At 46.3% G+C, this 53,034-nt stretch carries 40 protein-coding genes and 4 pseudogenes; 22 read left to right on the forward strand and 22 right to left on the reverse strand.

Features of this window, described 5'->3' with window-relative positions:
* Positions 1–84 precede the first annotated feature (84 nt).
* The 10 genes and pseudogenes from BUC01_RS20595 to BUC01_RS20635 all read left to right on the forward strand — a co-directional run.
* Positions 85–3,075: pseudogene (locus tag BUC01_RS20595) on the forward strand (SusC/RagA family TonB-linked outer membrane protein); the annotation flags it as partial.
* A 20-nt stretch (positions 3,076–3,095) separates the two neighbouring features.
* Positions 3,096–4,727 (forward strand): RagB/SusD family nutrient uptake outer membrane protein, encoded by a 1,632-nt coding sequence (locus tag BUC01_RS20600; RefSeq protein WP_073314713.1) that lies wholly within the window; start codon positions 3,096–3,098, stop codon positions 4,725–4,727.
* A gap of 175 nt (positions 4,728–4,902) precedes the next feature.
* Positions 4,903–5,931, forward strand: a pseudogene (locus BUC01_RS25950) (C10 family peptidase); the annotation flags it as partial.
* 1,116 nt (positions 5,932–7,047) lie between these two features.
* On the forward strand, positions 7,048–7,428 hold the full coding sequence (locus tag BUC01_RS26130; protein WP_262484425.1) for a T9SS type A sorting domain-containing protein: 381 nt from the start codon (positions 7,048–7,050) through the stop codon (positions 7,426–7,428).
* Between the two features lie 237 nt (positions 7,429–7,665).
* Positions 7,666–9,501 carry a thiol protease/hemagglutinin PrtT gene (locus BUC01_RS20610; RefSeq protein ID WP_025832998.1) on the forward strand — a complete coding sequence of 612 codons (1,836 nt, stop codon included), beginning with the start codon at positions 7,666–7,668 and terminating at the stop codon, positions 9,499–9,501.
* Positions 9,498–10,040 carry a hypothetical protein gene (locus BUC01_RS20615; protein WP_025832997.1) on the forward strand — a complete coding sequence of 181 codons (543 nt, stop codon included), beginning with the start codon at positions 9,498–9,500 and terminating at the stop codon, positions 10,038–10,040. The genes BUC01_RS20610 and BUC01_RS20615 overlap by 4 nt, the downstream gene beginning before the upstream one ends.
* 49 nt (positions 10,041–10,089) lie before the next feature.
* A complete protein-coding gene (gene hflX / locus BUC01_RS20620) occupies positions 10,090–11,349 on the forward strand; it encodes a GTPase HflX (RefSeq protein WP_025832996.1) in 1,260 nt (419 codons plus the stop codon).
* A 117-nt stretch (positions 11,350–11,466) separates the two neighbouring features.
* Entirely contained in the window at positions 11,467–13,464 is a 1,998-nt protein-coding gene (locus tag BUC01_RS20625) for a DUF4954 family protein (protein ID WP_025832995.1), read from the forward strand.
* Positions 13,465–13,533: 69 nt separating this feature from the next.
* Positions 13,534–15,174, forward strand: a complete 1,641-nt coding sequence (locus tag BUC01_RS20630) for a fumarate hydratase (RefSeq protein ID WP_025832994.1) — start codon at positions 13,534–13,536, stop codon at positions 15,172–15,174.
* Positions 15,175–15,417: 243 nt separating this feature from the next.
* Positions 15,418–16,581, forward strand: coding sequence for an acyltransferase (locus tag BUC01_RS20635; RefSeq protein WP_073314731.1), 1,164 nt, complete (start codon positions 15,418–15,420; stop codon positions 16,579–16,581).
* Positions 16,582–16,620: 39 nt separating this feature from the next.
* On the opposite strand, the gene pelA is transcribed toward BUC01_RS20635, so the two are convergent.
* The 8 genes from pelA to BUC01_RS20675 all read right to left on the reverse strand — a co-directional run bounded on the left by pelA (position 16,621) and on the right by BUC01_RS20675 (position 27,170).
* The gene (gene pelA / locus BUC01_RS20640) at positions 16,621–17,715 is read right to left on the reverse strand and encodes a pectate lyase (RefSeq protein ID WP_025832993.1); all 1,095 of its coding nucleotides are present in this window, start codon (positions 17,713–17,715) and stop codon (positions 16,621–16,623) included.
* A 73-nt stretch (positions 17,716–17,788) separates the two neighbouring features.
* Positions 17,789–19,114, reverse strand: coding sequence for a TolC family protein (locus BUC01_RS20645; RefSeq protein ID WP_025832992.1), 1,326 nt, complete (start codon positions 19,112–19,114; stop codon positions 17,789–17,791).
* A complete protein-coding gene (locus BUC01_RS20650) occupies positions 19,111–22,143 on the reverse strand; it encodes an efflux RND transporter permease subunit (protein ID WP_073314715.1) in 3,033 nt (1,010 codons plus the stop codon). Before BUC01_RS20650 ends, BUC01_RS20645 begins: the two co-directional genes overlap by 4 nt.
* Before the next feature lie 12 nt (positions 22,144–22,155).
* Positions 22,156–23,238, reverse strand: coding sequence for an efflux RND transporter periplasmic adaptor subunit (locus tag BUC01_RS20655; protein ID WP_025832991.1), 1,083 nt, complete (start codon positions 23,236–23,238; stop codon positions 22,156–22,158).
* Positions 23,239–23,361: 123 nt separating this feature from the next.
* Positions 23,362–24,294: a ribosome small subunit-dependent GTPase A gene (gene rsgA / locus BUC01_RS20660; RefSeq protein ID WP_025832990.1), complete on the reverse strand. Its 933-nt coding sequence runs from the start codon at positions 24,292–24,294 to the stop codon at positions 23,362–23,364.
* A 103-nt stretch (positions 24,295–24,397) separates the two neighbouring features.
* A complete protein-coding gene (frr, locus tag BUC01_RS20665) occupies positions 24,398–24,958 on the reverse strand; it encodes a ribosome recycling factor (protein WP_025832989.1) in 561 nt (186 codons plus the stop codon).
* Between the two features lie 133 nt (positions 24,959–25,091).
* On the reverse strand, positions 25,092–25,802 hold the full coding sequence (gene pyrH, locus BUC01_RS20670) for a UMP kinase (RefSeq protein WP_025832988.1): 711 nt from the start codon (positions 25,800–25,802) through the stop codon (positions 25,092–25,094).
* Between the two features lie 51 nt (positions 25,803–25,853).
* Complete coding sequence (locus tag BUC01_RS20675; RefSeq protein ID WP_073314717.1) at positions 25,854–27,170, reverse strand: MATE family efflux transporter; 1,317 nt, start codon at positions 27,168–27,170, stop codon at positions 25,854–25,856.
* A 151-nt stretch (positions 27,171–27,321) separates the two neighbouring features.
* On the opposite strand from BUC01_RS20675, the gene BUC01_RS20680 reads away from it, so the two are divergent.
* Entirely contained in the window at positions 27,322–28,002 is a 681-nt protein-coding gene (locus BUC01_RS20680) for a tetratricopeptide repeat protein (protein ID WP_025832987.1), read from the forward strand.
* 90 nt (positions 28,003–28,092) lie between these two features.
* Positions 28,093–28,671, forward strand: coding sequence for a hypothetical protein (locus BUC01_RS20685; protein WP_025832986.1), 579 nt, complete (start codon positions 28,093–28,095; stop codon positions 28,669–28,671).
* Between the two features lie 124 nt (positions 28,672–28,795).
* Here the strand turns inward: BUC01_RS20685 and BUC01_RS20690 are convergent.
* Positions 28,796–28,945, reverse strand: a pseudogene (locus BUC01_RS20690) (DNA-binding protein); the annotation flags it as partial.
* A gap of 243 nt (positions 28,946–29,188) precedes the next feature.
* Here BUC01_RS20690 and BUC01_RS20695 point away from each other — a divergent pair.
* Positions 29,189–29,383, forward strand: a pseudogene (locus BUC01_RS20695) (DUF3874 domain-containing protein); the annotation flags it as partial.
* A 72-nt stretch (positions 29,384–29,455) separates the two neighbouring features.
* On the opposite strand, the gene BUC01_RS20700 reads toward BUC01_RS20695, so the two are convergent.
* The 3 genes from BUC01_RS20700 to BUC01_RS20710 all read right to left on the reverse strand — a co-directional run bounded on the left by BUC01_RS20700 (position 29,456) and on the right by BUC01_RS20710 (position 31,061).
* Positions 29,456–30,271, reverse strand: a complete 816-nt coding sequence (locus BUC01_RS20700) for a biotin--[acetyl-CoA-carboxylase] ligase (protein WP_394363934.1) — start codon at positions 30,269–30,271, stop codon at positions 29,456–29,458.
* A complete protein-coding gene (locus tag BUC01_RS20705) occupies positions 30,255–30,611 on the reverse strand; it encodes an MmcQ/YjbR family DNA-binding protein (protein ID WP_025832979.1) in 357 nt (118 codons plus the stop codon). Before BUC01_RS20705 ends, BUC01_RS20700 begins: the two co-directional genes overlap by 17 nt.
* Positions 30,612–30,695: 84 nt before the next feature.
* On the reverse strand, positions 30,696–31,061 hold the full coding sequence (locus BUC01_RS20710) for a YraN family protein (RefSeq protein WP_025832977.1): 366 nt from the start codon (positions 31,059–31,061) through the stop codon (positions 30,696–30,698).
* Between the two features lie 93 nt (positions 31,062–31,154).
* Here BUC01_RS20710 and BUC01_RS20715 point away from each other — a divergent pair, with 93 nt between their 5' ends.
* The 3 genes from BUC01_RS20715 (at position 31,155) to BUC01_RS20725 (ending at position 32,134) form a co-directional block, all read left to right on the forward strand.
* A complete protein-coding gene (locus BUC01_RS20715; protein WP_007212260.1) occupies positions 31,155–31,388 on the forward strand; it encodes a hypothetical protein in 234 nt (77 codons plus the stop codon).
* 42 nt (positions 31,389–31,430) lie between these two features.
* Positions 31,431–31,865, forward strand: coding sequence for a nucleoside deaminase (locus tag BUC01_RS20720; protein WP_025832971.1), 435 nt, complete (start codon positions 31,431–31,433; stop codon positions 31,863–31,865).
* A gap of 89 nt (positions 31,866–31,954) precedes the next feature.
* Positions 31,955–32,134 carry a hypothetical protein gene (locus BUC01_RS20725; protein WP_025832969.1) on the forward strand — a complete coding sequence of 60 codons (180 nt, stop codon included), beginning with the start codon at positions 31,955–31,957 and terminating at the stop codon, positions 32,132–32,134.
* An 8-nt stretch (positions 32,135–32,142) separates the two neighbouring features.
* Here BUC01_RS20725 and BUC01_RS20730 read toward each other — a convergent pair whose 3' ends face one another.
* The 3 genes from BUC01_RS20730 to BUC01_RS20740 all read right to left on the reverse strand — a co-directional run bounded on the left by BUC01_RS20730 (position 32,143) and on the right by BUC01_RS20740 (position 33,921).
* Positions 32,143–32,457, reverse strand: a complete 315-nt coding sequence (locus tag BUC01_RS20730; RefSeq protein WP_025832967.1) for a DUF4834 family protein — start codon at positions 32,455–32,457, stop codon at positions 32,143–32,145.
* A 68-nt stretch (positions 32,458–32,525) separates the two neighbouring features.
* Positions 32,526–33,224 (reverse strand): CDP-diacylglycerol--serine O-phosphatidyltransferase, encoded by a 699-nt coding sequence (gene pssA, locus BUC01_RS20735; RefSeq protein ID WP_025832965.1) that lies wholly within the window; start codon positions 33,222–33,224, stop codon positions 32,526–32,528.
* 7 nt (positions 33,225–33,231) lie between these two features.
* Positions 33,232–33,921 (reverse strand): phosphatidylserine decarboxylase family protein, encoded by a 690-nt coding sequence (locus tag BUC01_RS20740; protein WP_073314719.1) that lies wholly within the window; start codon positions 33,919–33,921, stop codon positions 33,232–33,234.
* Between the two features lie 172 nt (positions 33,922–34,093).
* Between BUC01_RS20740 and dnaE the strand changes: the two genes are divergently transcribed.
* The 6 genes from dnaE (at position 34,094) to BUC01_RS20775 (ending at position 44,641) form a co-directional block, all read left to right on the forward strand.
* Positions 34,094–37,888: a DNA polymerase III subunit alpha gene (dnaE, locus tag BUC01_RS20750; protein WP_073314722.1), complete on the forward strand. Its 3,795-nt coding sequence runs from the start codon at positions 34,094–34,096 to the stop codon at positions 37,886–37,888.
* An 87-nt stretch (positions 37,889–37,975) separates the two neighbouring features.
* Positions 37,976–38,293: a thioredoxin gene (gene trxA / locus BUC01_RS20755; protein ID WP_025832963.1), complete on the forward strand. Its 318-nt coding sequence runs from the start codon at positions 37,976–37,978 to the stop codon at positions 38,291–38,293.
* A 47-nt stretch (positions 38,294–38,340) separates the two neighbouring features.
* Entirely contained in the window at positions 38,341–38,676 is a 336-nt protein-coding gene (locus tag BUC01_RS20760) for a hypothetical protein (RefSeq protein ID WP_009131849.1), read from the forward strand.
* Positions 38,677–38,893: 217 nt separating this feature from the next.
* Positions 38,894–40,114 carry an efflux RND transporter periplasmic adaptor subunit gene (locus tag BUC01_RS20765; protein ID WP_073314724.1) on the forward strand — a complete coding sequence of 407 codons (1,221 nt, stop codon included), beginning with the start codon at positions 38,894–38,896 and terminating at the stop codon, positions 40,112–40,114.
* Positions 40,115–40,138: 24 nt separating this feature from the next.
* Complete coding sequence (locus BUC01_RS20770) at positions 40,139–43,264, forward strand: efflux RND transporter permease subunit (protein ID WP_073314727.1); 3,126 nt, start codon at positions 40,139–40,141, stop codon at positions 43,262–43,264.
* A gap of 3 nt (positions 43,265–43,267) precedes the next feature.
* Positions 43,268–44,641 carry an efflux transporter outer membrane subunit gene (locus tag BUC01_RS20775; protein WP_025832962.1) on the forward strand — a complete coding sequence of 458 codons (1,374 nt, stop codon included), beginning with the start codon at positions 43,268–43,270 and terminating at the stop codon, positions 44,639–44,641.
* A gap of 117 nt (positions 44,642–44,758) precedes the next feature.
* Here the strand turns inward: BUC01_RS20775 and BUC01_RS20780 are convergent, their stop codons facing one another.
* From BUC01_RS20780 to BUC01_RS20810, 7 genes are all read right to left on the reverse strand, one after another.
* A complete protein-coding gene (locus BUC01_RS20780) occupies positions 44,759–44,974 on the reverse strand; it encodes an immunity 17 family protein (protein WP_025832961.1) in 216 nt (71 codons plus the stop codon).
* 6 nt (positions 44,975–44,980) lie between these two features.
* A complete protein-coding gene (tsaE, locus tag BUC01_RS20785) occupies positions 44,981–45,406 on the reverse strand; it encodes a tRNA (adenosine(37)-N6)-threonylcarbamoyltransferase complex ATPase subunit type 1 TsaE (RefSeq protein ID WP_025832960.1) in 426 nt (141 codons plus the stop codon).
* Positions 45,407–45,504: 98 nt separating this feature from the next.
* Positions 45,505–47,064 carry a T9SS response regulator signal transducer PorX gene (gene porX, locus BUC01_RS20790; protein WP_073314729.1) on the reverse strand — a complete coding sequence of 520 codons (1,560 nt, stop codon included), beginning with the start codon at positions 47,062–47,064 and terminating at the stop codon, positions 45,505–45,507.
* A gap of 11 nt (positions 47,065–47,075) precedes the next feature.
* Positions 47,076–50,189, reverse strand: a complete 3,114-nt coding sequence (gene porW / locus BUC01_RS20795; RefSeq protein WP_394363935.1) for a type IX secretion system periplasmic lipoprotein PorW/SprE — start codon at positions 50,187–50,189, stop codon at positions 47,076–47,078.
* A 16-nt stretch (positions 50,190–50,205) separates the two neighbouring features.
* Entirely contained in the window at positions 50,206–51,033 is an 828-nt protein-coding gene (locus tag BUC01_RS20800) for a metal ABC transporter permease (protein ID WP_025832959.1), read from the reverse strand.
* A gap of 88 nt (positions 51,034–51,121) precedes the next feature.
* Positions 51,122–51,550, reverse strand: coding sequence for a hypothetical protein (locus BUC01_RS20805; protein ID WP_025832958.1), 429 nt, complete (start codon positions 51,548–51,550; stop codon positions 51,122–51,124).
* A 3-nt stretch (positions 51,551–51,553) separates the two neighbouring features.
* On the reverse strand, positions 51,554–52,813 hold the full coding sequence (locus BUC01_RS20810) for a 3-phosphoshikimate 1-carboxyvinyltransferase (RefSeq protein WP_025832956.1): 1,260 nt from the start codon (positions 52,811–52,813) through the stop codon (positions 51,554–51,556).
* Positions 52,814–53,034 lie beyond the last annotated feature (221 nt).

Here is a 53,034-nt window from a genome sequence, read left to right on the forward strand (position 1 = left end):
AGAATATTACATTTTTCCAATTATTTAATTCAAAGTTCCATGAAATAATTAAATCACTTAATATCAACAAAATAAAAGCGGCTTAGTTCTGCGAAGACTTTGCAGGTTTCGTACATTGGAATGCAGACGCAAGAAGTGGCTATTAAACCTACTGTAAAAGTTATCATGAAGTCTGATGCTGAGATGCTTGACGAAGTAATGGTGGTTGCTTATGGAACTGCGAAGAAGTCCCAGTTTACTGGTTCGGCTTCCACTATCAAGGCTGATAAAATTGCGGAGCGTCAGGTTTCCAATATATCTAATGCACTGTCGGGTCAGGTAGCTGGTGTGCAGACAACGAGTGGTAATGGACAACCGGGTACCGGGTCTACCGTACGTATTCGTGGTGTCGGTTCTCTGTCGGCAAGTAATAATCCGTTGTATGTAGTAGATGGTGTTCCTTACGATGGTGACATTTCAGCTATCAACTCACAGGATATTGAGAGTTTGACGGTATTGAAGGATGCTGCTTCTAACGCTTTGTATGGTGCACGTGGTGCTAATGGTGTAATTCTGGTTACTACGAAAAAAGGAGCTACAGGAAAAGCTACTGTGAATTTGGATGCCAAGTGGGGTACTAACCGTCGCGGTGTATCTAATTACGATGTGATGACTTCTTCCCAGGAATATGTTGAGAACTACTATACAGCAATGCTGAACGGTTATGCAGGTGGAGATCCCAACAGAGTTCTGTCTAATGGAATGACCGGTAACCAATACATCAATTCATTGTTGTTTAGTAAAGATGGTTTAGGATACCCTGTCTATACAGTTCCCAATGGTGAAGGTTATATTGGCGTGGATGGCAAACTCAATCCGAATGCAAAACTCGGCAGAGTGTATGGAGACTATTACATTACTCCTGATGACTGGGAAAAAGAGTTGCTTGATAATGGTAACTTACGTCAGGAATACAATGTGAACATCAGCGGCTCTACTGAGAAAATGAACTATTATATGTCAGCCGGTTATCTGGATGACAGCGGTCTTATTCCGGGCTCATCATTTGCCCGTCTCTCATTCCGTCTGAAAGCTGATTACCAAGTGAAGGAGTGGTTGAAAGTAGGTGCTAATGTTGCTTACTCTAATATCGTGAGCCGTTATCCTGATGAGCAAACGACTTCGGGAAGTTCTACGAACTTATTTTATATAACTAATAATATCGCACCTATCTATCCTTTGTATATACGTAATGCAGACGGCAGTATCAAAAAAGACTCTCGTGGCTTCACTATGTATGATTATGGTAATGGTATGTATACAGATGGTACTACACCTCTGAACCGCCCGTTCCTTTCTCAATCTAATCCGGCATCTGCTTTGCAGTTGGACAAGAATGAATATAACATGGATATTCTGAGTGGACGTGCTTTTGTAGAAGTATCTATTCTCGAAGGGCTGAAAGCGACTGCCAACTGGGGTATGGATTTGGACAATACACGCTACACTGAGTTGATTAATCCCTATTACGGACAGTATGCAGGTAACACCGGTGGTGTAGTAGGTGTTTCTCACAGTCGTGTATTCAGTATCAACCAACAGTACTTATTGACCTATAAGAAAAACTTCGGTGAGCATAACATTGATTTACTGGCAGGTTTTGAATCTTATGATTATAAGAACCAGTCTCTGTCTGGCAGCAAGCAAAAAGTCTACAATCCTACTATTGTAGAGTTGAATAATGCCATCAATACTCCGAGCACAAACTCCAGCACGGCCAACTATGCTACGGAAGGTTTCTTGTTCCGTGCCCAATATGACTATCTGGAAAGATACTTTGCCAGTGCTTCTTTCCGTCGTGATGCTTCCTCGCGTTTCCATCCGGACAACCGTTGGGGTAACTTCTGGTCTGTTGGTTTAGGCTGGTTGATGAATAAAGAGTCTTTCCTGGCTGATGCGTCTTGGATTGATATGCTGAAATTCAAAATAAGCTATGGTGCGCAAGGTAACGATAACATTGGTAATTACTATGCTTATCTGGATCAATACACTGTTTCTAACAGTAATAACGATTTCGCGTTGGCACTTTCTTATAAAGGAAACAAGGATATCACTTGGGAAACTTCCCATAGTTTCAATACCGGTTTTGACTTTGAATTCTTCAAGGGCCGTTTGAGTGGTACGGTTGAATATTTCAGCCGTAAGACTACCGATATGCTTTACAATAAGCCGATGAACGCATCTGCCGGTTACGCAAGCATTCCGATGAACGTTGGTTCTATGACCAATAAAGGTGTGGAATTGGATTTGAACGGAATCTTGCTCGAAACGAACGACTTGACTTGGCGCATGAACTTCAACCTGACTCACTTTAAGAATACAATCAATGAATTGGATCCTTCTTTGAATGGTGAAATGATCAATGGAAGTTATATCTACCGTGAAGGTGAATCCCGATATCAGTTCTATCTGCGCAAATATGCGGGAGTAGATCCGGAAACAGGAGTAGCCATGTACTACAAGGATGTTACGGATGCGAATGGCAACGTAACAGGACAGGAGACAACTACGGATGCTCCGAATGCTACCCGTTATGCGACAGGAGATATTCTGCCGAAAGTATATGGTGGTTTTGGTACAAGCCTGAATGCTTATGGATTTGATTTCTCAATCTCCTTTGCTTATCAGCTGGGTGGACGTATGTATGACAACGGTTATGCATCTTTGATGAACTCAGGAACCGATCCGGGACAGAACTGGCATAAGGATATCCTGAAAGCCTGGACTGCTGATAATACAGGTTCTAACATTCCTCGTTTGAGCGCAACCGACCAGTATGCCAACTATTTGTCTGACCGTTTCCTGACCAAGTCTGACTATTTGAGCATTAACAGCATCACCTTGGGATATACATTGCCGAAGAGCTGGACACGCACAATGAACATTGGTTCACTGCGTGTTTATATGTCAGCCGATAACGTGGCTTTGTTCAGCAAGCGTAAAGGTTTCGACCCGCGTCAGAGCTATACGACTGCCAGCGCAGACGTATATTCTCCTATCCGTGCTATCTCGGGAGGTTTATCACTTTCATTTTAATCTAAAACAAATATAGAATTATGAAGATTAACAAATATATATTACTGCTTTCTGCAACAATGGTGGTGGTTTCTTGTGATCTCGACAAGTATCCTGAAGGAAGCACCGTGACGCAAGACCAGAAAAATGAGGTGGTCGAATTGTTGCCTGACCGTATTTCTTCGGAATTGAACGGTTTGAAGACCGGCCTCTATTCTCATACAAACCTGTTGACGGACTTTAATAACCATATGGACTATGGTTTTCCGGCAGCTTGTATGATTTATGAAACGGCCGGACAGGACTTGCTGACTTTGAATGACCAGACCGGTTATAATAAGTTCATCAGTTCTCAGCGTTTGCTGGATAGAAATATCACTTCTACATTCAATTCTTTCTTGTGGAAGTTATATTATAAGCATATGAAAACTGCCAATGATATTCTTAAGGCTATTCCGGCAGAAGCGACAGATGCTTCATTGAAGAAATATCGTGGTCAGGCATTGGCTTCGCGGGCTTTCGACTATTTGCAGCTTATTCAGACCTATCAGTTGACATACATTGGTCACGAAACTGCTAACGGTGTGCCTTTGGTGCTGGAAACTACTACTGATACAGAGTTGATGAATAATCCGCGCGCAAGTGTACAGCAAGTGTATACTCGTATTATGGAAGATTTGGATGAGGCCATCACTCTGTTGACTGGTGTGTCTGCACGTGCTGATAAAGCTGAAATATCAGTAGAAGTGGCTTATGGTCTACGTGCCCGTGCCAATCTGTTGATGGGTAAATGGGCTGCTGCGGCTTCTGATGCAGCTAAAGCTTATGGCTCTTCGGCTCCTTATTCTGTTGCGGAAGTTAGTCAACCGACTTTCTACAATGCTACGGACAATGCATGGATTTGGGGTATCGTGGTGACTACGGAAGATTATCTGGCAAAAACCGGTATTGTAAACTGGCCTTCCAATCTCTGTTCACTGACGGGTATGGGATATACAACTGCTGCCAGTGCTACTGACGTGGCTTACCGTCTCATCAACAAAAACTTGTGGGCTGATATTCCTGAAACTGATGTACGTAAAGGCTGGTGGGTAGACGAAGATCTGCACTCGCCTGTTCTGGATAACGGACTTGGTGAGGACTATGCTTACTATTGGGCAAACGGTATGTTTAATGGTGGAACTTTCCCCAGCAAATTCTCTCCTTACACCAATGTGAAGTTTGGTCCTGACAATGGCACTTTTGCTGATACGGACAATGCACAAGACTGGCCGTTGATGCGTGTTGAAGAGATGAAGCTGATTGAAGCGGAGGCTCTTGGACGGGATAATCTGGCTACAGGCAAACAAAAGTTGGAAGAGTTCGTGAAGCAATATCGTGATCCGTCTTACACTTGTACGGCAGGTTCTTTAGAAGCATTTATTGATGAGATTTGGTTCCAGCGCCGTGTTGAACTGTGGGGTGAAGGTTTTGCGTTGTTCGATATCTTGCGTTTGAAGAAACCTATTATTCGCCAGGGTGCCAACTATCCAATCAACAGTACATTTGCTGAGATTGCTCCTGAGGCTCCTATCATGATTTATCGTATTCCTGAAGTTGAAACATCAGTGAACAGTGCTATTACGGAAGCTGACAATAATCCGGCTGCAATGGCTCCGACTCCGGTGAACTAATTAAGGGTATTATCAAATAGAAAAAGAAAATAGGGTGTATTCGAATCTACGGATACACCCTTACTTTTTATCGATATGCAAAATAGTAGAGGGAAATATTTGTAAGGTAATATATTTCCCTAACTTTGCATTTTCCTTGTTTAGCTATTATTTAATTATTCTAATAATGATGCCTATGAAGAAATTACTACTCCTGTCTTTTGTCCTTTTATGTAGTTTAACAGCATGGACTGCTCAACGTTCTCCGGAAGAGGCTCTTTCTATAGCCCGGACTTTTTTTATGCAGACATCCGGAACTGTGACTCGTAATGCCGGTGATATTCAATTGGCGGCAATTTCTAATGATTTGCTAAAATCTGCATCTACCCGTAGTGTGGAGGGAACAGCTTTCTATGTCTATAACTATGCGCAGTCTGCTTATGTCATAGTGTCCGGTGATGATCGTATGAAACCTGTACTGGGTTATTCGGATAGTGGAAGTTTTATTACTGAAAACTTGCCGGTAAATATACTTGGATGGTTGGAACTATATAATACCGCCTATACAGAATTAGGTGATAGAGAAAAAGCGGTTGTTGAGCCTAAGTTGCTTACTAAAACAGATTTTCCGGCATCTGCATCTCCTTTGTTGGGGAATATTTGCTGGGATCAGAGTACACCGTACAACAATACCTGTCCTGTCTATCAAGGAGAACGCTGCGTGACGGGGTGTGTGGCTACAGCAATGGCTATGATTTTGAAATATCACGAATATCCTGTAAAAGGGAAAAGCACTCATTCTTATAGGACTTCCAGTGGAATTGTGTGTTCTTTTGATTATGGGAATACTATTTTTGACTGGGATGACATGTTGCCACAATATGAAGGTAATTATACCACGGCATAGGCTAATGCCGTTGCACAGCTAATGTCTGCCTGTGGTATTGCTGTTGATATGGAATATTCACCCTACTCTTCGGGAGCTTATTCACATCAGGTAGGTCAGGCTTTGATTGACTACTTTGGATATGATGAAAATTTGGGATTGATATATCGTCAGTTTTTCACTTCTGCTGAATGGATGAATCTTATTAAGTCGGAAATTAGCGAAAAACGCCCTATCTACTATTTCGGGTCATCGGATGATGGAGGTCATGCGTTTGTTTTTGACGGTTATGATGAACAGGATATGGTTCATGTCAATTGGGGATGGAGTGGTATGAATAATGGATACTTTGAGGTTGCTTCCTTAAATCCAGATTCTCCCGGTATTGGCGGTGGAAGTAATCTTGGCGGAGGCTTTACGAGAGGTCAGGGAATGTATCTGGGGATACAGCCGCCTACTACCTCTTCGAACTTTACTTCTCATTTTTATATGCAGAAGTTAGAGATAAATAAAAAAGAGGTCACTAAAGGCGAGAAATTTGATTTTACGGTGACCGGGATGTTTAATATGAGTATGAAGTTTCGAAATGGACAGTTGGGACTAATTGCGGAAAAAGATGGTGAACAGTCTGCACTGTGGAAAATATCTTTGAGTGATGTTGATACTAATTATGGAACCAGAAGTCAAACATTCTCGAACCTTACAATTCCTACAGATTTGGCTGATGGAACTTATTCCTTATATGTAGCTACAAAAGATGGACGTGAAACAGCCTGGAGCCGTATACGTGGCTATTTGGGCTCTGAAGTACTTTTCATCCTTGTCGTAAATGGTAATAAATGTACTTTGACACCATTCGGCGGTAATCTTAGTCTTAAAGAAGATATAGAGGTAAGTGTGAAATTAGTACATAGTTTATATAGCGGTCTCAAAGGAGATTTCAAAATCTTGGTTTCTAACCAAAGTGTGTCGGATGAGTATTATGGTTTAGTGGGTGTTGCACTTTTTGATAAAAACACGGACTTTGTAGCGATAGTCGGAGATGTACAGGTCGAAATAGAGCCGGGCACGGTTGATAGAGAACTGGCTGTATCCGGAAACTTGGCTGTTACTAAGAACTCTGTGACTACCAATATTCCTGCTGGAGAGTATTATATTAGCCCCTGCATAGATTGGGGAGGCGGTACGTATGCCATCGGTGAGTCAACTCCGGTCACCATAAAGGAAGCGTATGGAGCTGCCGATTTAAAAGTCAGCCAACCACGTCTGGAGAAGGAACAACTTCAAGTAGGCGAGAGTCTGAACTTTCTGGCTGACCTTTCATTGTCCGGTGATGGAAATGTATATGCCGGAACATTGACAGCAGCTGTTTTCGAGAATGCCCAGGGTTATGCTTACAGTGTACACTATCAAAATGTATTTGTGGAGGAGACAGATCAGCCGGTAAATCTTGTAATGGAAATACCGCTGAGTGTGGGCGAAGGAAGACATGCAGTTCGTTTGTATAAACCTGGTACTAATGGAGACCTTGTAACAATTAGCACTCTCTATTTTTCTGTAGGACCGACTACCGGTATCAAGGATGAGGTAGCCGATAAAGGTGAGGCAGTTGTTTGTCAGCAGCCGGTAGAAGATATTCTTACTATCTATGCTTCCAATTCGGTTCGAATGATCTCTGTCTATAATCTGTTTGGGCAGCAGATGATACAGCAGAAAGAGTTCGGGGATAAGAAAGAGTATTCTGTTCCGGTAAGCGGATTGGCAGCGGGTTATTATATTGTAGTATTGCAGTCGACTGATGGTAAGGTGTACCGAAGCAAATTTATGAAGCGATAGACTATATATATATTTATGATAAAACAAGGCTGTCCTATGACTTAGGATGGCCTTGCTTTTTATATTTTGATGGATGTTTTTCGGCCTGAAATATTCATTTGTGACAGGAAGATTAAAAAAAGTATTCAAACTTATCAGACAAACCATATATTTCAGTAATTTTGTCTTTCTAATAAGCAACAATATAGAGACTTATATCATTCGTTGAGGCGCTATTAAAAATTAACCCCAAATTATATGAGGTGTACACTACTCTTTCTATTTATTCTTCTTGCAAGTCGGCTTCTTGCTGATAATGTAACAGTAGAGCAGGCTCATGCTTTAGCTGCCGATTTCTTTAAAGCAAATGTTCAAACCCGTAGTGCTACTGCGTCTCCGAGTGTGCAATTGGTTTGGGATGGGGAAGAAGCGAGCACACGCAGTGCAGGGACAGTTCCGGCTTTTTATGTTTTTAATAGTACCGACCGGAAAGGTTTTGTTATTATAGCCGGAGATGATTTGGCTATGCCGGTATTGGGGTATTCTTTCACAGATCGTTTTGTGGTAGATGGAATGCCCTCTAATTTGAAAAATTGGATGAATGGATTGAGAGAGCAGATTAATGATGCTAGGGAGATGAGGGTGGATGCCTCTGGCATTGTATCTGAAGCATGGAGAGAAGTAATGGATATGAGTACGGGGGATGTAGTGAAGCAATATGAAACGGCTAAATGGGATCAGTTAAGCCCTTATAATAAGTTTTGTCCGATGATAAATAATGTCCGCACTGTGACCGGATGTGTGGCGACGGCTATGGCTATACTAATGCGTTATCACCAATGGCCGGATGCAGGTACGGGTACTCTTCCGGCTTATACCTATACGGCAAATATAAACGGGAAAGAAATTTCTCAAAATGTAGCGGAGAAGACATTGGGTAATAGTTATGTTTGGAATAATATGCCGCTTGAATATGATTGGAAGTCTTCTGAAACAACCGAAAATGAGGTTGCAGCTTTGATGTATGACTGTGGTGTGATGGCTCAATCCCAGTTTAATATTGCCTCTGCCGGTGGTACTGGGGCAGCAACATTAACCGCAGTGCAGGGATTGGCAAAATGCATGAAATATAATAAAGGAATGTTGTGTCTTCGTCGTGATTGGTATTCAGACGCGGAATGGTTGCAAATGCTGAAAGATGAAATTATGACAGTAGGCCCTGTACTTTATGGTGGGGCTACTCTTACTAATGAGGGGCATCAGTTTATATTGGATGCATATACGACGAAGGATTATTTCAGAGTAAATTGGGGATGGAGTGGTAATAGCAATGGCTTTTTTCTGATTTCAGCTTTGAATCCGGATGAGCAGGGAACTGGTGGTAGCACCGGTGGTGGCTTTATCACAAGCCAAGACGCTGTCTTTGGTCTTAAAAAGGCAGAAAGTGATTCAGAATATCAGTCGTTGTTGAGCTTGTTTGCTGTAACCAGTTCTTATTCAGGACTGGAGACTATGGAAACCCAGTTCAATATAAATACTCTCTTCAATGTGAAAGTTGGTGCCATAGGTAATTTCGGACTGGCGGCTTTTAATGGAAATGTCTGTCTTGCTTTGGTAAATAAGGATTTGAATTTGCGAGAAATAATCTCTGAAACATATGCGATTTCGGATTTGCAGGTATATAGTGGCAGAGCATTTCTTTTTTCCTGTAAGATTTCAGTAACGCCACAACCCGGTGATCGTATTGTGGCAGTCTATAAAGGAACAAATGATGCTGATTGGAAAGTTGTTCGCGGTGGTGCTGACACAACGACTGAAATTGTTGTTAAGGCTGACCCTACTCCAATTATAGAAACAAAACAAGAAATGCAGTTTACCGTTTTCTGTGATAAACAGCAGGAAACCGTGACTGTCTATTTACCGGAGAATACTTCTAAACTAACTCTATATGATGTTAACGGACGTTTGCTAAGGCAGATATCTTCTGAAGGAAAAGAGACTATAACCTTCTCTTGCCGTGAATATCCTACGGGAGTATATATCTTGCAGGCTGTGACGGACAAGGGAACTCAACAATGTAAGTTTTTAAAATGAAAAAGAGAATTAATATTGCAATAGCGGCTTTACTTGTGCTATTGGCAGGTTGTCGCTCTGCGAAAAAGGAAACAACGGTCACATCTGATATGCAAAAGATAGAAATGAATTCTGCGGTGGTTACCCCACATTTGACAGGTGGAAATCCGGTTTCCACTTCGCCGGTGGTCTATATTTATAAAACGAAGGCTGATTATTCGCATCAGGTTCCGGTCATGATGGATGACTCCCGCACGCGCATACTGTCTTATCCTGCTCCCGGGGATTTGAAAGCAGGAGATCGTTTACGTCTGCCTACCCCTCTAACAAATGGCTACCTCTTGGATAATAGAGGAATAGGTCCTAATGTTGCTTTCCTTACCTATACTTATGAAGAGTATAGTAAACTTTCGGCAGCCCCTTCTATGGAAGATTTAATGGCGAACATTGCCGAGAAATATCCGTTATTAGAGATACGTGCGTGCGGCAGGCGGGCTGACTATAAGGATATCGTTTCTGAATTAAATGAAAAGATTTCTGAAGGATTTCTGCAAAAATAATTATATTTGTCGCCGCTAATAATACATATATATAATTAAGGCATAGTAAATGAAAGAATTTGTAATCTCCGAAGTACAGGCAGAAACGGCGGTATTGGTTGGTCTCATCACAAAAACACAGGATGAGCGCAAGACGAACGAATACCTCGATGAACTGGCATTCTTGGCTGAGACAGCCGGGGCGGAAGTGGTGAAACGTTTTACCCAGAAGCTGGATCAGGCACATTCTGTGACCTACGTCGGCAAAGGTAAACTGGAAGAAATTAAAGAATATATCCGGAACGAAGAAGAAGCTGAACGGGAAATCGGTATGGTGATTTTCGACGATGAGCTTTCTGCGAAACAGATACGTAACATTGAAGCGGAGTTGAAGATTAAAATTTTGGACCGTACTTCGCTCATTCTCGATATCTTTGCCATGCGGGCACAAACTGCCAATGCGAAAACGCAGGTAGAGCTGGCACAGTATAAATACATGCTTCCCCGCTTGCAACGTTTATGGACTCACTTGGAACGCCAGGGCGGTGGCTCCGGTGCCGGTGGCGGTAAAGGTTCCGTGGGACTTCGTGGCCCGGGTGAAACGCAGTTGGAAATGGACCGCCGTATCATCTTGAACCGTATGTCGTTGCTGAAGGAACGTCTGGCAGAGATAGATAAACAAAAGTCAACCCAACGGAAGAACCGTGGCCGTATGATTCGTGCGGCGCTGGTGGGATATACCAACGTAGGAAAATCTACTTTGATGAACCTGCTTGCCAAGAGTGAAGTGTTTGCGGAAAACAAGTTGTTTGCAACGTTGGATACGACCGTGCGCAAGGTGATTATCGAAAACCTTCCATTCCTGCTTTCGGATACGGTTGGGTTTATCCGTAAGTTGCCGACGGACCTGGTCGACTCCTTTAAGTCGACACTGGACGAGGTACGCGAGGCAGACTTGTTGTTGCACATTGTAGACATCTCGCATCCGGATTTTGAAGAACAGATAGAAGTAGTCAATAAAACATTGGCGGATATCGGTGCAGCCGGTAAACCAATGATATTGGTATTCAATAAAATAGACGCTTACACATACATTGAGAAAGCGTCTGACGACCTTACCCCCAAAACAAAGGAGAACTTGACACTCGAAGAACTGATGAAGACGTGGATGGCAAAGATGGAGGATAACTGCCTCTTTATTTCCGCCCGCGAGAAGATTAATCTGGAGGAACTGAAGAGTGTAGTTTACACGCGTGTGAAAGAGTTGCACGTACAGAAGTACCCTTATAACGATTTTCTTTATCAGACCTACGAAGAAGAAGAGGAATAAATTGAGTTGACGAGGTGACAAGATACCGGTTGGCAAGGAGGCCGTGCATTGTTGTGTACGGATGCCTTGTCGGCTGTAACTTGAATGTCTTGCCAACTATATAAACCGATAAAGAATATGAATTACAGACATTTGACCGAAGACGAAGTACTCCGGTTGAAAAGCCAGTCGTGTCTGGCCGATGATTGGGGGAAAGTAATGGTAGCGGAAGATTTTGTTACCGAGTTTGTACACCACACCCGGTTTTCGGGCGATGTACGTTTGGGGGTGTTTCAATCAGAATTCACATTACCGGGAGGAATTAAGAAACATTCCGGCTTACGCCATGTAACGCTCCACAATGTCACAGTGGGGGACAACTGTTGCATAGAAAACATTCAGAACTATATTGCTAATTATGAAATCGGGCATGATACATTCATTGAGAATGTGGACATTGTCCTGGTGGAGGGAGTGAGTAAATTTGGCAACGGGGTAGAGGTATCCGTGCTGAATGAGACCGGTGGTCGTGAAGTGCTTATCAACGATAAGCTCTCTGCACACCAGGCTTATATACTGGCTCTCTACCGTCACCGTCCGGAGTTGATTTGCCGGATGAAGGCTATCACTGATTTTTATTCCAATAAGCATGCTTCTGCGGTAGGCAGCATCGGCAATCATGTGATGATACTCAATACCGGGTCTATCAAGAATGTGCGTATTGGCGACCATTGCCATATCTGTGGAACTTGCCGCCTCTATAACGGTAGTATCAATAGTAATGAGGAAGCTCCGGTGCATATTGGACACGGAGTTATCTGTGACGATTTTATCATCTCTTCCGGTTCGCACATAGATGACGGGGCGATGCTGAGCCGTTGCTTTGTGGGTCAGGCCTGCCGCTTGGGACACAATTATTCGGCATCCGAATCGCTTTTCTTCAGCAATTGTCAGGGAGAGAACGGTGAAGCCTGTGCCATTTTTGCGGGACCATTCACGGTGACGCATCATAAATCCACCTTATTGATTGCCGGTATGTTCTCATTCATGAACGCCGGTTCGGGTTCTAACCAAAGTAACCATATGTATAAGTTAGGGCCTATCCATCAGGGAACCCTGGAACGTGGCGCTAAAACAACTTCCGATTCTTATATCCTGTGGCCTGCCCGTGTGGGTGCTTTCTCACTGGTGATGGGGCGTCACGTTAATCATTCCGACACTTCCAACCTGCCTTTCTCTTATTTGATAGAGCAGAATAATACCACTTATCTCGTGCCGGGTGTCAACCTGCGCAGTGTGGGAACCATCCGTGACGCACAGAAATGGCCGAAGCGTGACGGGCGTACGGATTCTAATAAACTGGATTTTATCAATTATAACTTGCTTAGTCCCTACACCGTACAGAAGATGTTTAAGGGACGGGAAACTTTGCAGAACCTGCGCCATGCTTCGGGTGAACTTTCGGATATTTACTCTTTCCACAGTGCAAAAATTCGCAATTCAGCTTTGGTGAAGGGCATTAAATTCTATGAGATTGCCATCCATAAGTTCCTCGGAAACTCCGTTATCAAGCGTCTGGAAGGCATAGACTTTAAAAGTAATGAAGAGATACGCGCCCGCCTGAAACCCGAGACTTCGATAGGCAGTGGTGAGTGGGTGGACATTTCCGGTCTGATTGCGCCGAAGAGTGAGATCGATGCTCTGATTAATGATATAGAGTGCGGCAAAGTAGACCGCTTGAAGTATATCAATGCGGAATTTGAGAAGATGCATCAGAACTACTACACTTACGAGTGGACGTGGGCTTATGAGAAGCTGGAAGAATTCTATGGAATCAAGCCTGAGAACATAACAACCGGAGACATCATCCGCATTGTTGAGAAGTGGAAAGAAGCTGTGGTAGGGCTGGATCGCATGGTATACGATGATGCCAAGAAAGAGTTCTCGCTGGCCTCTATGACGGGGTTCGGTGCCGACGGTTCGCGTGCGGAGAAGGAGATGGACTTCGAGCAGGTGCGTGGAGACTTTGAGAGCAATCCGTTTGTTACAGCGGTGCTGAAGCATATTGAGGATAAGACGGCGCTGGGGGATGAATTGATAGAACGTATGCAGAGGGTGGCTTCATTTTCACTCTAATTAAAGAAATATTTCAATAATAGTTCTTACCTTTGTGCTACGATTCATTAATTTAATTTACGAGTAATTATGGCAACAACACCTCCGTTCCACTATCAACCTATGTTTGAGCATGGGGAAGATAAGACTGAGTATTATCTGCTTACAAAAGACTATGTATCCGTAAGCGAGTTTGAAGGAAAACCTATGCTGAAGATTGAAAAAGAAGGTCTTACGGCAATGGCTAACACGGCTTTCCGCGATGTGTCATTTATGTTGCGCCGTTCGCACAATGAGCAAGTCGCCAAGATTCTGAGCGACCCCGAAGCAAGTGATAACGATAAGTATGTAGCGATTACCTTCCTGCGCAATGCGGAAGTGGCCTCCAAAGGCATACTTCCCTTCTGTCAGGACACCGGTACGGCTATCGTTCACGGTGAAAAGGGACAGCAAGTGTGGACGGGCTATTGCGATGAAGAAGCCCTCTCACTGGGTGTCTACAAAACGTATACCGAGGAGAATCTGCGTTATTCTCAGAATGCTCCACTGAACATGTACGATGAGGTGAACACGAAGTGTAACTTGCCCGCACAGATTGATATCGAAGCTACTGAGGGAATGGAATATAAATTCCTCTGCGTGACCAAAGGTGGCGGTTCGGCAAACAAGACTTACCTGTATCAGGAGACCAAAGCTATCCTGAACCCCGGTACGCTGGTTCCTTTCCTTGTAGAGAAGATGAAGACGCTGGGGACGGCTGCTTGTCCTCCTTATCACATCGCTTTCGTTATCGGCGGTACTTCTGCTGAGAAGAATCTGCTGACCGTGAAATTGGCTTCTACCCATTACTACGATGAATTGCCCACTACAGGTAATGAATACGGTCGTGCTTTCCGCGATGTAGAACTGGAGAAAGAAGTGTTGGCAGAAGCTCATAAAATAGGTCTTGGTGCGCAGTTCGGTGGTAAATACCTCGCTCACGATGTACGCATCATCCGTCTGCCCCGTCACGGTGCTTCCTGTCCGGTAGGTTTGGGCGTTTCCTGCTCTGCCGACCGTAACATCAAGTGCAAGATTAACAAAGAAGGTATCTGGATTGAGAAACTGGATAGCAATCCGGGCGAACTGATTCCGGAAGAAATGCGTCATGCAGGCGAAGGTACTGTGGTAAAAATCAACCTGAACCAGCCGATGACGGATATTCTGAAAGAGCTGACTAAATATCCGGTAGCTACCCGCCTGTCACTGAACGGTACAATCATTGTAGGCCGCGACATCGCACATGCCAAACTGAAAGAACGTCTGGATCGTGGCGAAGACTTGCCGCAATATATCAAGGATCATCCTATTTACTATGCCGGTCCTGCTAAAACTCCGACCGGAATGGCTTGCGGCTCCATGGGACCCACTACTGCGGGACGTATGGACTCGTATGTGGAACTGTTCCAAAGTCATGGTGGTAGCATGGTTATGCTTGCCAAGGGTAACCGTAGCCAACAGGTGACGGATGCCTGCAAGAAATACGGTGGTTTCTATCTTGGCTCTATCGGTGGTCCTGCCGCTATCCTGGCACAGAACAACATCAAGAGCATCGAATGCGTAGAGTATCCTGAGCTCGGCATGGAAGCTATCTGGAAGATTGAAGTGGAAGACTTCCCTGCATTCATCCTGGTAGATGATAAGGGCAATGATTTCTTCAAGCAACTGAAACCGTGGAATTGCAGTAAGTAAGAAACGTTTTTCTATAGATTAATTGAAAGCTGTCCCAAAAGGTTGATTTACTTCTTCGGGACAGTTTTCTTTGTTTATTCTCACCCCTATGAGAATAGACAAGGTATACTGCCTTGATTAATCGTGCAGGCTTTCCTTTGATTTTAGGTAGGAAGACTGTAGAAAAACAATGAGATGTCATTATATGCCGATACTAATTCCTATCTTTGCGACTTCAAAAATCTGATTAATCTTATTTATATTATGGAACTGACTACTCCTCACATCTCCCCGAAAGCGGATTCCCGTGTTGTCTGGCTGGACGTCGTGCGACTGATAGCTATGTTTACCGTTGTTTGTTGCCATTGCACAGACCCTTTCAACTTCTATCCGGGAACGGCTCCCGACATTGTAGATATAAAATTCTGGGGGGCCGTCTATGGAGCGGTGTTGCGTCCGTGTGTGCCCCTTTTTGTGATGATAACAGGAGCGTTGTTGCTTCCGGTGCGTGGCGATGTGTCCGTATTCTATAAGAAACGCATCCTGCGGGTGCTCTTCCCGTTCCTCATCTGGTCGGTGATTTATAATCTTTTCCCATGGATTACAGGATTGCTGGGAGTGGAGCCGAAGGTGATTCTCGACTTCTTTCCGTATTCAGGTGAGGAGGTGATGCGCCAGTCTCTTGCTGTCAGTATGGGATATATAGCGGAGTTGCCTTTCAATTTCTCCCTTCTCGACGTGCACATGTGGTACATCTATTTGCTGATAGGGCTTTATCTCTATTTGCCGATATTCTCTGCCTGGGTGGAGAAGGCGTCGGAACGTGCTAAACTTTGGTTCTTGGTGGCATGGGGAGTGACGTTGCTCATACCTTATTATAGCGAGTTCGTGTCAAAATACTTATGGGGCACTTGCTCATGGAACTCGTTTGGAACGCTTTACTATTTCGCAGGTTTCAATGGCTATCTGCTTTTGGGACACTACCTGAGAAACCATGACTGGACCGGGCGTCAGTCTGTACTGATAGGTATTCCTATGTTTGTGGTGGGATATACGGTGACTTTCTTTGGTTTCCGCCACATGACGGCATTGCCGAACTTGACGGATGAGATGTTGGAACTGTTCTTCACCTACTGTTCGTTGAATGTGGTGATGATGACTATTCCGGTGTTTATGTGGGCCAAGAGGGTAAACGTCCGTTCGGAGCGGGTGATAAAAGTATTGTCCAACCTGACGCTTTGCGGTTTTGGAATCTATATGATACACTACTTCTTCACAGGACCGGCAGTAGTATTGATGCGGGCAGCAGGCGTTCCGTTGTATTTGCAGATACCTGCCGCCGCAGTGTTGGCATTTGGCGTTTCATGGCTTCTGGTGGCAATGGCGTACCGTTGCTTCGGAAAGAAGACGAAATGGGTATTGGGATAGGATGAAAAAATAGGGGCAGTGTATGCTGCCCCGAAGCTATCATTTATTGTGTTTCTTTTTCCACTGCTCGTATTTCTTGAATACTTTCAGCCCGTCACTATTATACCAACTGTATCCATTGCGGCGTTCGTGTCCTATCTCTGAGATATCGAACTTCTTCACTCCATCGCGGTCACTGAAGAAAGGACGGTTATCTTCCAGTGTATAGAAGCGTGCCCACAGGGGAGGACAATCGGTACATGGTATCATGCGGTAGTCTTTCTTTCCTTCATCATTTGTGAAGAACTCTTTTTTCATCCCTTCAATCTTTGATGCTTTGAACCATTCTATTGCGTTCTCTATACATGCGATAACCTCTTTTGAAGGATTAGGCAGGGACATTAGCAGGATGACGATGTTGTCCGATTCGGCGCCACTCAGTGAGGGAAGTTCATAAGCGCGTGCTTTGGCAGGAGCAAAAGTGTATTCGTCATGCTGCGCACACCACACGGTGGGCTTGCCGTTTATGACAACCTGGGTTTTAAGGATACATTCCACGCCTTTATTGAATGCGGTGCGAGCACGGTCGCAGATGCTGTCGGGAACATAGGTGTAGGGAGCTTTCTTCTCGTATACCTGACGCAGCAACTCCATAATGTTTACCATTGCATTGTCGTTATAAGTGATATGAGTATAGTAGCCTTTGGGACGAGGCCAAAACTGTGGCCAACCACCATTGGGATACTGAGCTTTGAGGATGTAACGAATGCCATCGAGGGCGGCATCTCTGTACTTTCCGGCATTAGTGGCAAGATACAGGCGGGAGAGGTATTCGATTTCCGTGCTGGTTGCATCGTTGTCAATGGTACTTTGGTTTACATCATCCTTGGCGGCAAGTACATCTTCCAGCTCTTGTTCTGTCAGTTCGGCGGGCATATAGATGTTTTTGGGCCACCCGCCGGTGGTTTGTTGGTAGAGTAATACGTTATCGCCAATGCGGATAGCTTCAGAAGTTTTAAAGAATTCGTCGTTCAACTTGGGTGCCATTTTTACCCAAGTTTTGTACGGCTGTTTTTCTTTGTAGTTTACGGTCTCTTGTGCAAATAGGTTTGTCAGGCATAGTAAGGCCAGACAATACAGGCTAATCTTTTTCATGGTCGTTGTTTTTTATAGTTCTACTGATGGCAAAAGTAGAGGAAAAAAACTCGCCTAATGGGGAATAATTGTTTTATTCCAGGTATTTTGTCACTTTTCCACTGATTTGCAGCAAAGATATCTCGCATAACTTTGTGTTATATTCTGCAGAAAGAATTCTCTCTTCCGCATCCAGGAGACTCTTTTGCGCTTCGCGCATTTCAATACCGGAGAGGTTTCCCAACATATAGCGTTCCATGGCAATTTCGTGGTTCTCTTTGGCAGCTACAAGATTTTGGCGTTCCAGATGCAACATTTGCAGGTTGTTTTGATATGCTTGCCATAAGTTGCTCAAGTCGGCACGCAATGCTTGTTCCAGTTGTTCACGTTCCAAACGGGCATTCTGAATGGCAATCCGGGCGTTATTGCGTTCCCGGCGGCGATTGCCGTCGAACAGGTTGAAGCCGATGGTCAAGCCGAAGTTCGCTCCGAGGTTACCACGCTGTATATTGGCTGCAACGTCGTATTTATTAAAGGTGTAACCGTAGCCGCCGCTCATTTTCAGATAAGGGTAGTCGCGTGAACAAACCTTTTTATAATCCAGTTGGGCAAGGGTGTTATTCTGGTGGGCTCTTAGCAAAGAGGCGTTGGTTTGCAGGGTGGCATTCCACAATTCTTCAAAGTTCAGCCCGCTGTCTGCATCGATCAGACTGTCCCGGATAATGATCGGCTGGTCTACATTCTCGTTAGCCATCAGTTCGTTCAACTGGATGCGGGAGGTGTGCAAAAGTTCCTGTTGCTTCATGTATTGCGCACTGTCGGCGTTGAAGTCCACTTTTGCCTGCTGATAATCCAGGCGGGAGAAGTTACCGATGTGGTAACGTTCTTCCACGATGCGCAGGCGTTCTTTGGACAGAGATACGGCATAACGGAAGTTGTTCAGACGGATTTTATGCTGTACGTAGTTATAATATTCCGCTGCGATGTTGGCAATCAGGTCTTCTACGGCGATGCGGGTGTTGGTTTCGCCCTGTCGTTCCAGTTCTTTCAACTTCTGGTAATTGGCGGTGATGTTGAAGCCGTCGAAGATAGTCCAGTTCAAGTTTAAGCCGACGTTCATGGTCTGGTCGAAGACGCCATTTTCTTTGAGATGTTCTCCGGTGGCGCGCACTTTGCTGTCGGTGTTGTCTACGGTTCCTTTATAACTTGCCGAGAGGTCGACAGTAGGCAGGTAACCCGCATTGCCCAACGTGGCGTTATTCTTGGAAACCTGTTCTTCATTGCGGGTGATGCGCAGTGAGTAATTATTCTGAAGCCCGTATTCCAGGCAGGATTTTAACGTATAGGTTTGAGGGGCTTGCGCCTGCAAAGCAAGCGAAGCGCAACCGGCCATTATGAGGGATAAGATAGTACGTTTCATGATTTCTTTAACTTACTTCGGTTAGTAGATACATAACTGTATATGGCAGGTACGATATACATGGTCAGGAATGTGGATACTAACATACCGCCCACTACCGCTGTACCCATGGCAATACGCTGGTTGCAACCTTCGCCAGTAGCGAATGCCAACGGTATCAAGCCCAAAATGGTGGAGGCACTGGTCATCAGGATGGGGCGTAGACGTTGCAGGGAAGCATCTTTGATGGCATCCATCTTGTCTTCTCCGGCTTCCTGTTTCTGGTTGGCAAACTCTACAATAAGGATACCGTTCTTTGCCACCAGTCCAATCAGCATGATAATACCAATCTGGCTGAAGATATTCATCGTGATATTATTGAAGTACATGAATACCAATGCTCCGGCAATGGCGAGGGGGACGGTAAGCATGACAATCAGCGGATCCTTGAAACTTTCGAATTGGGCTGCCAGAATCAGGTAGATGAGTAGGATAGCTAATATAAAGGCGAACATAAGGCTGGAAGAACTTTCCCGATACTCTTTAGAATCTCCGGTCAGTGCGGTACGGAAAGTCTCGTCCAGTGTTTCTTTTGCTATCTTGTCCATTTCGTCAAGTCCCTGTCCGATAGTCTTTCCGTCGGCAAGTCCGGCAGAAATGGTGGCGGAAACAAAACGGTTGTAACGATATAACTGCGGGGGAGCGATACCTCCGGTCAGTTCGATAAGGTTGTCCAGCTGAACCATCTCACCTTTATCGCTGCGGATATAGATACCTTTCAGGTCGGCAGGTTTGTTGCGTTGCTGGCGGTTGATTTCTCCCAATATCTCATATTGTTTTCCGTTCATATAGAAATAGCCCATACGCTGACCACTCAATCCGTATTGCAGGGTTTGGGCGATGTTGCGTGTGCTGACTCCCATGATACTCGCTTTGTCACGGTTGATATTGATGCGGGCTTCCGGTTTACTGAATTTCAGGTTCACGTCCGCCATCTGGAAGACTGGATTTTCATAAACCTTTGCCATGAATATCGGCAACACTTCTTGCAGTTTTTCGATATTGGTAGCCTGTAATACATATTGCACCGGCATACCACCACGGCGTCCACCGAAAGAAGATGACTGTTGTACGAATGAGCGTGCCTTAGTTCTCTTCTGCACCGCTTTCGAAATCTGTTCTGCAACTTCCATCTGTGTGTAGTCGCGTTCTTTCATATCTTTCAACGTGATGCGCACATTTCCACTACCACTTGATACACGTGCCGTTACAGATTCTGCATCCGGTAGCAAGGAATCTACCAGGTGGTTAATGTCTTCCGTATAATCCCGTATATATTCATACGTTACGCCTTCCGCACCGCGGGTGTTAATGCTGATTTGCGAACGGTCCTCCAATGGTGCCATTTCGGCGGGGATGGCATTCCACAGGAACACGATGATAACTAATGTTCCTAACACAAGCGGCATTGCCAGCCAGCGTTTGTGCAGGAATATTTCCAGTGAACGACTGTAAATGCGGTTCATGCCTTCAAAGAACGGTTCGGTCTTCAAATAGAACCAATTCTTCTTGTCCTGTTTCACCAGTAGCTTCGTGGCAAGCATCGGGGTGAAAGTCAGTGCGGCAAACGAGGAAATAATTACCGAACCGGATACTACGATACTGAATTCACGGAACAGGCGTCCCGTCATACCGTCCATAAATACGATGGGGAAGAATACGGCCACCAGTGTGATGGTGGTGGAGATAACGGCAAAGAAAATTTCTTTGGCTCCCTCGATACCCGCCTCTTTCGGTGGCATCCCGCGTTCTATGCGGACATAGATGTTTTCCGTCATTACGATGGCATCGTCCACTACCAGACCTACCGCCAACACCACCGCCAGCATGGAAAGTACGTTGATGGAGAATCCGGCGAGATACATAACGAAGAAAGCTCCGATAAGTGAAACCGGGATTACGATACAAGGCACCAGCGTCACGCGCCAGTCGCGCAGGAAGAGGAAGATGATGATAATAACGAGAATGAAAGCTACATACACCGTTTCCTTTACCTCGTTGATGGAAGCACGGATAAACTTGGTGTTGTCGAAACCGTAGGAGTATTTGACGTCTTCCGGGAGGTCTTTCTTCATCAGTTCCATACGTTCGTAAACGGCATCGGCAATCTTGATGTGGTTGGCACCTGGCTGTGGCACTACTACGATACCGACCATAGGCACACCATTCATTTTCATATAACTCTTGATGTCTGCCGGGCCCAGTTCCGCCCGTCCGATATCACTGAACCGGACAATACGGTTGTTGTCTTCCCGCAGAATCAGATTATTGAATTCTTCTGCCGTATGCATCAATCCCAGGGTACGGATGGTAAGTTCCACAGTGTTTCCTTCGATACTTCCGGACGGGAGTTCCACGTTTTCTTTATCTACAGCATTTTTAACGTCAATAGGAGTAATGCCGTAGCCGGACATCTTGACAGGATCAAGCCACAGACGCATAGAATAGCGCTTTTCGCCCCAGATGCTTACCCCACTGACATCCGCAATGGTTTGTAATTGTTCTTTCACCGTGAGGTCTGCAATCTCACTCAGTTCCAGCAAGGAACGCTTGTCACTTTGTAATGCCACCATGAGGATGGGCATGGCATCCGCATCCGCTTTTGATACGGTGGGAGGGTCGCAATCGCGGGGCAGATAGCGTTGGGCGCGTGACACTTTATCACGCACATCGTTTGCCGCCGTTTCCAGGTCTACGGAGAGTTCAAACTCTACCGTAATACGTGCTGAACCTTGTTGGCTGACGCTGGACAAGGAACGGATACCCGGAATACCGTTGATGTTTTGTTCCAACGGTTCGGTAATCTGGTTCTCGATAACATCGGCGTTTGCTCCCGGATAGGAACAGGAAACCGAAATAATGGGGTTGTCCACGGATGGATATTCACGCACGCCGAGGTAGCTGTACCCGATAAGTCCAAAGAGCAGGATGATAAGGGTAAGCACCGTGGAAAGTACCGGGCGCCGTATGCTAAGTTCGGATATATTCATAAGGCGTCTGGTTTAATAGATATTGTCCAAAGTTACAGCCAAACCTGTGCGAAGTTGCAACGTACCCGAAATGATGATAGTGTCTCCGGCTTGTAAACCTTGCAATACCTGTGTTTCGGCTTCTGTACGGATGCCAGCCTGTATTTCTACCGGTTGGGCTTTTCCCGATTTATAAAGGAATATCTTGTCTTTACCCATTTCCGGCACAATGGCTTCGGAAGGAACGGCAAGGGCATCATGGATTTCGTTTTTGCTTAAACGGATGTCCGCATAACGTCCCGGCATAACGCTGCCGTTGGCATTGGGATAGAGGGCGCGCAAAGTCAATGTATGGGTATTCTGGTCCATTCTCGATTCGCGTGCATATACTTTGGCATGGAATGTTTCAAGTTTGCCTTCAAGGCCGAAATCAACTCCCGCGCCGATTTTTACATCGTTTGCGTAACGCTCGGGAACAGAAAACTCTACTTTCAGCGGGGATACTTTTGTAAGTTTGGCTACAATGGTAGAAGGAGAAGCGTATGTACCGACGCTGACCTGGCGCAGACCGATTACTCCATCGAATGGAGCACGCAGTTCGGTTTGTGCGATGTTAGCTTCTATCAGGTCTATATCAGCGTTAAGGGTTGCCAACTCGGTTTTCACCTGTTCGTAGGCTTCCTTACTGACCGCATCTCTTTCCAGCAGTGCATTTTGGCGGAACACACGATCTTCGGCCAGTTTCAGTTGGGCAACAAGGCGTTGTAACTGTGCCTGCAAAGGACGGTCGTTTACTTTAGCCAGTAATTGCCCTTTCTTTACCAGGCTGCCTTCCTCAAAATTGATTTCTATAATTTTGCCCGAAGTCTCGAAAGAAAGGTCCACTTCTTCATCAGGCAGCAAGCTACCGCTGATTTTGATTTCGTCTTTCAGCAGCTGCGGCTTTATGATTTTGGCGTTAACATTTAATGCTTTCTTTGTATTGCGGTTACCACTCATAACTTTGTCGGCAGCCGCCAGTTCTTGGTTCTCTTTAGGGAGCTGAGAATAAATGCCCCATCCAATCAGTCCGGCACCAATAAAAATAATAATGCCCCATTTAACTTTCTTATTCATGTATCAGTATTAGTATTACGTCAGATTATGTCAGCACTGTTTTGGACATATTGGGAACAGAAAGGTTTAAAGTGAGAAGCGTTAAAAAAAGTGATAGAGTGATATTAAAAGAGAGTGACTTTTTTAATACGCTGCCCTGTATTTACCTTCTTCTTTGTCTTCCAGCATGTTGAGATAAGAGGCGTAGCGTGATTCGCTGATGTAATGTTCTTCCACGGCTTTCCGTACGGCGCAGTCCGGTTCTTGCCGATGAGTGCAGTTGCCATAGCGGCAGTCGGCGGAGAACTTGAATATTTCCGGGAAATAGTGCCCTATCTCTTCCTCTTCCATATCGAATGTTCCGAACCCTTTGATGCCCGGCGTGTCAATGATATATCCGTCTCCTGCAACGGGAAACATTTCAGAGAACGTGGTGGTGTGCATACCTTTATTATGATATACAGAAATTTCACCCGTTTTTACATCTTGTTCAGGTAATATGGCGTTGATGAGTGTCGATTTTCCTACGCCGGAATGTCCGGAAAAGAGCGTTACTCGCCCTTTCAGTTCTTCCTGAATTTGTGCTACACCTTCACCGGTCTTGGCAGAAACCTTGAAACAGGGGTAGCCGATGGTAGTGTAGAGATTGATAAGCCCGTCCAGGTAGCGGAGTTCATCTTCATCGTAAGCGTCTATCTTATTGAATATGATTTTGACCGGCACGCGATATGCTTCGGCGGAAGCCAGAAAACGGTCAATAAAAGTGGTGGATGTTTCCGGATAGTTGACCGTTACGATAAGCATACATTGGTCGAGGTTTGCAGCAAGGATGTGTGATTGCTTGGAAAGATTGGAAGCACGCCGGATGATATAATTCTTCCGGTCCTCAATTTCGCTGATGAAAGCAGTGCCTTCCGAGTTTAATATGATTTGTACATAATCACCCACAGCCACCGGGTTAGTACTGCGGATACCTTTAAGTCGGAAATTACCTTTGACTTTACACTCTACACACTTCCCCTCGTCGGTCTTCACCAGATACCAACTTCCTGTGTTTTTTATTATCAGTCCCCTCAAATCAATTGATGATTAATAATTGACAATTGACAATTAATGCTTGGCAGAAACCTTATTATTTGCAAGGTAATTGTCAATTATCAATTGTCAATTGTCAATTGGTTTATACGGTCATAATTTCTTTATCCTTTGCAACCAGCATGTCATCAATCTGCTTGATGTACTTATCGTGGATTTTCTGCAATTTTTCTTCACCGCCTTTTTGTGCATCTTCTGCCAATCCGTCTTTTACAGACTTTTTCAGGGCATCAATGGCATCGCGGCGGGCGTTACGTACGCTCACTTTGGCTGTTTCGCCTTCTGCCTTACACTGCTTGGCGAGTTGTTTACGGCGTTCTTCAGTCAACGGTGGAATACCGATGCGGATAATTTCGCCATTGTTCTCCGGCATGATACCAAGGCTGGAGTCGATAATGGCTTTTTCAATCACCCGGAACATACTCTTGTCCCACGGCTTGATAGCTATGCTGCGGGCATCCGGAGTATTAACAGCCGCTACATTGTTGATAGGAACCATGCTTCCGTAAGAGTCCACACGGATACCGTCCAGCAAACGAACGTCTGCTTTTCCGGCGCGGATGTGAGCCAATGCTTCTTCCAAATACATAATGGCCATATCCATTTTCTCTTGCGCTTCGTCTAAGATTTCTTTTACTTCTCTCATATTCTTTGGTTTTGGAGTTGTACTTTAATTGAAACTTTGCAAATATAATTATTATACTTATTAAATTGAAACTTGAGAATTGAAAATTAAGAAATGAATGATACTCATCTTTTGATTTTCAATTCTCAATTCGTCAATTGTGTACCAACGTCCCTATTTCCTCTCCTTGCATCACTTTCTTCAAATTGCCCACTGTATCCATGTCGAACACAATGATTGGCAAATTGTTTTCTTTGCACATACAAGTAGCGGTAAGGTCCATCACCTTCAGACCACGTTTCAGTACTTCATCATAAGTGATGTCATCAAATTTAGTGGCGGTAGGGTCTTTCTCGGGGTCGGCAGTATAGATACCGTCTACGCGTGTACCTTTCAGCATGACGTCAGCTTCAATTTCGATGCCACGGAGGGAAGAACCGGTGTCGGTTGTAAAGAACGGATTGCCTGTACCGGCAGACATGATTACCACTTCACCGGCTTCCATACATTCGATGGCTTTCCATTTATTATAAAATTCTCCGATAGGTTCCATGCGAACAGCTGTCAACACACGTGCCTTTACGCCGGCAGCTACCAGGGCAGAACTCAGCGCCAGACTGTTGATAACCGTAGCGAGCATGCCCATCTGGTCACCTTTCACGCGGTCGAAACCTTTGTTTGCACCACTCAGTCCACGGAAGATGTTACCGCCACCAATCACGATACCTATCTGGACACCCAGTTCGTGGATTTCCTTTATTTGTGCTGCATATTCGGCAAGGCGCTTCTCGTCGATGCCATATTGTTTTTCACCCATCAGGCTTTCGCCGCTGAGCTTTAGCAGAACTCTTTTATACTTTGCCATATGATATTATATTTTAGTTTTTTGCAAATATACGCTTTCTGTCTGTAAAGATTAACTTTGATGCAGGATTTTTCTGCTTAAAACCGCTTGCATAATGCCACGAAGGGATAAATAAACAATGAAAGCCAGCCATAGGGCATGATTTCCCATCCATTCGTGTAAAGAGTAATAAACGAGAAAGAAGCTGGCTGAGGCTGCCAGCATGGAGTAGAACATCTGCCGGGTGGCGGTAGCCCCGATAAAAATGCCATCCCACAGAAAGGCTGCGAAACCTGCAAGCGGAATAGCCAATACCCAGTAGAAGTAGTTTCCGGCCTCCCGGATTACTGATACCTCGTTGGTGAGTAATCCCAAAAACGCTTTACCGCCGAAGAGATAGAGCAACGTGAATCCTGTGGAAAGTCCGATACCCCAGATAAAGAGTTGGCGAACGGTACGATGTAGTGCTATCCGGTTGCCTGCGCCGATATATTTGCCTGCCAATGCCTCTCCTGAATATGCGAAACCATCCATGATATAAGAAAAAAGAGTGAATAGCTGCATTAGCAAAGTATTGACAGCCAGCACCACCTCCCCCTGTGCAGCTCCGACGGAGGTAAAAAACAGAGTGACAATAACCAGGCAAAGTGTTCGCAGAAAGATGTCCCGGTTTACCTGGAAGAAGCGCAGCATAGCTTGTTTTTGCAGTACATCCCGCCAGGTGATGTGTTTTTTCAGTCCGCCATAGTAGCGCTTCCATAATATCAGGGCCATCAAAAAGCCGGCATACTGGGCTGTGAGTGTGCCGAAAGCTACCCCCGCCACTTTCATGTGGAGCAGGTAGACGAAACAAAGGCTTGCGATAATGTTCACAATGTTTTGTGTGATGGCGATGTACATTGGGAAACGTGAATTCTGCATACCTATGAACCATCCTGCAAAGCCATAAAGTCCCAGCATGGCGGGAGCTCCCCAGATACAGATTTGGAAGTAGAGTGTAGCCAGTTCCTCCACTTCTTTCGTGGTTTGTATGAAAGTGAATGCGAGTTGGCGGATAGGGTACTGCAATACCAACAGACAAACAGAAATGAGTAACCCTACACCGACAGACCGCAGCAACAACCGCGTAACTTCTTCCATATCATGTCTGCCATATGCTTGCGAAGTCATTCCGCTGGTGCCCATTCTCAGAAACCCGAAAATCCAGTAAATGATATTGAACAGCATACCTCCGACGGCAATGGCGCCGATATAAGCTGCTGCTCCCAGATGGCCGACAATAGTCACATCGATCAGTCCCAGCAGAGGCACTGTAATGTTTGAGATAATGGACGGTACAGCTATCTGAAGAATCTTTTTATTGATTATATTCGAACTTTGAACAATCATTTTAAGGTGTAGATTTGTTCTATTTGTCGACAAAGGTACTCTTTTTGCCGGGAACAGTAAAAAAGCGTCGGATAATAACAATTTTTATAGTACATAATGTTTTAAAAATGAATATCTTTGTGGGACAAAAACTGGGTAATATTAATAAGAGATGAGAACCTTAACTTTACTATTTTCATTAATGGTGGCTTTCCCCTTTGCGCTCTCTGCGCAATCGGCCGGGGAATTGTTGCAGAAAGTATCTGTAGCCCTTTCTGAGGGGCAGGATGACTATGCTGTGAGTTTGTTTCGCCAGTCGGCAAATGCCGGAGTGGAGCAGACAGAGATGTTTTATTTGACTCAGGTGGAAAAGAGCAGTACCGTGGCTCCCCGCCTGGCAAATGAGTTGGCTGCGTACTATAAACGTAAGCGGAATTATGATAAAGCTTATTTATTTTACAGAGAATTCTTGCAGTATCATCCCGAGGATGTTTCTGTTCTCGTGGCGTGTGCCGAAATGGAGATGATGCGGGGGAAGGAAAAGGATGCCTTGAAGACTTATGAAAAGGTTTTGATACTTGATGCCAATAATCTGCAAGCCAATATTTTTCTGGGAAACTATTTCTACTTACAGGCAGAGCGGGATAAGAAGAAGTTGGAAGATGATTATAAAAAGATAACTTCTCCCACGCGGATGCAATATGCCCGTTACAGGAATGGGCTTTCGGATGTCTACTCCAATGGTTACTCCAAGGCAAAGGATTATTTGCAGCGGGTGTTGCAGTTGTTCCCTTCGACGGAGGCGGGGAGGACGCTTGAGAAGATAAAGAAGTTGGAGGCGGAGATAAAATAATAGGAACAAACTTCGGCTTATATCTTTTCTTGATTATAAATTGCTCTTTTTCCCAGCATATCCGTAACTTTGCGTCTCAAAAACTCCAACATGAATCAGGAATTATTAGAACGCACGATAAAGAACCGCCGGATAGAACTGACGAATCGAGAGAAAAAGGATTACTATCCTAAAGAAAATCTTTTCACTCTCCTGTTTGCTTCCGTCGTTGTATTGCTGATGCCTTTGATGGCAAGGCTCAAGGGGGAAATTGTAGAAACGGAATTTATATGGTTCTCCGTATTGTTTCCTGTCGTCTCTGTTGCAGTTATTTATATTACTTATCGAAATAAGAAGAATACGCTCAAGCTACATTACATCAATACGGCTCTTACTCCGCAAGAACAGCAGAACGTCTTGATGCGGCTGGCAAAGGAAAATCGCTGGAAAATAGTACTGTGTAACAAACGGCAATTTATTGCCGATGATATTTGTATGCGTTGGCATGTACGTATTGTCGTCATTTTTGGAAATCCGTCTATGGCTTACAATAGCCGTTGCAATCCTACCAATAATCGTTGGCATGCCTCCGGTGGCAGAAATTGGGATAATCTGAAAATGATTCGTCAAGCTATAGAAAAAGAATGGCAGGCTAAAAATAAGAACTCTATTTTTGAACCTGTTGTTTGACTGCACGTAATATTACAGGTTCTAAAAATACAGTTTTATCTAATCTGCAAAGATAAGATCGTTCTGTCCTTTCAGTCTCCACCGAATCTTCCTGTTCATCGGCATTCCGGCTGAAACTATTTTCCCGCTTCACCTTCGCATCCCGTGACACGCCATAAGATCCCGGCATCGGGTGATAGATGGGTTGCGTACGCCGCCCTACGTTCACCAACTTGCCTTCTTCCAGAAGCCGTTTCAAGTGCCCGTTGGCAGTGGTGCGGGCCATGCCGCACAGCATACCAATCATATACTATTGCCATAAACCTTATTCTTTTCTACGTTAATATCCTTGCTTTATTGTGCCAAAGATACTGATTGATAAATGAACCACTCTGGTCGGTCGAACAAATGACTGGAGTCATTTAATCAAATAACTCCAGTCGGAAGAGCGAACGACTAAAGTCGGTCATTCGTAAAACAGCATAGAAAGATACATAAAATAGGGGCTTATGTACCTAACATGGAGGAGTTGCCCGCCCGGTTTCGCACCCCGCTTCTCCATGAAAAGAGCCTCGGCCTGACCGCCGCCGACATTTTCAGTGAACTGCAAACGAGTAACCCTGCTGCTATGCGCGGCAGCAATCCCATGCGTTTTGGTCAAATACTGCTTCGGGCAGGGCTGAAAAGAAGACATACGGAATACGGCAATGTGTATGAAGTGGTGAGAAGGTAGGAAGCTTCAGCCGGAAAGCCGATGAACAGGGAGCTCCGGGAAGGCTGAAAGAACTGCAAGAAGGAAAGTTGGTTATGGGAAGAGAATGTATTGTACTTCCTTAAACAGATATCCGCGCTCCCTTCCTGCCTGGTCTTCAAGGATAAATCGCCCGTCCGGTTCAACGCGTAGCAAGCGGGCAAGGAACTCACCATCTGCATCGGCATAGCGATGAAAGCCTTCACGGCGGAAAAGTGAATGGGCATAATGTTCGGTAATATGGTTGACGGCCTCGCCCGAAGTATCTGTTTGCAGCAGAATATAGTACTCTTTTAGTCGCCTCATGATATTGGCGAGTATCAGATAGCGGTCGTACTCTTGTCCTGTGATTTGCTTTAAGGATACCGGGTTGGGAGCATTGCTCCGGAAGATTTCCTGGTTTATGTTTACCCCGATGCCGGAGATGCTGCGTCCGATGTGGTGTCCGGAAAGGTCGTTCTCTATCAGTATGCCGCAAATTTTCTTTTCGTTCCAGTAGATGTCGTTCGGCCATTTGATGGAAATACCTTCCGTCCATTCGTCCAGTTCTTCCTTGATGGAGAGGGAGACGATTTGAGAAAGGATGAACTGGCGACGGGCTTCAATGAAAGTAGGGTAAAGCACGAAACTGAATGTGATGTTCCGGCAGTCTTCCGACTCCCAACTGTTGCCACGTTGCCCTTTACCGGCAGTCTGGCGTTCGGCAATGATCGTCGTAAATTCTCGGACAGCGGATTGCTGCTCGTCGCAAAGTTGCGTTAAATAGTTGTTCGTAGAGTCTGTTTCCGGCAATATGATCAGTGGAACAGGGAACTCTGCGGGAGTAATCATCAGATTCGGTTCTTTTTTCATATCAGGGCAAGGCGTCATATTCAGCACGCATTTTCTTAGTGAACTTCTTCAGTACTTCTTCATAAGCATGGTCGATGAGGCTTTTTATCAACTTATCATCCACATCACCATCAAGAAAAATCTGGTTCCAGTACTTTTTGTTGAAATGATAAGCACCCTCAATGGATGAGTAGTGCTCGCGTAGCTCTATCGCGTATTCCGGGTCGCACTTCATGCAGATTTTGTTCGATCCTTCCAGGTCAATGAGTACAAACATCTTATCCATAACTTTCATCACGAGTGAATATTCGTCGAACGGAAGACATTCCGTTACAGCTTTTTTTGCGAGACAATATTCGCGGGCGGTTTCTATATCCATTTGGGTAATTACTAATTATTAGTTATTAATTGTTCTGCGTCATCATGCCGCAGGGTATTTTTCAATTTTTAATTTTCAATTTCCTCAGAACATCGGTGGATAAAACGCATCCTCGATATGTTCAATCTCAAATGCCCCAGCCTCACCAACAGCGGTAATAATATCAAAACGAACGGGAGCATCGATGCTGAAATGCTTGATGTAAGCATCAGCAGCCACCACAATGTGGCGTATCTTCTGCCAATTGACGGCATCCTGCGGTTCAACGTAGTCCGTATTACTGCGGGTTTTTACCTCCACTACAATCAGTTGTTCGTCTTTGACTGCCACAATGTCCAGTTCGAGGCGGTTTTTCCGCCAGTTGCGGTGGCGGATGGTATATCCGTTGCATTCCAGATATGCCATTGCGGCATCTTCTCCTGCTTTTCCGAGGGCATTGTGTGCTGCCATACCTATGTTTGTTCTGCTTTTTAGCTGTTTCTATGCAAAAATACGTTTTTTCTGCTTTGTATTTACAGAAGGAAAACTAATTTTGCAGGAAATATGAGAAAGAGAGATAAAACGTGTGCGAAAGCAACACCCGAAGAACCGAAACGTGAACAGCGCATCGTATGTCTGATGAGCGAGGAAGAGCTACGGATTGTAGACCGTTATCTGGAGAAATATAAGATAACGAACAAATCGCGTTGGCTACGGGAGACTATTCTCATGTTTATCCATAAGAATATGGAAGAAGATTATCCGACTCTTTTCGGAGAGCATGACATGAGGCGATAGATTCATAATTAGAAATTAATAATTAAAAAAATAAAGGGGAAGTTGGACGATAGTTTTTATATGAAACAGGCGCTTGCAGAAGCAAGTAAAGCTGCGGAGCGGGGAGAAGTACCCGTTGGTGCAGTTGTTGTATGCAAAGAGCGTATCATTGCACGTGCCCACAACCTGACTGAAACCTTGACCGATGTAACAGCCCATGCTGAGATGCAGGCGATTACTGCAGCAGCCGCTACTCTTGGCGGAAAGTATCTGAACGAATGTACCCTTTATGTTACTGTTGAGCCTTGTGTGATGTGTGCCGGTGCCATTGCCTGGGCGCAGATGGGGCGACTTGTGTTCGGTGCGGAAGATGAAAAGCGTGGATACCAGCGTTATGCACCGCAAGCGCTGCACCCGAAAACAGTAGTGGTGAAAGGTGTGCTTGCCGATGATTGTGCCGCACTTATGAAGGACTTTTTTGTGACAAAACGTCGCTGAATTCTAATATAATTCCTTTTTCTGACCTGTATTTCGCATTTTATCCGTATATTTGACTAGTCAACAGACCTTTAAAATACCCATATGTAATGGAATATCATCGTATCTCTTTTATTCACAATGATACCGAGTATTCATTTATCAAAGCTATGAATGATAAATTAACGGGCTATTCGCTGATGTCAGCCTGCCGGATAGAAGTTCAAATTTATATGAAAGAACATAATCTGAAAGGCAAGTATATCCTGACCGGTATGGCTAAGATTTAATTTGCAGACTATTCTTTGATTTCTTCAAAATCCACGTATTCCCCTTCATCTTTGGTGAAGAGTTTCTTGTGCTTTCTGTGAACGACATCCTCAGAGGAAGTGGTTCCTTCATTAGCTTGTGAAGAAGCAGTTTGTTGTTGATCACCTGAGAAAGAGTAACCTCCACCGGATTGGTAACTGCCTCCGCCGTTCTGGTAACTGCCTGAAGAGGTACGACGCTTTCCCAATCCGAAGATACTCCGGAGGACGGTGCCGATAATACTGAGTCCGATGACCAGGATAACGACTATAATAATGAATAGAAATCCTAAGATGTGAAACATGGGCTAATCGTTTTTATGTATTGTTCGTCTTTACGAACGATAGTACAACAACCGTGCCAGAGATTTGTTTAGAGTTTCTTCCGTACAAACCAGCACAAAATGATGTACCAGCCGATGACAGCAGCAAGTCCCACAAAGATAAGCAAGGGGATGCTGACTATCAAAAACAAATAACGAATCTTATTTTCTTGCCAGGAAAGGTTCTTCAGTTTGAAGGCGAACATCGGAAATTCAGAAACCAATAACAGGGAGAATAATACGATGCAGACCAACAATCCATACAGAACAGCTCCGCCTTGTATCAGCCAGTCGTGATATTGTGCTGCCGCCGCTGCCCAAAACAGAGTGTTGGCAGGGGTGTTCAGACCAATGAACGAGCTGCTTTGACGCTCGTCGATATTGAACTTTGCCAGGCGCAATGCGGAAAAAACGGCAATGAGGAAAGCAAAATACGGAACATATTCCTGAAAGCTACTCATCCAACCGGGATAAGTGGTCTCACGCAGCAAAGAGAATACGATAAGTGAGGGGGCTACTCCGAAACTGACGTCATCCGCCAGCGAGTCCAGCTCTTTTCCGATGGGGGAAGGAGCATTCAGAAGCCGTGCCGACATTCCGTCGAGGAAGTCGAATACAGCGCTGATAATAATGAAAGTGAGAGCCCATTCATATTTGAACTCAAACGCCATAACACACGCAATACAGCCTGAGAACAGGTTCATGCACGTCAATGTATTGGGTATATGACGGGTAATACAGTTAGCCATTGTTTAGTTATTTTAGTTTGGCTATCACAGTCTGGTTTCCTGTAGTGGTTTGTCCCAGCTTCACGAACACTTCAGTGCCCAACGGGAGATAAACATCTACACGGGAGCCGAATTTGATAAAGCCCATATGTTCGTCGATATAACAGTCTTCGCCCGGTTCGGCGTAGGTGACGATGCGGCGCGCCATAGCACCGGCAATCTGACGTGCCATTACCTCCACGCCTTCGGGAGTTTCGATAACCACCATGGAGCGTTCGTTGTCCGTACTGGCTTTCGGCAGCCAGGCTTTCATGAACTTACCGTTCTGGTGTGCCACTTTTTTCACGGTTCCGTCTACCGGATACCAGTTGGCATGAACGTTGATAACACTCATGAAGATGGATATCATAAGGCGACGGTCGTGGAAGTATTCATTCTCTTCCACTTCTTCTACGACCACTATCTTGCCATCGGCAGGTGCCACCACAATCTTTTCGGTGTCTTCCTGCTCAAAAAGGCGGATAGGGCATCGGAAGAAATTCACCAGCATTCCATACAAGACGATACTGACCACAGCTACAATATAGAACGGCAATTTACACTCCAACCCGAAGTAAAGGGCGGAATTAACTACCAGTAGCAATAATAAACTGCCGGCCAGTGTATGTGTCCCTTCGCGGTGAATTCGTATCTTTTTTAGTTTCTTTAGTCGACTCATGTAAGTTGTTTTATTCTTTGTGAATACAAATTATCCGCAAAAATAGACTTATTTTGAAAATCTAACAAGCATTTGGCTGTAGAAATGCAGATGTTGATAACTTTTAGGGAAATATTTTTGTTAGGTCTTATATAGGTTGTACTTTTATGCTCTCAATTGAAAGGAGATATTTATGCAGGATTTTGTTCATTTGCACGTTCATACCCAGTATTCCCTCCTCGACGGTCAGGCCAGCGTAAGTGCGCTGGTTGACAAGGCGATGAAGGATGGAATGAAGGGTATTGCCGTAACTGATCACGGTAATATGTTCGGCATCAAGGAGTTTACCAATTACGTCAACAAGAAGAATAGCGGACCGAAAGGGGATATTAAGAATCTCAAGAAGCGGATTGCCGGTATCGAGAGCGGCGAGATAGCTTGCGAAGATAAGGAAGCGGAACTTGCCGACTGCCGCGCTAAGATTACGGAAGCTGAAAATAAGCTGTTCAAACCGATAATCGGTTGCGAGATGTATGTGGCACGCCGCACTATGGACAAAAAGGAAGGTAAACCCGACCAAAGCGGCTGGCACTTGATTGTGTTGGCAAAGAATGAGAAAGGTTATCACAACCTGATAAAGTTGGTATCCAGAGCCTGGACAAATGGATACTATATGCGCCCCCGTACCGACCGCAATGAGCTGGAAAAGTATCATGAGGGATTGATTGTCTGCTCGGCCTGTATCGGTGGTGAAGTACCTAAGAAGATACTTAACGACCAGTTTGAAGAAGCGGAAGAGGCTGTACGCTGGTACAAGAACCTCTTTGGAGAAGATTATTATCTGGAGTTGCAACGACATAGGGCGACCGTGCCCCGTGCCAACCATGAGGCCTACCCGTTGCAGCAGCGGGCAAATGCCAAACTGATAGAATATGCCAGGAAATACAATATCAAACTGATCTGTTCTAATGACGTTCACTTTGTGAATGAGGAACATGCCGAAGCGCACGACCGCCTGATTTGTTTGAGTACGGGTAAGGATTTGGATGACCCCAACCGTATGCTTTATACCAAACAGGAGTGGATGAAGACGAAAGCGGAGATGAATGAGCTTTTTGCGGATATTCCCGAAGCTTTGTCCAATACGCTTGAAATCTTGGATAAGGTGGAATACTATTCCATCGATCACGCGCCTATCATGCCTACCTTTGCCATCCCCGAAGACTTCGGAACGGAAGAAGGGTATCGGCAGAAATTTACCGAAAAAGATTTGTTCGATGAATTCACTCAGGACGAGAATGGAAACGTGGTGCTGAGTGAAGAGGATGCCAAGGACAAAATCAAGCGCTTGGGTGGATATGAGAAATTGTATCGTATCAAGCTGGAAGCGGACTATCTCGCCAAACTGACTTTTGACGGTGCTAAGATATTTTATGGTGATCCGATGTCGGAAGAAGTTCGTGAACGTTTGAAGTTCGAACTTCACATCATGAAGACCATGGGTTTCCCCGGATACTTCCTGATTGTGCAGGATTTCATTGCTGCCGGGCGTAGTATGGGTGTGTCAATTGGTCCGGGACGTGGCTCGGCTGCCGGCTCAGCCGTGGCATACTGCTTGCAGATTACGAAAATCGACCCTATTAAATACGACTTGCTGTTCGAGCGTTTCCTGAATCCCGACCGTATTTCATTGCCTGATATTGATATCGACTTCGATGATGACGGACGTGGTGAAGTGCTTCGTTGGGTGACCAACAAGTACGGGCAGGAAAAAGTGGCGCATATCATCACTTATGGTACGATGGCTACCAAGCTTGCTATCAAGGATGTTGCCCGTGTGCAGAAGCTCCCCTTATCGGAGTCCGACCGTCTGGCAAAACTGGTTCCCGATAAAATACCCGATAAGAAACTGAACCTGCGGAATGCTATTGATTACGTTCCGGAATTGCAGGCTGCGGAGGCTTCTCCCGACCCATTGGTGCGTAATACGTTGAAATACGCTAAGATGCTGGAAGGTAACGTGCGCGGTACGGGTGTACATGCCTGCGGTACGATTATCTGCCGTGACGACATCACTGATTGGGTGCCTGTAAGTACGGCCGACGACAAAGAAACGGGTGAGAAGATGCTCGTGACCCAGTATGAAGGTTCGGTAATTGAAGATACAGGGTTGATTAAGATGGACTTCCTGGGATTGAAAACATTGTCAATCATCAAGGAAGCTGTGGAAAATATCCGTTTGCATCGCAAACTGGAGTTGAATATAGATAAGGTGCCGATTGACGATCCGGTTACCTATAAATTATATAGTGATGGCCGTACCATCGGTACGTTCCAGTTCGAGTCTGCCGGTATGCAGAAATACTTGCGTGAGTTACAGCCTTCTACTTTCGAGGACTTGATTGCGATGAACGCCCTCTACCGTCCGGGGCCTATGGATTACATCCCGGACTTTATCGACCGTAAGCATGGGCGGAAACCGATTGAGTACGATATTCCCGTTATGGAGAAGTATCTGAAAGATACATACGGTATTACGGTATATCAGGAGCAGGTGATGCTTTTGTCCCGTCTGTTGGCCGACTTCACCCGTGGTGAGTCTGATGCCTTGCGTAAGGCGATGGGTAAAAAGCTGCGTGACAAGCTGGATCACATGAAACCCAAATTCGTTGAAGGCGGACGCAAGAACGGACACGATCCGAAGGTGCTCGAAAAGATTTGGGGAGACTGGGAGAAGTTTGCATCGTATGCTTTCAACAAGTCTCATGCCACCTGTTATTCGTGGGTTGCTTATCAGACTGCTTATTTGAAAGCCAATTACCCTGCCGAGTATATGGCAGCCGTAATGAGCCGAAGTTTGTCGAACATCACCGATATCACCAAGTTGATGGACGAATGTAAGGCGATGGGCATCAAAGTATTAGGGCCGGATGTGAATGAGAGTAACCTGAAATTCACCGTTAACCCGGAAGGAAATATACGTTTCGGTCTTGGTGCCGTGAAGGGTGTGGGCGAAGGTGCCGTGCTGAATATCATGGAAGAACGTGAGAAGAACGGTCCTTTCAAGGGTATTTTCGATTTTGTGCAGCGTGTCAATCTGACGGCTTGTAATAAGAAGAATCTGGAATGCCTCGCTCTGGCGGGTGGCTTCGATGAATTCCCGGAACTGAAGCGTGAGCAATACTTTGCCGTGAACTCTAAGAATGAAGTCTTTCTGGAAACTTTGGTGCGTTATGGTAACCGTTACCAGGCCGACCAGGCGGCAGCAGCCAATTCATTGTTCGGTGGAGAAAATGTAGTGGATATAGCCACACCCGAAATCCCCGAGGCGGAACGTTGGAGTGACCTCGACCGCCTGAACAGGGAACGCGACTTGGTAGGTATCTACCTTTCCGCCCACCCGTTGGATGAATACTCCGTTGTGTTGCAACATGTTTGCAATACACACATGGCCGAGTTGGAAGACAAAGCGGCGCTTGCCGGACGTGAAATCACGATGGGAGGTATTGTGACTTCCGTGCGCCGGGGTATCAGTAAGAACGGCAATCCTTATGGCATCGCCAAGATTGAAGATTATTCCGGTTCTGCGGAACTCCCGTTCTTCGGTAATGACTGGGTGACCTATCAGGGATATCTGGGTGAACGTACTTTCCTCTTTATTAAGGCTCGTTGCCAGCCCAAGCAGTGGCGGCAGGATGAATTGGAAGTTAAAATCACCTCTATGGAGTTATTGCCCGATGTGAAGGAAAAACTGATTTCCAAAATCACCATATTGATACCGCTTTCCGTGCTGAACCAGGCTTTGGTAACAGAGCTTGCAGCGCTGATGAAAGGGCATCCCGGTACGACAGAGTTATATTTCAAAGTGAGCGATCCGGACAGTAAGACAGTAGTGGATATGATTTCCCGTCCGGTGAAGCTTTCCGTGGGGCGTGATTTAATCTCTTATTTAAATGAGCGTCCCGAACTGGAATTCCGGATAAATTAGTATCTTTGCTTCATCAATTGAGATACCATAATATTGATACCGACTTGATAATTAATAATTGATATTTAATAATTAATATTTGAAGAAATGGCTTTAGAAATTACAGACAGCAACTATAAGGAAATCCTGGCAGAGGGTAAACCTGTAGTGATTGACTTTTGGGCTCCCTGGTGTGGTCCTTGTAAGATGGTAGGTCCTATTATTGACGAACTGGCAGAATTGTATGACGGCCAGGTAATCATCGGTAAGTGCGATGTGGATGAAAGCAGCGATTTGCCTGCGGAATATGGCATTCGTAACATACCTACCGTATTGTTCTTCAAGAACGGTGAGTTGGTTGACAAGCAGGTAGGTTCTGCGCCCAAATCAGCTTTTGACGAAAAGATAAAGAAAATGTTCCTGTAAGGAGCATTCATATAAATAAGGTATTCACCCCTAAAAAACTAACTATTATGGGACTGGAAGACGATTTCTTAAAGGATGACCTCGATGACGAAAAGACCATCGAATACATCAAAAATTATTTGCCGCAGGAGTTAAAGGAGAAGTTCTCTGACGACGAATTTTATTATTTCCTCGATCTGATTGATGAGTATTATTCTGAAAGCGGCATTCTCGATGTAGAGCCGGATGAAGAAGGATGCGTCGAAGTCGACCTGGGGCAGATTGTAGATTACATCATCAAGGAAGCTCATAAAGACGAGATGGGTGACTATGATCCGGAAGAGATTCTGTTCGTGGTTCAGGGGGAACTGGAATATACAGAGTCATTGGATGATGACGAATAAGTAGTTTCAGTAAGTAAAAAGAGAGTCCGGACATTTCGTTCGGACTTTTTTTGTGGAATTATTCCACACTTGTAGAGTGGATTCCACACTTTGGTAATTTCCACTCAGACATTTAATGCTTTGGCAATGAAGAATAAAGGTATAGTTAGCGAACTTTGGCACGCCAGTTGTGTTTTTTATTTATAGGGTTTTTAACATTAACATAAACAGAGAGCTTATGAAATCGTTTTTCAAAAAGAGAGAAATCAGAATAACGAAGAGACAGGCAGTGATTGTCGCAATAGGTATAGTATTGTTAGTAGGGATTTACTGGTTCGTCACCCATCGTCCTGCACCAGCACCGGATCTGCCGGTAGTGGCTGTAGAACCGGTGACACAGGATGATGTGGAAATCTACGGTGAATATGTGGGACGTATCCGCGCTCAACAGTTTGTAGAGGTGCGTGCCCGTGTAGAAGGGTATCTGGAAAATATGCTCTTTGAAGAAGGTACCTATGTGACGAAGAACCAGGTGTTGTTTGTAATCAATCGCGACCAGTATGCAGCCAAGGCTGATAAGGCACGGGCACAACTGAAAAAGGATGAAGCACAGGCCCGCAAGGCACAACGTGATTTGGAACGCATCCGACCGCTGTATGAACAGAATGCTGCCAGCCAGTTGGATTTGGATAATGCGATAGCGGCTTATGAAACAGCGCAAGCCAGCGTAGCCATGAGTCAGGCCGATCTGGATCAGGCGGAACTGGAACTGGGGTATACAATTGTCCGTTCCCCGCTGTCGGGACATATCAGTGAACGCTATGTAGACCTCGGAACACTGGTTGGTACAGGCGGTAAGTCGTTGCTGGCAGCTATTGTGAAGAGTGATACGGTACTGGTTGATTTCAGTATGACTGCACTGGACTATCTGAAAACCAAAGAGCGCAACGTAAACCTGGGACAAAAAGATTCCACCCGTTCCTGGCAACCGAATATTTCTATTACACTTGCCGATAATACGGTTTATCCGTTCAAAGGTTTGGTTGACTTTGCCGAACCGCAGGTTGACCCTCGCACCGGTACATTCTCTGTTCGTGCCGAGATGCCCAATCCGAAACATGTGTTGCTGCCGGGACAGTTCACCAAAGTGAAGCTGTTGCTGGATGTCCGTGAGAATGCAACGGTTGTCCCCCTAAAATCGGTAATCATCGAAAAGGGTGGCGCTTTCGTGTTTGTGATGCGTCGCGACTCCACCGTAGAACGGCGCTTTATTGAACTGGGGCCGGAATTCCAAAACCAGGTGGTAGTGGAAAGAGGTTTAGTGCCGGGTGAAACCATCGTGGTGGAAGGATACCATAAGCTGAGTCCGGGTATGAAAGTTAAGGTGAACAATGCCCTGTTGAAGAAAGAAGACGAGGAACAAAGTCAGACACCGGATACGGTTAAGACTGAGAAGTAATTGACGAACGTAAAACAGACGCATATGAAAGTAAGTTTCTTTATAGACAGACCGGTATTTTCGGCTGTCATCTCCATACTGATTGTCATTGTGGGTATCATCGGATTGTCGATGCTCCCTATTGATCAATATCCGCAGATTACGCCGCCGGTAGTGAAAATCAGCGCATCCTATCCGGGTGCCAGCGCACTGACGGTATCGCAGGCAGTAGCCACACCTATCGAACAGGAATTGAACGGAACACCGGGAATGCTCTATATGGAGTCCAACAGTTCCAACTCCGGTGGTTTCTCGGCTACAGTGACATTTGACATCTCTGCCGACCCGGATTTGGCGGCAGTGGAAATTCAGAACCGTCTGAAACTGGCGGAGTCCCGTCTTCCGGCGGAAGTGGTGCAAAACGGTATTTCGGTAGAAAAACAGGCGGCCAGCCAGTTGATGACTATCTGCCTCATGTCTTCCGACCCGAAGTTTGATGAAATCTACCTGAGTAACTTTGCTACGCTGAATGTGCTCGACTTGCTTCGCCGTATTCCCGGTGTGGGCCGTGTGTCGAATATCGGTAGCCGCTACTACGCCATGCAGATTTGGGTACAGCCGGATAAGTTAGCTAACTTCGGACTGACCGTAGCCGACTTGCAGAATGCACTGAAAGACCAGAACCGTGAGTCTGCAGCCGGTGTGCTGGGGCAACAGCCGGTGAAAGGATTGGATATCACTATTCCTATCACCACCCAGGGGCGTCTGTCTACTGTTGCGCAGTTTGAAGAAATCGTGATACGTGCCAATGCGGATGGCTCTATCATCCGTTTGCGCGATGTGGCACGCATATCTCTGGAGGCTTCTTCTTACAATACCGAGAGTAGCATCAACGGTGAGAATGCAGCGGTGCTGGGCATCTATATGCTGCCGGGGGCCAACGCTATGGAAGTAGCGGAGAATGTGAAAAAGGCGATGGACGAGATTAGCGCTAATTTCCCTGATGGATTGAGTTACGAGATACCGTTCGATATGACAACGTATATTTCGGAATCTATCCATGAAGTGTATAAGACGCTGTTTGAGGCTCTGGCACTGGTAATTATCGTCGTGTTCCTGTCATTGCAAAGCTGGCGTGCCACATTGATTCCGATTGTAGCGGTGCCTATTTCTCTGATTGGTACATTTGGTTTCATGTTGATATTCGGTTTCTCGCTCAATATACTTACGTTACTCGGACTGGTGCTTGCCATCGGTATTGTGGTGGACGATGCCATTGTGGTGGTGGAGAATGTGGAGCGCATCATGCACGAAGAGAAGTTGCCGCCCTACGAAGCCACAAAGAAAGCTATGGAAGGACTGACGGGAGCAATTATCGCTACGTCGCTGGTGCTGGCAGCCGTGTTTGTTCCGGTTAGTTTCCTCGGAGGTATCACGGGGCAGCTCTACCGCCAGTTTACGGTGACGATTGTGGTTTCCGTATTACTCTCTACGGTAGTTGCACTGACACTGAGCCCGGTGATGTGTTCGTTGATATTGAAACCAGACTCCCACAAGCGGAAAAACATTGTATTCCGTTATATCAACTATGCACTGAATATGGGTAACCGCAAATACGTGCGTCAGATTTCACGCGTGATAGGCAATCCCCGCAGGGTATTGGGAGCATTCGGTATAGTATTGATAGCCATCTTCCTGGTGAACCGGTTGATTCCGACCAGCTTCCTGCCCGTGGAAGATCAGGGATATTTCAAAGTAGAACTGGAATTGCCCGAAGGTGCAACGCTGGAACGCACGCGTACCGTATCGGAACGTGCAGTGGAATATCTGATGTTGAACCCGGCTGTGGAATATGTGCAAAGCGTAGTGGGTAGCAGCCCGCGTGTAGGCAGCAGTCAGGCACGCAGTGAACTGACTGTCATCATGAAACCTTGGGGAGCACGGGACGGACAGACCATTGATGATGTAATGGCACAAGTGAAGAAAGACCTTCAGGAATATCCCGAATGTAAGGTTTATCTCTCTACGCCGCCCGTCATTCCGGGATTGGGAAGTTCCGGCGGTTTCGAGATGCAGCTTGAAGCACGCGGTGATGCCACTTTCGATAACCTGGTACAGGCAACGGACACACTGATGTATTACGCATCGCAGCGCAAGGAGTTGTCGGGACTTTCATCTTCTTTGCAGGCGGATATTCCGCAACTTTATTTCGACGTAGACCGGGATAAGGTGAAACTGGCGGGTGTACCCCTGGCAGATGTATTCTCAACCATGAAGGCCTATACCGGTTCGGTATATGTGAACGACTTCAATATGTTCAACCGTATCTATCGTGTGTACATCCAGGCGGAAGCTCCCTATCGGGAACATAAAGAGAATATCAACCTCTTCTTCGTGCGTGGTGCGGATAATGTAATGATACCGTTGACTTCCCTCGGAACAACTTCGTACACCACGGGGCCGGGTAGCATCAAGCGTTTCAATATGTTCAACAGTGCCGTGATTCGTGGCGGGGCTGCCGACGGTTACAGTTCAGGTCAGGCAATGGAAATCATTGAACAGATAGCCCGTGACCACTTGCCGGACAATATCGGTGTGGAATGGAGCGGACTTTCTTATCAGGAGAAGCAGGCTGGCGGACAGACCGCCATGGTGCTGGCACTGGTATTCCTGTTCGTATTCCTTTTCCTGGCTGCACTTTACGAGAGCTGGTCGGTGCCTATCGCCGTATTGCTTTCATTGCCTATTGCCGCATTGGGAGCTTACCTTGGGGTATGGCTGTGTGGACTGGAAAATGATGTTTATTTTCAGATTGGACTCGTTATGCTGGTCGGTCTGGCTGCAAAGAATGCCATTCTGATTGTGGAGTTTGCCAAAGAACAGGTGGACCGTGGGGCGAATGTGGTGAAAGCCGCTCTGCATGCATCGCAGTTGCGTTTCCGTCCTATCCTGATGACGTCGTTGGCATTTATCCTCGGTATGTTGCCGATGGTGATTGCCAGCGGACCGGGTTCGGCAAGCCGTCAGGCCATCGGTACGGGCGTATTCTTCGGAATGATTCTGGCTGTGACGGTAGGTATCTTGCTGGTACCGTTCTTCTTCGTGCTGATTTATAAGGCGAAGGCAAAAGGTGCGAATATTAAGAAAGTTGCGAAGCGATTAAAACGATAAGTTATGAAAAGGAAATATACGATATACTATATGATGGTGCTGGCATTGGTGCTCAGTTCCTGCCAGTTGGGTAAACACTATGCGCGTCCGGAACTGGACCTGCCGCAGCAACTCGACTCTACGGAGCAGGATACACTTTCCATTGCCGACCGCCAGTGGTGGACCATCTACACTGATACTACCCTGCAGGCGCTCATCGAGCGGACGCTGGAATATAATAAGGACATGAAGATTGTCGCCGCACGGGTGAAGGAACTGGCTGCGATGAAGCGCATAGACTTTGCCAATCTTTTCCCGCAAGTCAGTGGCAAGCTGTATGCAGACAAGGAGGCGGAGAACTATGGCGGCGATAATTATGATTCGGACCGGAGTTATGAGGCGAAAGCAATCGTTTCGTGGGAAGTGGACCTTTGGGGAAATCTGCGTTGGGCGAAGGATAAGAGCATGGCGGATTTCCTGGGTTCGATAGAAGCGCAACGTGCCTTGAAGATGAGTCTGGTGGCAGAAGTGGCGCAGGCCTATTTCGAACTGGTGGCGTTGGATAACGAATTGGCAATTGTACGCCAGACACTCGGTGCCCGTAAGGAGGGTGTCCGGTTGGCAAAACTCCGTTTCGAGGGTGGTCTGACTTCGGAAACTTCTTATCAGCAGGCCCAGGTGGAGTTGGCACGTACGGCAACGCTGGTGCCGGACCTGGAACGGAAGATTTCTATCAAAGAGAACGACATTGCTTTCCTGGCGGGCGAGTATCCGCGGAGGATAGAGCGTTCGGTGCTGCCGGAAGAGGTGAAACTGCCGGAAAGTCTTCCTGTGGGGCTTCCTTCCACGCTGCTGGAACGTCGTCCGGACGTGCGTCAGGCGGAACAGAAACTGATTGCTGCGAATGCGACGGTGGGACTTGCATACACCAATATGTTTCCCCGTCTCAGTCTGACGGCTCACTACGGGTTGGAGAGTACCGAGTTTTCGGATTTCCTGAAGTCACCTTATCATTTCCTGAGCGGTTCGTTGTTGACGCCGCTGTTTGCTATGGGTAAGAACCGGGCGATGCTGAAGGCGAAGAAGGCGGCGTATGAGGCGGAGGTCTATGCGTATGAAAAGTCGGTGTTGACTGCCTTCAAGGATGCGCGGAATGCGATTGTGGACTTTGGCAAGATAAAGGAGATTTATGAGTCACGTCTGCAATTGGAGCAGGCGGCACGGACGAATGTGGAACTGGCCCAGTTACAGTATATCAACGGGGTTATCGGGTATTTGGATGTGCTGGATGCGCAGCGTGGATATTTTGATGCGCAGATAGGGCTGAGTAATGCGATACGGGATAAGCAGATAACGCTGGTGCGGCTGTATAAGGCGCTCGGCGGGGGATGGCAATAATATATCTTTTAGACACGGATTACACAGATTACACGGATTCTAACACTATACTATAATTGCATCAGTATGCATTTAGTAAAGAAATCCGTGTAATCTGTGTAATCCGTGTCTAAAAAATCATACCGACGGCGTATTCAGAAAGAAGAACACTGACATCCCGATAAGGATAACTCCCAGCACTCCATAAAATAACCTCGCACGCTGTCGCCCCACACTTCTTACCGCAAACTGAGTGTTCCGTGCAGTGAAGAACCACTCCCAGTCGAACACCGCAGCCAGCAATGAAATGATACCGGCTACTGCAAAAATTCCCTGAATGATGTATTGGCTCATAGTGACTTATTCCTGGCTTTCCATTGTCAGCTTGCGTGAGCCATCTTCCAGTTCTTCGATAGTGACGCGTACCGTATTGCCCGGCAACAGTTCTTCTATCAATTCCGGCCACTCAATAAAGCAGAGCGCTCCGCTGTAGAAATAATCCTCATATCCCATGTCATATACTTCTTCCAGCTTCTTGATGCGGTAGAAGTCGAAATGATAAATGAGTTCGCCCGCTATGTCCGAGCGGTACTCATTGATGACGGCAAAAGTGGGAGAGGTAACGACGTCCTCAACGCCCAATTCCTGGCAAAGTGCCTTGACAAATGTAGTTTTACCGGCTCCCATCTTCCCGTAAAGAGCAAAAACGGTATTGTCGCCCATTGCAGCGATAAATTCGCGGGCGGCTTCGTGGATATGGTCCAGAGATTGAATTTTGATTTCCATATTATCTTTAACTTATGTGATTTATTAGTAGACTATCTCAATTCTCCTCCTCCGGGGAGGAGGAGTACCCGTAGGGGGAGGTGGTAGGAGACTTACCATCAGCTTCGTCCCCCCAACGTAATCAGCGGAATAATCATCTCCTCCATCGATATTCCCCCATGCTGGAAAGTATCAGTGTAGTAGCTGACGTAGTGATTATAATTGTTCGGATAAGCAAAGAAATCCCGTCCGGTGGCAAAAATATAACGTGTGCTCACATTGGGTGAGGGCAGGTGTATATCTGCAGGGCGGGTGATTTCGAATACTTGTTTAGGATTGTATGCCATGTTGCGCGATAACTTATAGCGCAGGTTGGTATTGATTTCCTTACTGTTGCTTTGCACTTTTACCGGGTTGTCTACGCGGATGCTGCCATGATCCGTAGTGATAATGACACGATACTGTCGGCTGGCAAGTGCTTTCAGCAGGTCACTCAACGGTGAGTGGCGGAACCACGAAAGCGTGATGCTGCGGTAAGCTGCCTCGGTGGAGGCGAGTTCGCGTATCATCTTACTTTCCGTGCGGCTGTGGCTCAACATGTCGATGAAGTTGAACACGGCAACATTAAGGTCGTTCTGTGCCAGTGCAGGCAGTTGTGCCAACAGGCGTTCGGCACCTGCGGCATCATTTATTTTATGGTAAGAGAATGTATCGTTACGGCGATAACGCTCGATAATGGTGCGTATCAACGGGGCTTCGTTCAGGTTCTTATTTTCTTCTTCGTCCTCATCTACCCACAATTCCGGAAAGAGCCGCGCTATCTGGTCGGGCATCAGACCGGAGAAGATGGCGTTGCGGGCATATTGTGTGGCAGTGGGCAGGATGCTGAAATAAAGTTGTTCGTCGATGTTGAACAAGCCGGACAGCTCGTCGGCAAGGACTCGCCATTGGTCGTAGCGGAAGTTGTCGAGGACGATGAAGAACACCTTTTCACCTTTGTCCAACAGAGGGAAAAGAACACGTTTGAAGATGTCAGGGCTCATGAGTGGACGGTCGAGGGGAGCGTCTTGCGTTGATACCCAGTCCTCATAGTGCTTCTTGATGAACTTGGCGAAAGCGGAGTTGGCTTCTGCCTTCTGCATGGCAAGCATTTCACTCATGGGACTGTCTGTTGCCTCCAGTTCCAGTTCCCAGTATACGAGGCGGCGGTATAGTTCCATCCAGTCGGCGGCGGTCAGCGAATCGTTGATTTGCATGCCTATCTTGCCGAAGTTCTGTTGATAGCCGGTCTGTGCGGCTTCGCTGACTATGTCCCGGCGGTGCAGGTTCTTCTTTAGTGACAGTAATATCTGGTTGGGGTTGACGGGTTTGATAAGGTAATCCGCTATCTTTTGCCCGATAGCCATATCCATGATATTTTCTTCTTCACTTTTGGTAATCATGATGACGGGAACGGTGGAGCAGATTTCTTTTATCAATGCCAGAGTTTGCAGACCGCTCAGTCCGGGCATGTTTTCGTCCAGAAAGATGAGGTCGTAGGTAGTGGCACGGCAGCGGTCGAGCGCATCCTGTCCGTTGGTTACGGTGTCGACTTCGTAACCTTTGCCTTCCAGAAACAGGATGTGCGGTCGCAACAAACTGATTTCATCGTCTACCCAAAGTAATCTGTCTTTCTTCATATTTTATGTTTTCAGTCCTCAAAGATAACACCATTTTCCGGGTCGTCCTCTTCCGCAGGCAGATTTTCTTCTTTCTGCCGTTCTTCTTCCTCGGTAGGCAGGTTCAGCAGAGGTTCGTCCAGTGTGTAACCTTTCAGCTCGGGTTCCGGAATGGAAGAGAAGTGGGCACGGTAGAAGGTGTCGTAGTCATCAAAACTGTATTGCTTGATGAGTTGTTCATAATTTGCTTCCGAAATGAGCACTGCACGCATACCGCTCAGTCGGGCAGCCATTTCGGGAGTGGCATAGAGTCTGCGGAAATATTGCTGCGCTTCATCATAATTGCTGAATGGCTTGATTTGCAGCATCCCGATGCCCCGCTCGTGAGCAAAGGCAAGGTCGAAGTTCTTTACCAGGAAAGTGGAGAAGTTATAGCGTGCCACTTCAAACAGAAGCATGTTTTCGTTTACTTTTCCTTCTTCGTAGGCAAGGATAAAGAGGAACGGAACATTGCGCTCCGTGCTGAATGCACTGTCCGGTGGAAGGACGGCGGCATTGCCCAGGCTATCGCCTAATAAGTTACCGGCTTCGGCAAGTTCAGCATTTCGGCGTTGCCAGATGGAACCGAATGTATGACTGTCGCGTGCCAGCAAACGCCCTTCCTGTACACCTTTCAGTATATGGGCGGCGAGGTCGGTGATTTCATTCTGCGGATATTGCTGTACAAGCTGTTTCAGGGTGGCGAGGAATTGCTTGGTTTCTCCACCTTGCAGGCGGGTGACGGCATCGAGGAACATGAACTTCGGGCGATGCTGTCCCAGAGGATATATCTCTGCGGAAAGATGCGCGGCAGCACGTACGGTGGCAGTGTCTCCCGCCTGGAAATGCTCGTAGGCATGGGTATAGAGCGAGTCTTCACGTTGCTTACCGTGCACGGCGTTCTCCGCAAAATCCGGGTCGGCCAGCGTTTTGGCGTAACGGCTTTCGGGGAAGCGGGTGATAAGCTCGGATTTATATCTTTCGGCTTTTTGTAAAGGGGTTCCCGCATATTGCTGTTGTGCAGAAAGGCTGTCATCCGTCATCCTGAGCTTGTCGAAGGATCTGCTCCCTTTTCTATAATATTCCATAGCTAATTCAGTCAGGAACAACTGATAATACACCTCATCCAATTGCGTGAAGTCCGGGAACTGACTTACAAGCCGTTCAAAGGCAGTTTCCGCTTTCCGGAAATCCTGCATGCGGTCTTTGAATACCATTCCGGCACCATACAGGGCTTCTGATAACAATGCGTTTGAAGTTTGCATTGCTTCTTCTGTCAGTGGAATTTGCGACAGATAGTATTCCGGGCGATGCGTGTCGTTGGCAAGGCTGTCGGTGCCTGTTTTTTCGTTGTTACCGATGCCTGTTTTCCCGTTCTCACTATTCTGCGAGTGGGTACAGTCAGTTTCACCTTCCTTATTGTTCTGAATAGAATCTGTTCCGGCAGTCTGTTCGGGCTCGTTATAATCTATTTCCCCGAAATCATCCAGGGCGACTACAGTTTTATTCTTTCTCCGCCAGTTATCTTCCAGTTTCCGGCGTCCCCATAAACGTTGGAATTCCGCTTTCCCCTGTTCCACTAATTGCGGATTATAGAAGTACCAGGCTTGCTTTCCCCCTATGGTAGGTTGGGTGGTTTGCGGAGTAGTGGTGGTGCTTTGTCCCGGTCGGGTGACGATGGAAGTGGCGGGCAATTGGTTGGCAGCTTCATCAAGCATTTGTTGACGGTTGGTTTCCCGTTCCGCTTCCTCTGCCGCTTTGCGTTCCGCTTCTTCCCGGGCAATGACTTGCGCGATGATTTCCTTTATTATGGTCAGCCTTTCTTCTTCCGTCATTCCGGCAAGGAGCTGCAAGCTGTCTTGCAATTGTATGGCAGTGGTGTGTGGTACCAGTTCGTCCAGAATTTCCGAACGGGTGGTGGCGGTATCATATTCCTGATGCGTCTTGTCTATCAGTCCGATGGCTTCGGCGTATGCTTTTTGCGCTTCGGCATAGTGTGCCTGCTGCCAATACAGATTTCCCAGCGTGAGTTGCAGAACACCTTTCTCCACGCCGTTTCGTTTGCTCTTTTCTATTCCTTTATGATAGGCGGCAAGAGCCTGAACCGTATCTTTTTCGGCAAGATAGACGTTGCCCAGTGCATAATATATCTGGTCCAGAAATTCTTCATTCTTTTCATCACGGCTGAGACGCAACAGTTTTCCTGTAATTTTACGGCTGTTGGCGGCGGGCATCACTTCCGTTTGCCGGATGCGGGCACTGAGGGCCAGTTCATACGGTGGGTTGAGGCGGATTACTTTGCTGTAAGCCTGATAGGCTTGTTCCGGTTGCTGCAACATTTGATAAGTCTGCCCCAGGAGGTAGTAACAGCGTGCTTTCTGTTTCTTATTCTTTTCGCTCTTGGCGGTTTTTTCCAGATGCGGAATGGCTTCCCTGTACCGCTTGTTGCCCAACAGGAAATTTCCCGTTGCCGAGGCATACGGAGCTGCCAGTGACAGGGGCAGACTGTCGTTGTTCACCCGGCTCAAGGCATCTTCGGCGTCATATTGCCAACCCAATGCTGAGTAACAGCGGGATAGCCAGATGAGTGCTTCGGAAGTAATGCCCGTTTGTCCGTCGTAAAGGCGTGCGATGTAGGAGAATGTTGATGCAGCTTCCGGGAAGTCTCCTTTCTGATATTGCGCTTTGCCCAGTAACAGCCATGCGCGGTGTATGAAGGGGTTGAACTCGCGACGTGCCAGCCATTTCTTGTATTCATCCGTGTATGCCCGTCCCGGTTTGCGGATAGGGCGTCTTTTGATGGAGTGCTGTCGGATGGCTTTTTGTGCTTTTTCAATAGCTCGGTCGAAGTCGGAAGTGCCGATACTTGTGGTTTCTTTATTGCCTATGGGGTAGAGGGGGAGCACCTCCATGTAATTGTCCTTATTTCCTTGCTGTTGCGCTTCGAGTCCGGCTTTATAGGCTTCATTGCCATTGAAATAAACGTTGTAGCGGGTGGTCAGGGCATGGTAGAAGCGTGTACCGGCTGTATTCTTTCGAGTGGAACATCCGGCAACGAGCATCAAAGTCACTAAGATGCCAGTGAGGTAGATTACTTTGCGTTTCAAACTATGCCAGTAGGTTTTACGGGTTCTGCGTTTTCTGCCGTAAAGATAAATAAAAACTCTTTCCCAACTTACATACCACATATATAATAATGGAAAAGAAGATGATAGCCGCCCCCGAAGGCACATTGAGATAATAAGATATCATCAATCCCCCCAGGCAACTGAGATAACCGATGCCGATGGATAGCCATATAATACGGTGAAAACGGTGTGAGAATAAGTTCGCCGTCATTTGCGGAATGGTGAGCAGCGAAATGACCAGCACGATACCCACCATGCGCAGGCAGGCAACGATGGTCAGCGCAATGAACATCATCAGCACGTACTCAAATATCTGCACCGGAATTCCTTGCGACCGGGCAAACTCCCTGTCGAAAGCAACATAAATAATCGGGCGCAGATAAAGCACAAAGAAGATAGTCAGTATCACCGCAAGCCCAGCCAACAACGCTATATCAGTCATCGTAATCGTCAGGATATTGCCAAACAGATAAGCAGACAGGTCGGGCGCAAACCCCGGAGAAAGGAAAGTGAACATGATACCCAATGCCATACCCAATGTCCAGAACACCGCAATGGCCGAATCTTCGCGCATATCATTGCGTTTGCTCAGCCACTCCACCCCAAACGCAGACAACACAGCAAAAACACCGGCTGCCAGAATGGGGGAGATGCCTGCATAGAGTCCCAAACCGATACCGCCAAAAGAAGCATGTGTCAGTCCGCCGCTAATGAACACCAACCGTCTCGTTACAATGTATGTACCGATAAGCCCGCAAACGATGCTTGCCAGCAAACTGCCGATAAGGGCGTGTTGAAAGAATGTATATTGCAGTAGATCCACGTTGTTAGTGATTAGTTGTTAGTGATTAGTGATTATCAGTTAATGTATATAGAGAACTATCATACCGCATGGCATTAATCACTAATCACTAACCGCTAATCACTGTCCTTCTCTCTCCAATAATAAGGAATACCTCGTCTTTTATATTATCCGGCAGCGCAATCCCGCGTAGTTGCAGGCTTCGCACCCATCCGGCGACGTCAGTATCCTGCATGGTATAGAATATATCCCTAAATTCATCTTCTTGTTCGGAAGTATAATCTTCGGGAGCAACGCCGATGTACTTGTCCAGCTCTTCATCGTCGTAATACTCTATCTTCTTGCTGACGGCAGCCAGCAGACTGTCCCGTTCGCATACCTCATGCTGTCCACAACACTCTGCATCCACTTCTTTCACTTCGGGCATGGCATCCAGTTCTCCGCGCTCAATTTTCTTCTGCAAGCGGCGGTTGCGGATGTATCCTGCCAGAAGGGCAATGCAGACAAGTACAATCAGACTTATTATCAGTATCCACATATTCTATTCCTCTATTTCTATTTCAAATCCGGCTTGTTGCAAGTCTTTCCAATATCCCGGATAAGATTTGGAAACCACCTGAGGCTCTGCAATCAATAAAGACGGCATCCGCATGGCGGCAGGTGCAAAGGCCATTGCCATCCGGTGGTCCTCGTAAGTTGCGATAACGGGATTGGCTTCCGGTTCATGGCGCTCACCGTCCCAGATTAATATACTGTCCTCTTCCGACTTCACCACATATCCCAACTTATGCAATTCGGTGATGAGTGCCTGAATCCGGTCTGTTTCCTTGATTTTCAAACTCTGCAATCCGGTGAAACGGAAAGGTATGTTCATTAAACAACAAGTCACAACGAAAGTTTGTGCCAGGTCGGGTATATCGACTAAATCTTCCTTGATGCGGGCAACAGGGCTGCCCATCTTGGTCAATACTACTCCACGGTCGGTATGTGCTGTCCGTACACCAAGTTTCGTGAATATCTCCGCTCCCCGGCTGTCTCCCTGATAGCTGCGTGGGAAAAGTCCCGATAATTCCACTTCAGTTTTTACGGTTTCCTTGTCGTTAGTTGCATCGTCACAGCTCAGGGCAACCATCTGATACCAATAGGACGCAGCACTCCAGTCGCTTTCCACCGTGAAAGGTATGTCTTTGTAAGTGCCGGGGCGGACGGTGATACTGCTTTCGGAACTCCATGCGGCTTCTGCACCGAATTCCTTCATCAGTTGCAACGTCAGGTTGATATAGGGGCGTGAGATGATTTCTCCCGTCAGGTTCAGTTTAAGTCCGTTTTTCAGAATCGGACCAATCATCAGTAAGGCAGATATATATTGTGAACTTACGTTTCCGGCCAGCGTGATTTCTTCGCCCGTCAGCTCTGTGCCTGTGATGCGTAGCGGAGGGTAACCCTCTTTGCCGGCATATTCAATTTGCGCACCCAGTTCGCGCAGGGCATCCACAAGAATCCGTATAGGACGTTGCTGCATCCGCTCGGTACCCGTAATGATGCGTGTACCGGGTGTTACGCTGAGATAAGCGGTGAGAAAACGCATGGCTGTTCCAGCGGCAAGGATGTCGATATGTTCGGGAGTTCCGTCCAAAGCCTTTATCATGACACGGGTGTCGTCGCAGTCGCTCAGATTGGCGGGTGTGATGCACCCCTGTGCCAAAGCATGTAATATCAAAGCCCGGTTACTGATACTCTTGGATGCCGGGAGCTGAATAGTGGTGTGCAGAGTGGCAGGTGCCGAAAGTTTATAGCGCATAGTTGTATTCTTTCTTAGAATCTAATAGCTGGTTTACAGACTACAAAAGTACGATAAATATCTGAATAAAGAAACTATTTTCTTTCCACCTTCTTCACCCACTGGAAATAGCTTTTCAGTAATGTCTCTTCCGGTATAAGTTCCGTCATCCCGTGCTCTTCCAGATACAACTCCGTGGCCCTTGTGAACATCATCCCGTTCTTAAACTTGTTCCTGCGCAG

The organism is Bacteroides stercorirosoris, assembly GCF_900142015.1.
Taxonomy (GTDB): domain Bacteria; phylum Bacteroidota; class Bacteroidia; order Bacteroidales; family Bacteroidaceae; genus Bacteroides; species Bacteroides stercorirosoris.

What these genes read in the sequence shown, in the direction of transcription:
- BUC01_RS20600 (WP_073314713.1), top strand. Translation starts at nt 3,096, where the DNA reads ATGAAGATTAACAAATATATATTACTGCTTTCTGCAACAATGGTGGTG.
- BUC01_RS26130 (WP_262484425.1), top strand. Translation starts at nt 7,048, where the DNA reads ATGGAAATACCGCTGAGTGTGGGCGAAGGAAGACATGCAGTTCGTTTG.
- BUC01_RS20610 (WP_025832998.1), top strand. Translation starts at nt 7,666, where the DNA reads ATGAGGTGTACACTACTCTTTCTATTTATTCTTCTTGCAAGTCGGCTT.
- BUC01_RS20615 (WP_025832997.1), top strand. Translation starts at nt 9,498, where the DNA reads ATGAAAAAGAGAATTAATATTGCAATAGCGGCTTTACTTGTGCTATTG.
- hflX (WP_025832996.1), top strand. Translation starts at nt 10,090, where the DNA reads ATGAAAGAATTTGTAATCTCCGAAGTACAGGCAGAAACGGCGGTATTG.
- BUC01_RS20625 (WP_025832995.1), top strand. Translation starts at nt 11,467, where the DNA reads ATGAATTACAGACATTTGACCGAAGACGAAGTACTCCGGTTGAAAAGC.
- BUC01_RS20630 (WP_025832994.1), top strand. Translation starts at nt 13,534, where the DNA reads ATGGCAACAACACCTCCGTTCCACTATCAACCTATGTTTGAGCATGGG.
- BUC01_RS20635 (WP_073314731.1), top strand. Translation starts at nt 15,418, where the DNA reads ATGGAACTGACTACTCCTCACATCTCCCCGAAAGCGGATTCCCGTGTT.
- pelA (WP_025832993.1), bottom strand. Translation starts at nt 17,715, where the DNA reads ATGAAAAAGATTAGCCTGTATTGTCTGGCCTTACTATGCCTGACAAAC.
- BUC01_RS20645 (WP_025832992.1), bottom strand. Translation starts at nt 19,114, where the DNA reads ATGAAACGTACTATCTTATCCCTCATAATGGCCGGTTGCGCTTCGCTT.
- BUC01_RS20650 (WP_073314715.1), bottom strand. Translation starts at nt 22,143, where the DNA reads ATGAATATATCCGAACTTAGCATACGGCGCCCGGTACTTTCCACGGTG.
- BUC01_RS20655 (WP_025832991.1), bottom strand. Translation starts at nt 23,238, where the DNA reads ATGAATAAGAAAGTTAAATGGGGCATTATTATTTTTATTGGTGCCGGA.
- frr (WP_025832989.1), bottom strand. Translation starts at nt 24,958, where the DNA reads ATGAGAGAAGTAAAAGAAATCTTAGACGAAGCGCAAGAGAAAATGGAT.
- pyrH (WP_025832988.1), bottom strand. Translation starts at nt 25,802, where the DNA reads ATGGCAAAGTATAAAAGAGTTCTGCTAAAGCTCAGCGGCGAAAGCCTG.
- BUC01_RS20675 (WP_073314717.1), bottom strand. Translation starts at nt 27,170, where the DNA reads ATGATTGTTCAAAGTTCGAATATAATCAATAAAAAGATTCTTCAGATA.
- BUC01_RS20680 (WP_025832987.1), top strand. Translation starts at nt 27,322, where the DNA reads ATGAGAACCTTAACTTTACTATTTTCATTAATGGTGGCTTTCCCCTTT.
- BUC01_RS20685 (WP_025832986.1), top strand. Translation starts at nt 28,093, where the DNA reads ATGAATCAGGAATTATTAGAACGCACGATAAAGAACCGCCGGATAGAA.
- BUC01_RS20700 (WP_394363934.1), bottom strand. Translation starts at nt 30,271, where the DNA reads ATGACGCCTTGCCCTGATATGAAAAAAGAACCGAATCTGATGATTACT.
- BUC01_RS20705 (WP_025832979.1), bottom strand. Translation starts at nt 30,611, where the DNA reads ATGGATATAGAAACCGCCCGCGAATATTGTCTCGCAAAAAAAGCTGTA.
- BUC01_RS20710 (WP_025832977.1), bottom strand. Translation starts at nt 31,061, where the DNA reads ATGGCAGCACACAATGCCCTCGGAAAAGCAGGAGAAGATGCCGCAATG.
- BUC01_RS20715 (WP_007212260.1), top strand. Translation starts at nt 31,155, where the DNA reads ATGAGAAAGAGAGATAAAACGTGTGCGAAAGCAACACCCGAAGAACCG.
- BUC01_RS20725 (WP_025832969.1), top strand. Translation starts at nt 31,955, where the DNA reads ATGGAATATCATCGTATCTCTTTTATTCACAATGATACCGAGTATTCA.
- BUC01_RS20730 (WP_025832967.1), bottom strand. Translation starts at nt 32,457, where the DNA reads ATGTTTCACATCTTAGGATTTCTATTCATTATTATAGTCGTTATCCTG.
- pssA (WP_025832965.1), bottom strand. Translation starts at nt 33,224, where the DNA reads ATGGCTAACTGTATTACCCGTCATATACCCAATACATTGACGTGCATG.
- BUC01_RS20740 (WP_073314719.1), bottom strand. Translation starts at nt 33,921, where the DNA reads ATGAGTCGACTAAAGAAACTAAAAAAGATACGAATTCACCGCGAAGGG.
- dnaE (WP_073314722.1), top strand. Translation starts at nt 34,094, where the DNA reads ATGCAGGATTTTGTTCATTTGCACGTTCATACCCAGTATTCCCTCCTC.
- trxA (WP_025832963.1), top strand. Translation starts at nt 37,976, where the DNA reads ATGGCTTTAGAAATTACAGACAGCAACTATAAGGAAATCCTGGCAGAG.
- BUC01_RS20760 (WP_009131849.1), top strand. Translation starts at nt 38,341, where the DNA reads ATGGGACTGGAAGACGATTTCTTAAAGGATGACCTCGATGACGAAAAG.
- BUC01_RS20765 (WP_073314724.1), top strand. Translation starts at nt 38,894, where the DNA reads ATGAAATCGTTTTTCAAAAAGAGAGAAATCAGAATAACGAAGAGACAG.
- BUC01_RS20770 (WP_073314727.1), top strand. Translation starts at nt 40,139, where the DNA reads ATGAAAGTAAGTTTCTTTATAGACAGACCGGTATTTTCGGCTGTCATC.
- BUC01_RS20775 (WP_025832962.1), top strand. Translation starts at nt 43,268, where the DNA reads ATGAAAAGGAAATATACGATATACTATATGATGGTGCTGGCATTGGTG.
- BUC01_RS20780 (WP_025832961.1), bottom strand. Translation starts at nt 44,974, where the DNA reads ATGAGCCAATACATCATTCAGGGAATTTTTGCAGTAGCCGGTATCATT.
- tsaE (WP_025832960.1), bottom strand. Translation starts at nt 45,406, where the DNA reads ATGGAAATCAAAATTCAATCTCTGGACCATATCCACGAAGCCGCCCGC.
- porX (WP_073314729.1), bottom strand. Translation starts at nt 47,064, where the DNA reads ATGAAGAAAGACAGATTACTTTGGGTAGACGATGAAATCAGTTTGTTG.
- BUC01_RS20805 (WP_025832958.1), bottom strand. Translation starts at nt 51,550, where the DNA reads ATGTGGATACTGATAATAAGTCTGATTGTACTTGTCTGCATTGCCCTT.
- BUC01_RS20810 (WP_025832956.1), bottom strand. Translation starts at nt 52,813, where the DNA reads ATGCGCTATAAACTTTCGGCACCTGCCACTCTGCACACCACTATTCAG.